At 63.0% G+C, this 55,179-nt stretch carries 54 protein-coding genes, 3 tRNA genes and 1 pseudogene (2 of these 58 cut by a window edge); 26 read left to right on the top strand and 32 right to left on the bottom strand.

What is annotated here, in order from left to right; genetic code table 11:
• From ACQY39_RS17925 to ACQY39_RS17935, 3 genes are all read left to right on the top strand, one after another.
• Nucleotides 1-536: the final stretch of an IS1182 family transposase gene (locus ACQY39_RS17925; RefSeq protein ID WP_428508524.1), read on the top strand. It extends 1,027 nt beyond the left edge of the window; the window shows 536 of its 1,563 coding nt (coding positions 1,028-1,563); its start codon lies beyond the left edge, outside the window; its stop codon occupies nt 534-536.
• 199 nt (nt 537-735) lie between these two features.
• A complete protein-coding gene (locus ACQY39_RS17930) occupies nt 736-1,068 on the top strand; it encodes a hypothetical protein (RefSeq protein WP_428508526.1) in 333 nt (110 codons plus the stop codon).
• A gap of 952 nt (nt 1,069-2,020) precedes the next feature.
• On the top strand, nt 2,021-2,431 hold the full coding sequence (locus ACQY39_RS17935; RefSeq protein ID WP_428508528.1) for an amidase family protein: 411 nt from the start codon (nt 2,021-2,023) through the stop codon (nt 2,429-2,431).
• Between the two features lie 226 nt (nt 2,432-2,657).
• On the opposite strand, the gene ACQY39_RS17940 is transcribed toward ACQY39_RS17935, so the two are convergent.
• Nucleotides 2,658-3,215 (bottom strand): TetR/AcrR family transcriptional regulator, encoded by a 558-nt coding sequence (locus ACQY39_RS17940; RefSeq protein WP_428508530.1) that lies wholly within the window; start codon nt 3,213-3,215, stop codon nt 2,658-2,660.
• A gap of 188 nt (nt 3,216-3,403) precedes the next feature.
• On the opposite strand from ACQY39_RS17940, the gene ACQY39_RS17945 reads away from it, so the two are divergent.
• From ACQY39_RS17945 to ACQY39_RS17960, 4 genes are read left to right on the top strand one after another with little or no spacing between them, the layout of a single operon-like run.
• Complete coding sequence (locus ACQY39_RS17945) at nt 3,404-5,101, top strand: MFS transporter (protein WP_428508532.1); 1,698 nt, start codon at nt 3,404-3,406, stop codon at nt 5,099-5,101.
• On the top strand, nt 5,098-6,213 hold the full coding sequence (locus ACQY39_RS17950) for a dipeptidase (protein ID WP_428508534.1): 1,116 nt from the start codon (nt 5,098-5,100) through the stop codon (nt 6,211-6,213). Before ACQY39_RS17945 ends, ACQY39_RS17950 begins: the two co-directional genes overlap by 4 nt.
• A gap of 14 nt (nt 6,214-6,227) precedes the next feature.
• Nucleotides 6,228-8,234, top strand: coding sequence for an amidohydrolase family protein (locus tag ACQY39_RS17955; protein ID WP_428508536.1), 2,007 nt, complete (start codon nt 6,228-6,230; stop codon nt 8,232-8,234).
• A 20-nt stretch (nt 8,235-8,254) separates the two neighbouring features.
• Nucleotides 8,255-8,665: a RidA family protein gene (locus ACQY39_RS17960; protein ID WP_428508538.1), complete on the top strand. Its 411-nt coding sequence runs from the start codon at nt 8,255-8,257 to the stop codon at nt 8,663-8,665.
• A gap of 105 nt (nt 8,666-8,770) precedes the next feature.
• Here ACQY39_RS17960 and ACQY39_RS17965 read toward each other — a convergent pair.
• From ACQY39_RS17965 to ACQY39_RS17985, 5 genes and pseudogenes are all read right to left on the bottom strand, one after another.
• A pseudogene (locus tag ACQY39_RS17965) lies at nt 8,771-9,471 on the bottom strand (integrase core domain-containing protein); the annotation flags it as partial.
• Between the two features lie 225 nt (nt 9,472-9,696).
• Nucleotides 9,697-10,458, bottom strand: a complete 762-nt coding sequence (locus tag ACQY39_RS17970) for an OST-HTH/LOTUS domain-containing protein (RefSeq protein WP_428508540.1) — start codon at nt 10,456-10,458, stop codon at nt 9,697-9,699.
• A gap of 67 nt (nt 10,459-10,525) precedes the next feature.
• On the bottom strand, nt 10,526-10,807 hold the full coding sequence (locus tag ACQY39_RS17975) for a hypothetical protein (protein WP_428508542.1): 282 nt from the start codon (nt 10,805-10,807) through the stop codon (nt 10,526-10,528).
• Nucleotides 10,808-11,688: 881 nt separating this feature from the next.
• Nucleotides 11,689-13,227, bottom strand: coding sequence for a nucleoside deaminase (locus ACQY39_RS17980; protein WP_428508544.1), 1,539 nt, complete (start codon nt 13,225-13,227; stop codon nt 11,689-11,691).
• Between the two features lie 224 nt (nt 13,228-13,451).
• A complete protein-coding gene (locus ACQY39_RS17985; RefSeq protein WP_428508546.1) occupies nt 13,452-14,270 on the bottom strand; it encodes an IS110 family transposase in 819 nt (272 codons plus the stop codon).
• 470 nt (nt 14,271-14,740) lie between these two features.
• Here ACQY39_RS17985 and ACQY39_RS17990 point away from each other — a divergent pair, with 470 nt between their 5' ends.
• Nucleotides 14,741-15,412 carry a hypothetical protein gene (locus ACQY39_RS17990; RefSeq protein ID WP_428508548.1) on the top strand — a complete coding sequence of 224 codons (672 nt, stop codon included), beginning with the start codon at nt 14,741-14,743 and terminating at the stop codon, nt 15,410-15,412.
• Nucleotides 15,413-15,640: 228 nt separating this feature from the next.
• Here ACQY39_RS17990 and ACQY39_RS17995 read toward each other — a convergent pair whose 3' ends face one another.
• Nucleotides 15,641-15,772, bottom strand: coding sequence for a hypothetical protein (locus ACQY39_RS17995; protein WP_428508550.1), 132 nt, complete (start codon nt 15,770-15,772; stop codon nt 15,641-15,643).
• A gap of 389 nt (nt 15,773-16,161) precedes the next feature.
• Between ACQY39_RS17995 and ACQY39_RS18000 the strand changes: the two genes are divergently transcribed.
• Nucleotides 16,162-16,902, top strand: coding sequence for a hypothetical protein (locus tag ACQY39_RS18000; RefSeq protein ID WP_428508552.1), 741 nt, complete (start codon nt 16,162-16,164; stop codon nt 16,900-16,902).
• Between the two features lie 34 nt (nt 16,903-16,936).
• On the opposite strand, the gene ACQY39_RS18005 is transcribed toward ACQY39_RS18000, so the two are convergent.
• The 6 genes from ACQY39_RS18005 to ACQY39_RS18030 form a co-directional block, all read right to left on the bottom strand.
• Nucleotides 16,937-18,283 (bottom strand): type II toxin-antitoxin system HipA family toxin, encoded by a 1,347-nt coding sequence (locus ACQY39_RS18005; RefSeq protein WP_428508554.1) that lies wholly within the window; start codon nt 18,281-18,283, stop codon nt 16,937-16,939.
• Nucleotides 18,280-18,534, bottom strand: a complete 255-nt coding sequence (locus ACQY39_RS18010; RefSeq protein WP_428508556.1) for a helix-turn-helix domain-containing protein — start codon at nt 18,532-18,534, stop codon at nt 18,280-18,282. The genes ACQY39_RS18005 and ACQY39_RS18010 overlap by 4 nt, the downstream gene beginning before the upstream one ends.
• Nucleotides 18,535-18,828: 294 nt before the next feature.
• A tRNA-Ser gene (locus ACQY39_RS18015) sits at nt 18,829-18,916 on the bottom strand.
• An 82-nt stretch (nt 18,917-18,998) separates the two neighbouring features.
• Entirely contained in the window at nt 18,999-20,294 is a 1,296-nt protein-coding gene (gene serS, locus ACQY39_RS18020; RefSeq protein ID WP_428508558.1) for a serine--tRNA ligase, read from the bottom strand.
• Between the two features lie 87 nt (nt 20,295-20,381).
• The gene (gene ispH, locus ACQY39_RS18025; RefSeq protein WP_428508560.1) at nt 20,382-21,356 is read right to left on the bottom strand and encodes a 4-hydroxy-3-methylbut-2-enyl diphosphate reductase; all 975 of its coding nucleotides are present in this window, start codon (nt 21,354-21,356) and stop codon (nt 20,382-20,384) included.
• 1 nt (nt 21,357) lies between these two features.
• Nucleotides 21,358-21,801: an FKBP-type peptidyl-prolyl cis-trans isomerase gene (locus ACQY39_RS18030; RefSeq protein ID WP_428508562.1), complete on the bottom strand. Its 444-nt coding sequence runs from the start codon at nt 21,799-21,801 to the stop codon at nt 21,358-21,360.
• Nucleotides 21,802-21,948: 147 nt separating this feature from the next.
• On the opposite strand from ACQY39_RS18030, the gene radC reads away from it, so the two are divergent.
• Nucleotides 21,949-22,623, top strand: a complete 675-nt coding sequence (radC, locus tag ACQY39_RS18035) for a RadC family protein (RefSeq protein WP_428508564.1) — start codon at nt 21,949-21,951, stop codon at nt 22,621-22,623.
• 11 nt (nt 22,624-22,634) lie between these two features.
• Nucleotides 22,635-23,303 (top strand): Smr/MutS family protein, encoded by a 669-nt coding sequence (locus ACQY39_RS18040; protein ID WP_263519815.1) that lies wholly within the window; start codon nt 22,635-22,637, stop codon nt 23,301-23,303.
• A 155-nt stretch (nt 23,304-23,458) separates the two neighbouring features.
• On the opposite strand, the gene ACQY39_RS18045 is transcribed toward ACQY39_RS18040, so the two are convergent.
• The 3 genes from ACQY39_RS18045 to ACQY39_RS18055 are packed head-to-tail and all read right to left on the bottom strand — an operon-like array spanning nt 23,459 to nt 25,430.
• Nucleotides 23,459-23,902, bottom strand: coding sequence for a group II truncated hemoglobin (locus ACQY39_RS18045; protein WP_428508567.1), 444 nt, complete (start codon nt 23,900-23,902; stop codon nt 23,459-23,461).
• Complete coding sequence (locus tag ACQY39_RS18050; RefSeq protein ID WP_428508569.1) at nt 23,899-24,738, bottom strand: MinD/ParA family protein; 840 nt, start codon at nt 24,736-24,738, stop codon at nt 23,899-23,901. The genes ACQY39_RS18045 and ACQY39_RS18050 overlap by 4 nt, the downstream gene beginning before the upstream one ends.
• A complete protein-coding gene (locus tag ACQY39_RS18055) occupies nt 24,735-25,430 on the bottom strand; it encodes a GGDEF domain-containing protein (RefSeq protein ID WP_428508571.1) in 696 nt (231 codons plus the stop codon). Before ACQY39_RS18055 ends, ACQY39_RS18050 begins: the two co-directional genes overlap by 4 nt.
• Before the next feature lie 214 nt (nt 25,431-25,644).
• Here ACQY39_RS18055 and ACQY39_RS18060 point away from each other — a divergent pair, with 214 nt between their 5' ends.
• The 4 genes from ACQY39_RS18060 (at nt 25,645) to ACQY39_RS18075 (ending at nt 30,316) form a co-directional block, all read left to right on the top strand.
• Complete coding sequence (locus ACQY39_RS18060; protein WP_263519811.1) at nt 25,645-26,496, top strand: CheR family methyltransferase; 852 nt, start codon at nt 25,645-25,647, stop codon at nt 26,494-26,496.
• A 95-nt stretch (nt 26,497-26,591) separates the two neighbouring features.
• A complete protein-coding gene (cheD, locus tag ACQY39_RS18065; RefSeq protein WP_263519861.1) occupies nt 26,592-27,224 on the top strand; it encodes a chemoreceptor glutamine deamidase CheD in 633 nt (210 codons plus the stop codon).
• 27 nt (nt 27,225-27,251) lie between these two features.
• The gene (locus tag ACQY39_RS18070) at nt 27,252-28,370 is read left to right on the top strand and encodes a protein-glutamate methylesterase/protein-glutamine glutaminase (RefSeq protein ID WP_428508573.1); all 1,119 of its coding nucleotides are present in this window, start codon (nt 27,252-27,254) and stop codon (nt 28,368-28,370) included.
• A gap of 128 nt (nt 28,371-28,498) precedes the next feature.
• Complete coding sequence (locus tag ACQY39_RS18075; RefSeq protein WP_428508575.1) at nt 28,499-30,316, top strand: EAL domain-containing protein; 1,818 nt, start codon at nt 28,499-28,501, stop codon at nt 30,314-30,316.
• Between the two features lie 13 nt (nt 30,317-30,329).
• Here the strand turns inward: ACQY39_RS18075 and hemW are convergent, their stop codons facing one another.
• Genes hemW through ACQY39_RS18100 form a run of 5 tightly spaced genes read right to left on the bottom strand, consistent with a single transcriptional unit; the run spans nt 30,330 to nt 34,805 of the window.
• On the bottom strand, nt 30,330-31,520 hold the full coding sequence (gene hemW / locus ACQY39_RS18080; RefSeq protein WP_428510873.1) for a radical SAM family heme chaperone HemW: 1,191 nt from the start codon (nt 31,518-31,520) through the stop codon (nt 30,330-30,332).
• Between the two features lie 13 nt (nt 31,521-31,533).
• Nucleotides 31,534-32,148, bottom strand: coding sequence for an RdgB/HAM1 family non-canonical purine NTP pyrophosphatase (gene rdgB / locus ACQY39_RS18085; protein ID WP_428508577.1), 615 nt, complete (start codon nt 32,146-32,148; stop codon nt 31,534-31,536).
• On the bottom strand, nt 32,145-32,882 hold the full coding sequence (gene rph, locus ACQY39_RS18090; protein ID WP_428508579.1) for a ribonuclease PH: 738 nt from the start codon (nt 32,880-32,882) through the stop codon (nt 32,145-32,147). The genes rdgB and rph overlap by 4 nt, the downstream gene beginning before the upstream one ends.
• Before the next feature lie 13 nt (nt 32,883-32,895).
• Nucleotides 32,896-33,840, bottom strand: a complete 945-nt coding sequence (locus tag ACQY39_RS18095) for a PP2C family protein-serine/threonine phosphatase (protein ID WP_428508581.1) — start codon at nt 33,838-33,840, stop codon at nt 32,896-32,898.
• Complete coding sequence (locus ACQY39_RS18100; RefSeq protein ID WP_102769957.1) at nt 33,837-34,805, bottom strand: serine/threonine protein kinase; 969 nt, start codon at nt 34,803-34,805, stop codon at nt 33,837-33,839. The genes ACQY39_RS18095 and ACQY39_RS18100 overlap by 4 nt, the downstream gene beginning before the upstream one ends.
• Nucleotides 34,806-34,835: 30 nt before the next feature.
• Between ACQY39_RS18100 and ACQY39_RS18105 the strand changes: the two genes are divergently transcribed.
• The 4 genes from ACQY39_RS18105 to ACQY39_RS18120 all read left to right on the top strand — a co-directional run bounded on the left by ACQY39_RS18105 (nt 34,836) and on the right by ACQY39_RS18120 (nt 39,160).
• Nucleotides 34,836-35,783 (top strand): YicC/YloC family endoribonuclease, encoded by a 948-nt coding sequence (locus ACQY39_RS18105; protein WP_428508583.1) that lies wholly within the window; start codon nt 34,836-34,838, stop codon nt 35,781-35,783.
• 54 nt (nt 35,784-35,837) lie between these two features.
• Nucleotides 35,838-36,458, top strand: coding sequence for a guanylate kinase (gene gmk, locus ACQY39_RS18110; RefSeq protein ID WP_263519805.1), 621 nt, complete (start codon nt 35,838-35,840; stop codon nt 36,456-36,458).
• 66 nt (nt 36,459-36,524) lie between these two features.
• Complete coding sequence (gene rpoZ / locus ACQY39_RS18115) at nt 36,525-36,728, top strand: DNA-directed RNA polymerase subunit omega (protein WP_263519804.1); 204 nt, start codon at nt 36,525-36,527, stop codon at nt 36,726-36,728.
• Nucleotides 36,729-36,874: 146 nt separating this feature from the next.
• Nucleotides 36,875-39,160, top strand: a complete 2,286-nt coding sequence (locus ACQY39_RS18120) for a RelA/SpoT family protein (RefSeq protein WP_428508586.1) — start codon at nt 36,875-36,877, stop codon at nt 39,158-39,160.
• On the opposite strand, the gene greB is transcribed toward ACQY39_RS18120, so the two are convergent.
• Nucleotides 39,157-39,723, bottom strand: coding sequence for a transcription elongation factor GreB (greB, locus tag ACQY39_RS18125; protein ID WP_428508588.1), 567 nt, complete (start codon nt 39,721-39,723; stop codon nt 39,157-39,159). The genes ACQY39_RS18120 and greB overlap by 4 nt on opposite strands.
• Before the next feature lie 46 nt (nt 39,724-39,769).
• Between greB and ACQY39_RS18130 the strand changes: the two genes are divergently transcribed.
• Nucleotides 39,770-40,912, top strand: coding sequence for a CaiB/BaiF CoA transferase family protein (locus ACQY39_RS18130; RefSeq protein WP_428508590.1), 1,143 nt, complete (start codon nt 39,770-39,772; stop codon nt 40,910-40,912).
• Nucleotides 40,913-40,982: 70 nt separating this feature from the next.
• On the opposite strand, the gene ACQY39_RS18135 is transcribed toward ACQY39_RS18130, so the two are convergent.
• From ACQY39_RS18135 to hemC, 6 genes are all read right to left on the bottom strand, one after another.
• Nucleotides 40,983-41,059: transfer RNA gene (locus ACQY39_RS18135), tRNA-Arg, on the bottom strand.
• Nucleotides 41,060-41,291: 232 nt separating this feature from the next.
• A tRNA-Arg gene (locus ACQY39_RS18140) sits at nt 41,292-41,368 on the bottom strand.
• A 59-nt stretch (nt 41,369-41,427) separates the two neighbouring features.
• Nucleotides 41,428-42,675: a heme biosynthesis HemY N-terminal domain-containing protein gene (locus ACQY39_RS18145; RefSeq protein ID WP_428508592.1), complete on the bottom strand. Its 1,248-nt coding sequence runs from the start codon at nt 42,673-42,675 to the stop codon at nt 41,428-41,430.
• A gap of 60 nt (nt 42,676-42,735) precedes the next feature.
• Nucleotides 42,736-43,929, bottom strand: coding sequence for a uroporphyrinogen-III C-methyltransferase (locus tag ACQY39_RS18150; RefSeq protein ID WP_428508594.1), 1,194 nt, complete (start codon nt 43,927-43,929; stop codon nt 42,736-42,738).
• Nucleotides 43,922-44,734, bottom strand: coding sequence for a uroporphyrinogen-III synthase (locus ACQY39_RS18155; RefSeq protein ID WP_428508596.1), 813 nt, complete (start codon nt 44,732-44,734; stop codon nt 43,922-43,924). The genes ACQY39_RS18150 and ACQY39_RS18155 overlap by 8 nt, the downstream gene beginning before the upstream one ends.
• A 13-nt stretch (nt 44,735-44,747) precedes the next feature.
• Nucleotides 44,748-45,677 (bottom strand): hydroxymethylbilane synthase, encoded by a 930-nt coding sequence (gene hemC, locus ACQY39_RS18160; RefSeq protein ID WP_428508598.1) that lies wholly within the window; start codon nt 45,675-45,677, stop codon nt 44,748-44,750.
• Between the two features lie 117 nt (nt 45,678-45,794).
• On the opposite strand from hemC, the gene ppc reads away from it, so the two are divergent.
• The 4 genes from ppc to ACQY39_RS18180 all read left to right on the top strand — a co-directional run bounded on the left by ppc (nt 45,795) and on the right by ACQY39_RS18180 (nt 51,372).
• Nucleotides 45,795-48,638 (top strand): phosphoenolpyruvate carboxylase, encoded by a 2,844-nt coding sequence (gene ppc, locus ACQY39_RS18165; RefSeq protein WP_428508600.1) that lies wholly within the window; start codon nt 45,795-45,797, stop codon nt 48,636-48,638.
• Between the two features lie 70 nt (nt 48,639-48,708).
• Entirely contained in the window at nt 48,709-48,912 is a 204-nt protein-coding gene (locus tag ACQY39_RS18170) for a putative motility protein (protein ID WP_428508602.1), read from the top strand.
• Between the two features lie 148 nt (nt 48,913-49,060).
• On the top strand, nt 49,061-50,752 hold the full coding sequence (locus ACQY39_RS18175; RefSeq protein ID WP_428508604.1) for a response regulator: 1,692 nt from the start codon (nt 49,061-49,063) through the stop codon (nt 50,750-50,752).
• Nucleotides 50,749-51,372: an ATP-binding protein gene (locus tag ACQY39_RS18180; protein WP_428508606.1), complete on the top strand. Its 624-nt coding sequence runs from the start codon at nt 50,749-50,751 to the stop codon at nt 51,370-51,372. The genes ACQY39_RS18175 and ACQY39_RS18180 overlap by 4 nt, the downstream gene beginning before the upstream one ends.
• A 10-nt stretch (nt 51,373-51,382) precedes the next feature.
• Here the strand turns inward: ACQY39_RS18180 and ACQY39_RS18185 are convergent, their stop codons facing one another.
• A complete protein-coding gene (locus ACQY39_RS18185) occupies nt 51,383-51,835 on the bottom strand; it encodes a hypothetical protein (protein WP_428508608.1) in 453 nt (150 codons plus the stop codon).
• 212 nt (nt 51,836-52,047) lie between these two features.
• The gene (locus tag ACQY39_RS18190) at nt 52,048-52,647 is read right to left on the bottom strand and encodes a DUF1134 domain-containing protein (protein ID WP_428508610.1); all 600 of its coding nucleotides are present in this window, start codon (nt 52,645-52,647) and stop codon (nt 52,048-52,050) included.
• A gap of 152 nt (nt 52,648-52,799) precedes the next feature.
• On the opposite strand from ACQY39_RS18190, the gene ACQY39_RS18195 reads away from it, so the two are divergent.
• Both ACQY39_RS18195 and ACQY39_RS18200 read left to right on the top strand, forming a co-directional pair.
• Nucleotides 52,800-53,246, top strand: coding sequence for a hypothetical protein (locus ACQY39_RS18195; RefSeq protein ID WP_428508612.1), 447 nt, complete (start codon nt 52,800-52,802; stop codon nt 53,244-53,246).
• A gap of 71 nt (nt 53,247-53,317) precedes the next feature.
• Nucleotides 53,318-53,716 (top strand): PilZ domain-containing protein, encoded by a 399-nt coding sequence (locus tag ACQY39_RS18200; protein ID WP_428508614.1) that lies wholly within the window; start codon nt 53,318-53,320, stop codon nt 53,714-53,716.
• 24 nt (nt 53,717-53,740) lie between these two features.
• On the opposite strand, the gene ACQY39_RS18205 is transcribed toward ACQY39_RS18200, so the two are convergent.
• Both ACQY39_RS18205 and ACQY39_RS18210 read right to left on the bottom strand, forming a co-directional pair.
• On the bottom strand, nt 53,741-54,511 hold the full coding sequence (locus tag ACQY39_RS18205) for an alpha/beta fold hydrolase (RefSeq protein WP_428508616.1): 771 nt from the start codon (nt 54,509-54,511) through the stop codon (nt 53,741-53,743).
• 121 nt (nt 54,512-54,632) lie between these two features.
• Nucleotides 54,633-55,179, bottom strand: partial view of a serine hydrolase domain-containing protein gene (locus ACQY39_RS18210; RefSeq protein ID WP_428508618.1) — the 3' end only. 689 nt of this gene lie beyond the right edge of the window; only the last 547 of its 1,236 coding nucleotides appear in the window; its start codon lies beyond the right edge, outside the window; the stop codon is at nt 54,633-54,635.

Consider the following 55,179-nt stretch of genomic DNA (forward strand, 5'->3'; position numbering starts at 1 on the left):
ATGACAAAAAGGCAGGCGCCGACGGGCCGCCAGAGGGCCAGCACTTCCGGCCCAAGGACTTTCGCTTCAACGACGAAGACCACACGGCCACGTGCCCGGCAGGCCAGGTCTTGATCAGCAGCGGCCGCATCCACCTCACCGCCCGCGGCCAGCCTTACGAGACCTACATCGCTCAGGCGACGGACTGCAGCAGCTGCGCGCTGCGCTCCAAATGCATCAAGACTCGAGGGCGTGATGACCAGACGCCGCTGACACGTGGCCGCCAAGTCAGCCGCTTCCTGCCCAAGGCCGCAGACCCCAGCCACCCGAGTGAGCGCATGCGCCAGGCCATCGATTCACCGCGGGGCCGGCAGTTGTACAGCCAACGCATCGGCACGGTGGAGCCGGTGTTCGCCAATCTGCGGCACAACAAGCGGCTGACTCGCTTGAACCACCGAGGGCAGGCCAAGGTCCGCACGCAGTGGAGCCTGTATTGCATGGTGCACAACATCGAGAAACTGTCGAAAGCGGGCCTCGGGCAAATCGGGGTTCAGTAACGCAGTCCACAGGCGGCACAATTGCATTCAGGTGCCGCTAGAGCGGCTTGCAGACCCCAATTCACCGATGAGCCAAGAAACTCGCCTTCGCCGACATTCACACGCCCAGAGTAGTGCGGGTGGTTGGGGATATCGGGTTATCGGAAAACCTCGTTAGGCATACTAATTAACTTATTCACCAACTTTGTGAGGTGACAACATGCAAGTTCGAACCAATATCTCGGCTACAGCTATTGCACTGGCGTTCTTATCTCCGACTGCACTTGCACAAGAGTCAGATCTGAAGGCCCTGCCTGCTGGGATCAACGGAAATATTAGCCAGGCGTTACATGGGCAAAAGACAGCCCTCTCTGAGCAGGGTGCAAAGTCGGCCGAACTTAGAGCATTGCTGGCGGTTCAGCGGAGCCTTCTGGCTGAGCAGAGGATCATCCTCGCAGAACAGAAGTCCGTGCTTGCGGAGCAGAAAAAAATTCTCTCCGATCAGCGAAATGAACTCACCAAGTCGCGAGACATGAAGACGGATACGCCGTAGTCGCGCATTTTGTTCGGCCATTACGTTGACCTTGCACGTGGTCGCTCAGGCCTAACTCTTCACTCAACTGGATCCACAACGGCATGCCTCCTACGGGCCTCATTTCATTCTGGCCCTTCTGCATCCTGCCGTCACCGGACGGTTAGCTCTGACGTTAACCCGCAGTTCGAAGGTCTAGGTTCCTCAAGCCTCCACCTCATCCTTCCACATGAATTCCTGCTGCAATCCGTTCTTCAAACTTGGGGTCTTGTCATGCGCACTTCTGGCGGGGCACTGTACGTATGCCCGACCACTCACTGAAACTGAGTTCCGGTGCGGCGGCGCGTCCAGTACTGATTGCTACTTTGTTCTGTATGCAGAGGACTGCAAAGAGGCCGATGTGGTCAATGGCAAGCCCACCTTGGTTTGTACGAAGTCACTTTTGCAGGAATTTACTCTCAAGGTTGGGCAGACCAAAAAGTTCACCAACCTGCCGGCAGGGTATCGACAGTGCACTGCAAAGCCCGGTGAGAAGCCATCATTCCCGGCCTGCATTAAGTAACTGGCGTGAGCCGCCATCATTGTCGCTACATCTGGCGGGCGGTATTCAAGCGGGCAAGCCGGGCGTTCGAGCCGACTCGCTACGGCTGGTCACTCCAGACCCCCATTTCATTCTGGGCCTTCCTTGCCCACCCGCTGCTCGCAGTTCAACCTCAACAATGGCTTCTTTCTGTCAAGAGGCGCCATTGCTAACTTCTGACTATTGATGTGAAGTTCGTCTTGGGCGGCTGCCGAGAACGTGGTGCCGGAGGCTTTCCGCGACCTTGGCGCCCCATCTTTCTACAACGGTTTCTACCGTGATTGGATAAGGCAGAGAGGGCAACCATGAACATCGTTGACCGCCTCAAGCCTTCCTTGGCGAATCGGAATGCCGATGTGTTTTTGTGCCCCGATTTCATGCCTTTCGGCAGCCATGTACCTCCACGGCCAGAAGCGTATCGCCAGCGACTACCTCGCTGCGCTGGATCAGGCCAACCAGCTAAGGCGCCAGATTGGGCCCTTGTTCGAGCGCTATGACATGCTGCTCGCACCCAGCACATCACAGACTGCCAAGGCGCATGCCACCATTGACCCGAACCAAGATTTGGGCGCGAAAGCATTCACGCGCCTGCGATACCACTCCGAGGTGTTCCGGCCCTTCGCCAACACTACCAGACAGCCTGATATCTCGCTGCCGCTATTTCAGGCACGTGACGGCAATTGCATCAGCGTGCACCTGATGGGCCGCTTTGGCGAAGACGCGACTTTGTTGCAAGTGTCAGCAGAGCTGGAGCGAGCCTTGCCTTGGCTGCAGCGCCGTCCGCCCGTGCATCTGAGCATCTGAGCATCTGAGCATCTGAGCATCTGAGCAGCGTGCTATGACACTGCGCGCTCAAGAGCTTGCCGTGCTGACCCAGGACTTGGTGGACTGGTAACAAGCCGCCTTCAGACCAGCCTCATGGTGGTTGCCGCGCGCGGTGAAATCAGCGCGCACAGGGTGCAGCATTTCCAGCGCTTCGTCGGCATGCAACACAGTTGATGAGCGCTAACTTTGAAACTGCCCCGGCCTCTCAGTCCTGCACCCGCAGGGCATGCCAGGCGGCGTCGCCGAATTCAGATTCGAACATCGCAGGCGAGGGCTTGCGATAGCCGCTGAGCCATCCGCGGCAATAGGATTCCGCCGGCCCCAGTACCAGAGCAGGCACGATTTCATCAGGCAGGGTGCGGATCTCGCCTTCGCTCATGGCCTCGCTCAGCCTCGCATCGATCGGACCATAGCGACGTTCCAGGCGCTGCGCCAGCTCCTGGGCACAGGGCCCTTGTGTGATCACATCGCGGGCCATCAGGATGAACCGCGCCAGTTCAGGTTGTGCACAGGTCCAGCGCAGATAGGCGCTAACCAAAGATCGCAACAGGCTGCGCGTCGGTAGTTCGACCGCCAGCCCCTCGGCCATGGCTCTGCTCTGGTCGTCAAAAGCCAGGAAAAACAGCGCTGCCACCACTCCTTCCTTGTTCTTGAAGTGATGGTAAATCGTGCCCACGCTCTGGGCGCTGTCACGCTTGAGGTCTTCAATGCCGGTGGCCTCGATGCCCTTGCTGTTGAAGCTTGCCAGCGCGGCACCCAGCACGGCTCGCTTTGCCAAGCCGCGCGGGCCGGCGTGCAGCTGCTCGATCAAGGCGAGGGCGGGTGCCATTGCCCCTGGGTTTGTACCGGGAAGCATGAATTAGAACAATTTTCTAGAATAAGTTTAGCGAACTTCAATCGAACGCACCCAAAGGTGCTCATCCCTAGTATCTCAAGCCATCAAGGAACAATTTGCGCCTGCCAAATTTCCTACGTAGCCGTGGAGGGCGTCTGTGGACCTTTTTCATTCTTTATGTGGCCGAAGGCATGCCACAGGGCTTCAGCAATCTGGTGCTGGCCACCCAGCTCAAGCGCAGCGGCATGCCGGCCGCAGAGTTGGGCGCCATGCTGGGCCTGGTGATGCTGCCCTGGGCCTTCAAATGGGCTTACGGCCCCTTGATCGACGTGCTGGTATCGCACAGGTTTGGCCCCAAGCGGGGCTGGATTCTGGCCACCCAATCGCTGATGGCGCTAAGCCTCTTGCTGCTGACCCTGGTGTCGCCGGAGCAACAGTTCTGGTTCATCGGCCTGCTGCTTTTGCACAATCTGTTTGCCGCCATGCAAGATGTGGCGGTGGACGGTTTGGCCTGTGTAACGCTCCAAAAGGACGAGCGCGCCCTAGGCAGCGGGATGATGTTTGCCGGCCAGTCCTTTGGGCTGTTGGTGGGTGGTAGCGGGGCCTTGATGTTGAGCGATGCCGTCGGGTTTCAACTGCTGCCGGCCCTGCTTGCCCTGGGCCTGGCACTGATCACTGGTTTGGTGGTGTGGCCCATGCGCGAGGCGCCGCAGATCGGCGGCGCGCTGCGGCCCGTGCTGCACTGGCGCCAGGTGGGGGGCGAGATAAAGCGCTTTTCGAGCCAGGCTTTTGCCGCCTTCATGGGCTCGCGGTGCGCCTTCTACGGGCTGCTCTTCGTGATGCTGCCGATCTCCGCGATGGCGATGCAGCTGTCTTTACAAAGCAATCTGGCGGTGGATTTGGGTCTCAGCAATGCCGAGCTGGGGCAGTTGAGCATGTTCGGCAGCCTGATCACGGCCGCGAGCTGTGTGGCGGGCGGTTGGTTTTCGGACCGCATCGAGCGTCGCTTGGCCGTGTTGGTGGCGGTGCTGTTGCTCAGTCTGCCTGGTCTGTATCTGGCCTGGGCACTACAGCAGTCTGCCTGGTGGCCCGGCCAGGCGGCACCCGCAGACTTGTTGCAGAGCTTCTGGATCGCATGTCTGGCTTACAGCCTGTGCAGTGGCCTCATTTTTGGATCGCGCGCTGCGCTGCTGATGGACCTGACCCGTCCCGCCGTGGCGGCCACCCAGTTCGCCTTTTACATGGCCCTGCTCAACCTCAGCATTGCCTACAGCCACAGCTGGCAGGGTGAGGCGATGACGCAATGGGGCTACGCCACCACTCTCTGGGTGGACGCCTTGTTCGGGCTCAGCAGCCTGCTGCTGTTGCCGCTGCTGCGTGCACGTGCCGATGATCTGGCCGACGCACCCGCCCGGGCTCGCACCCGTGGCTTTGCGGCCATATTGGGCCTGCTCTGCCTGCTCTGGCTGCCCCTGCAAGCGATCGAGCTGGGCGCGGCCGCACGCCCCCTGCTGGGCTTGGCCTACACCCTGGTGTTTGCTGTTGCGGGCCTGTTTCTACTCGGCTGCGCTGGCATGCTCGCCCCCGGCGCGCTGAGGCGCGTGCTGCTGCTCGCGGCACTGGGCTTGCTGCTGATGCTGTTGCGCAAGCATTGGCAGCCGGCGTTGGCCACGCTGTGGCTGCCTGCGGCCACAGGCCTGGCCCTGCTGTTGCCAGCCATTGGCGGGCTGGCTCTGTGGGGCCTTGGCTGGCACGCCGGGCGCCTGCCCATCTTCAATCACTCCGAAACCCTTGCACCGGGCCTCGCCACATGAAACTGCACCACGACAACGCCGCCTGCGCATGGCCCCCCTTCGAGCGCAGCCTCGTGATCAACGCTTTGGGCGTGGTCCACAATCCCAATCGCCCGCCGGCCGCAGCTCGCGATAGCGAGCGCATGGCCTATGGCGACAGCGCCGCCTGGGCCGATGCCAGGGCGATTGCCGACGCGCGAGCCGCCGGCCTGAACGCGGTCAATGTCACCCTCGGCCATGTGGCGGGCAGCGATGAACCTTTCGAGGCCACGGTACGCGACATCGCCGCCTGGGACGCGCACCTTAGGCTTCATGCGCCGGCCCTGCGGAAAGTCTTGGACGGGGCCGATTTGCTCGCTGCCAAGGCCCAGGGCCAGCTTGGCGTGATCTATGGTTTTCAGAACAGCGAGATGCTAGGCAACGATTTGTCGCGGGTACGACTGTTCGCCCAGTTAGGTGTGCGGGTGCTGCAGCTGACCTATAACGGCCGCAACCGGGTGGGCGATGGCGCCACGGTGCCGCAGGACCAGGGGCTGAGCGAGTTTGGCCGTGCCGCCGTCCATGAGCTGCAGGCCCAGGGACTGCTGGTGGACTTGAGCCACAGCAGCACCCAGACATGCCTGGATGCGCTGGCGCAGGCGCAGCAGCCACTGGCCATAACCCACACCGGCTGCCGCGCCCTGATGGATCACCCGCGCAACAAGAGTGATGCCGAACTGCGCCTGCTGGCCGAACGCGGCGGTGTCGTGGGCATCTATGCCATGCCTTATCTGCGCGCCAAGGGCCAGCCCATGGCGGCTGACTTGATCGACCATATAGACCATGCCCTGCACATCTGCGGAGAAGACCATGTAGGCCTGGGCACCGACGGGGGCACCACCTTGCACGATGACCCGGAAGCGCAGCGCCGTGCCCATGCCGCCGATGTGGCAATGCGACGCCAGCTGGGCATTGCGGCGCCGGGTGAGAGCGCCGATGTGGTGCTGGGCCTGCCCGATCTGGAGGGGCCGCAGCAATATCGCCAGCTCGCCGTGCTGCTGGCCGCACGCGGCTATGGCGATGCGCGCATTGCCAAGATTTTGGGGGGCAATTTCCAGCGTTTGATGAGCCAGGCCTGGGCCTGCGCGGCTTGACAAGGAGACGATTGATGAAGGACACAACGTGGCGCGCTCTGGCGCTGGGGCCCTTGATGACGATGGCGCTGCTGGGTTCGGCGCTGGCCAGCACCGTCCAACGCGAGGACCCTGTACAGATCCTCGATGTGGTGGCGGGCAAGCAAACGGCGCAGACCGAGGCCCGGGCCGGGCAAACCGAGTTGCGTGTGGACTACCACTACAGCGACCGGGGCCGTGGTCCCAAGCTCAGCGTGCGCTGGTCCCTGGATGCCCAAGGCCTGCCGCTGCACTACAGCGGCGAAGGACGCAACGAAAGCGGAGGCGAAGTGGCGGAGCGCTTCGACTTAAGTGAAGGCCGGGCGCAGTGGCAAAACGGCAAGGAAAAAGTGCAACAGGCACTGAATTCGGCGGCCTTTTACTGGCCGGCCTCGGACGTCCCCGAGGCCCTGCCGGTGCTGGCACGAGCCCTGCTGAAGGCCAAGGGGCAGCGTTTACGCCTGCTGCCCGAGGGCGAGGCCTGGATCAGTAGCAGCGCGGTGCATGAGCTCAGCGATGCGCAGGGGCGGCGCCAGCGACTGGTGCTGTACCAGATTGCCGGTCTGAACTTCATGCCTCAAGCGCTCTGGCTGGACGAGCAGGGACAGACGGTGGCGGTGCTGTCGGGCTGGGTGAATGTGGTGACAGCGAACCATGCTAGCCGCCAAGTCGAGTTGCAGCGTCTGCAGGATGAGGCGGTACAGGGCTGGCATGCCGAGTTGGCGAAGCGCCTCACCCACACGCCGCGCGGAGGAGCCCTGCTGCTGCGCGGCGCGCGTCTGTTCGACCCGGCGACCGGTCAGGTGCGTCCTGGCATGAGTGTGCTTGTGCGCGGCGAGCGCATCGTGGCCGTGAAACCCGACGCGGATCTTCCGGCACCGCCGGAAGCCGAACTGCTGGACACTGCCGGGCGCTTCCTAATGCCCGGCCTGTGGGATGTGCACAAGCACTACGACGAGATCGACGGGGTGCTGGACCTAGCCGCCGGCATCACCAGCGCGCGCGATATGGCCAACCGCAATGAGCTGATGCTGGAGCGCGTGAAGCGCTTTGCGAGTGGCGCGGAGCTGGGGCCGCGTGTGCATCTGGCCGGCATCATGGAAGGTGTGGGCGAACGCGCGGGCCCGACCCCCATCCGCGTCGACACGGTGGAAAAAGCGCATGCGGCGGTCGATTGGTACGGCCGCCACGGCTACCGCATGGTCAAGGTGTACTCGCTGGTGGGGCCCGAACTGGCCGCGCCCATCGCCGAGCGCGCCGCCGCCTGGGGCATGAAGATGATAGGTCACGGCCCCCATTTGGACCTGCCGCGCGCCTTTGTGGAGGCAGGTGCCAGTGAGGTGTCGCACCTCAACATCCTAGCCATGGAGCTGATGCCCAGGGATGCCTCGCCCTTGGCGCGTTTCAGCCCCAAGGGCGCTGTGCTGCGCCGCCATGTGAGCGAGAACAGCACCGAGCTGAAGGCCCTGACGACCTGGTTGCGCGCCCATGACACCGTGCTGGACCCCACGCTCGCGGTGATCCAGAGCACCTCCAACGATAACAAGGCCACTGGCCCGCGTGCCCTGTTGCCCGTGCTGGCTCGCCTGCCTCTGCAGGTGCGCCGGTCGGCGCTGGCGCATTTGGCGGATGCCTCGCGCGACCCCGATTTCGATGGCTTTCTGATGCTGCTCAAGGCACTGCATGAGCAAGGAGTGCCGATGATGCCAGGCTCCGATGGCATGGCCGGCTTCACCCTTCAACATGAGTTGGAACTCTGGGTGCAAGCCGGAATCCCCGCCACCGAGGTGTTGCGCAGTGCGACCCTGCTGCCGGCACGCGTGATGGGCGTGGACAGGGATCAAGGGCGCATCCTGCCGGGGCTATTGGCTGATATGGTGCTGGTGGACGGCGATCCCTTGCAACAAATTAGCGATGTGCGCCGTGTCTGGCGCACCATCAAAGGCGGACGGGTGTTTGACGCTCAGGCGCTGGAAACTGCCCTTGGCATGGCGGCGCGCTGACTTCCCAAGGAGACTTTCTCATGACCCCAAGCAGCCCTGTGCAGCGATTCAATTCCGGCCTGGTGGTACCCGCGCAAGCGCCTTTTCCAGAAGGGGCGCGTGTAGGTGATCTGCTCTTTTTGTCGGGCCAGTTGGGCAATGTGCCAGGGCGCATGGAACTGGTGCCGGGCGGCCTGGCGGCCGAAACGCGCCAGACCCTGCAGAACATCCGCACCGTCCTGCAGGGCCAGGGCCTGGACCTGCACCATCTGCTGCGTTGTACGGTGATGTTGGCCGATATGCAGGACTGGCCGGAATTCAACCTGATCTACCGGGAATTCTTCGGAGCGCATCCGCTGCCCGCGCGCAGCGCCTTCGGCTGCCTTGGACTAGCCTTGGGGGCGCGCGTTGAGATCGAGTGTGTGGCGGCTGCTGGACTTGTGCCAGGCTGAACACTTGGGCGTTTTTGGCGTTTGGGAGACACCGGCCATCTGAGCGTTTGCGACGCACGCCGATCCACGCGGCCCAACCCATCGGTTTTCAAATGCGTCCCAACTGCGCAATAGGTTGTTCCCGCCAAGTCGAGAGGCTGGAGGCTTAAAGCCCTGGGCCGAATAGGGCCGACGGGCGTTGTAGTCGTTGAGGAAGTTGGGCAGCCCGACTCGCTCAGCGCTGCTGTCATCGCTGCGAACGTGGGCCATTCGCGCAGACAAGTCTGAATGAAGCGTTCCGCCTTGCCGTTGGTCTGTGGTCGATACGGCTGCAGATAGATGTGCTTGATGCCCAGCCCGTCACAGGACTTGTTGAACAGCCAGGAGCGATAGACCGAGCCGCGGTCGGTCAACAGCCTCTCGATCTTGACGCCCAGCGCGGCGTAGTGCGCCACCGCGGCCTTGAGGAACTCCACTGCGGAGTCCTTGCGCTCGTTGACAAGCAACTGCACGAAGCCCGTTCTTGAATGATCGTCGATGGTGACGTGAGCAATCTCCCAGCCCGCTCCAACCACGGAGTCGCGCGGATTCCCTGTGACTCGATGACCTGGCTTGACGATGCGCCCGAGCTTCTTGGTGTCCATGTGCAGCATCTCGCCGGGCCGTTCGCGCTCGTAGCGCAAGACCTCGGCCCTTGGCTCAAGCGCCTTCAAGCTCGAAAGGCCCAGCGTACGCAGTGCGCGGCTGATGGTGGCCACACTGCGCCCGACAACGCAGACGATTCGCAGCATCGGCATGCGCTGCCGGCGCAGGCCTTCAATGCGTTCGAGCGCGGGGGCACCCGCTGAGATGTTCAGCAAATCCGTTGCACTGACAGGCTAAATCCGCCGCTGAAACCGGTCCGCCGCTGCAACGCTCGCGGCATAGCGGTTCGAGCGACTACTGCTGAACGGCCCGACTTGCTAATGTCGACGTTGAACAACAGCCGTCATATGTGAAGCGTCATCACAAATTGATCGCAAGCTGGATTGCCGCGTCAAGAGCCCCCGAATTCACATCCCGGACCGCACGCGAAACCAGGCCACCTTACGACCATCGTCGCTCCCCCGGTACTCCAAGTCGAACATTCGAGATTCCGAAAGCACCTGCGGCCAGGTCCGACAGCCGTACTTGGCGGGAGTCTGCTCGGCGTGGTCAGCCTCTATCCAAGCCTGGGCCCGTTCCAGCCTCGCCCAGCCATCCTCAGAAAGCTCCGTGGCAGCCTGCCTTAGCACCGAGACGATGCCGGAGAAAGGCCAACTGAAGCTTCCGTCTGGCGCGATGCCGTTGACCACCATGTCATGGAAGGCTTCAGTTGCTGCGAAGGCCGCCATCATTGCGCGCGCCTTCTCCATACCCTGAGCCCAGGCGAGCAACTCGCAGTGGTGGAGTTCAATACGCTCGTAGCAGTGTTCGAGGTGCTCCAGGGCGGCAGTGCAACCCGCGTCGCTGCAAAGGTCGAATTTCTGAATGAAATGGTGCACCAGCTGGTTTCGCATGACCACCAATTCCTCGATAGCTGCACGCGTTTTGGCCAGCCGTTGAGGCTCCATCGTGATGCAATGACTCACCGCCAGGGCGGTATGGTCGGTGGGCACTTCGCCTACTGGTAGCAGTTCGCGCTCATAGCCGTCAGGGACGACATAAGTCTCGAACAAAGACTTGACCAACGTGCCAAGGGTTTTGTCAGCAAACTTCTCGACGCGGGTGGCAAGCTGCCTCTCAAGGGTCCGCGCAGGGCCCGCCAACTCGTGGTGGGCCAGCAGGGCCTTCATCAAGTGCTCGTACTGTTGCAGGCGTAGCATGCATCGACCCAAGAGGCGCTGGACCTCTATTTGCGGTTCAGTACGTCGGATCATATTGGGTCACGAAAAAAACTGTATCTAAGGCCTTATGCAGACCGCCGGAGCGCCTCGGCGCATGCGCAAGGTTAGCCTTGGCAAAGCTGGTTTCTTTGAGAAACAGACAAGCCTGGGCCGGCATCGTGCAACTCACACGGCTTGGTGAAGTATCCACGGCCTGGAACACCGGGCAATCACCTAAGACTGCTCCGACCAAAGCTGCCGCATTCGTACCGTGGGAGCGCTCAATTGTGAACATCGCCGGGGCGATGCCGACAAGCATCGATGGTGATCCACTCGCGACGACTTGTTGAAGCGCCGCATGCGACGCTTTTGCTGACGAACGAGACCGGCACCTCTGATGACACTAACTCGCGCCAGGTTCGGCGCCCGGCTCCGCGCAGATCATAGAAAAAAGTCACCGCCAGCAAATATTGACGTTGGACTGAGGCCAAAAACGTCCAGCGAAGCACCCCAACAGCCAACCGCCGGTTTACCCATTGAGCGCAATCGCTGCGGGAAAAGAAAAACGGGCTAGCTGATTTCGCTGCTAACCCGTTGATTTACTTAAATAAAATGGCCGGAACGGTGGGATTCGAACTCACGATCCCTTGCACCCCATTTTCGTCAACATAGTTGCGAACTGACCGGTCAGAGTCGATTAACTTTTAAACCCAATGAAGAACACCCGAATTTCTAGATTTGCAAAACTATGGCCTTTCTGGATTCAAGTCTGAGCACGCTTCCATAGAATGTTGAAACCATCACGTCCTCACTAGAAAACAATTTAGCCCTCTCGCGAATAAAACTCTCTTGCTCTTTGGCTCGCAACAAGCACAGAAGATACATTTGTCCTGCAGGCGTTGCGGACTCCATGTGCTTCAAAAGGTCGCCTGCCGGTACTGTCGTCGAGAGCCTTCGAGCGGCTAGTTCAGCCGGAGCATAGTTAGGGGGAGCCCCAACGATACCCCAGCTATATCGCTCGGCCGATCTGACCACCTCTATGTCAGTTGCAGCGGCAGCCTGTGTAGAAACACCGACCAAGGCGGTCATCCAACAACCGAAAAGAAAGGCAACTACTCTTCTCACAGTGCCTCAATTTCTATCTGCATTGTCGTTTTTGGGAAGATCGCGGTCGTTAAACCAGGCTGCCTTCAGCAACTGTCACGGAGCGGGGCAGCGATCCAACATTGCGTCCCCGAAAGTCTCTGCCTTTACGGAACCAAGGAAGTCGCGCGCACGATCAAGGATCTTGCCATTCTCCGGGAACATCACGGCGTAGTTCAGCAAGGCCGAACGAGCCGACTCAAAAATCCCTTTAGCTTCGTCAGTCAAGAGATAGTTAGTCAAACTGCCCTTTCCTGCCGATCTGTACTTGTCGTACCCAACCTCAATTGATTGCTTTTGAATTAGTGCGGCCGTAGTGTCTTGCGAGTAGACACGCGGGTAGCTGATGCTCTTCAGCGCCTCCCGTACTCCACCATAGCTGGGGTCCTTCTGGACATAGATGACGCGTGACACCTCTGCCATGGTCATCATGCCGGAGCACATCGCGCACGGCTCAAGGGTTGTATACACCGTGAGGTCCTCGGCCGTCTTTTTGACCCCTTTGCAATTGAGATAGTTCTGCACGAGCCTGACTTCGCCATGTTGCGTTGTGTTATCCAGAGCACGAATTGAGTTCCTGGCGTAATAGACAGGCCGATGGTCGGGCGTGACCAAGACGCTACCAATGTTGTGTCCTCGACCATTCGTACTGGACTGCCAGTCCTGAAGTACGACGGCCATCGAAAGCAATCCGAAAATCTCGTCACGCTCAACCGCTGCGCCAGCATTCGGATGCACCGGTTTTGAATCAGCTGGAACAAGTGCACAGGCTGGGCTTCTCAGGTCTATAACCTTGTTTTTTCCGTCATTGGTTGGCTTCCAATCAGGCTTTCCTTGGACAGTAGGAAGAAACGCATTGAAGTACGGAACCATCTGTCGAGTGATGGGAACAAAAAGAGCACCGCCACCTTTGTAGGTTTCGCTCGACTTCAGCTTTAGCGCATCAGGCCCACCCTGGCTGATAACGCGCGAGATCGTGCCCCAGTTATGGACTAGCCCCCAATAGTCCATGAACTTCACTGAATCGCCCGATGCCACCGCGCATGTCAGGTCATCCAACACGTAGTCAAACCGCGTTGCTTCCGCAAGTTGCATGGCGAATAGCCGCACCGCGTTATGAATCGCGATCTGCCGAGTCGGATCGTTTGTTTCGAGGTCGGACTGACTGCTTATCCCAGACAGCGCCCGCAGTGCGTTGATGGTCTCGGATCGGCCAATGAACAGCGGCGATCCACCTTTGTAATCAACATAGTTGTACTTGCCAGGCACACACCGCTTCGCGGCCGGATCCTCCACACATAGAGGGAGTTCATTCACGTCCTTCAAGTACACCGTGTTGGGTTGAATCTTGAAGATTGCACTCAAAGACTGCTCGCCGCTTTGCGGATCGCAGACGTACTGAATCTGAAGTCCATAGCGATCAGAATCGGCACCCTGCGCGACTCTGGGTCGCATCTCCTTGCGGACGAATTCAGGGAGCTTTTCGTACGGATATGAATCCGGATCACCAACGACCCGAAACACCAGCTCACACGCCTGCACGTTCACGCAAGCAAGGAGTACGAAAACCGATATCAAAGCACTCTTCAGACGCATGGCGCCCCTCCAAGATAACGATTCGCTCGCGCGCACAAGCCGAACTTTTGCCTGACTCGGCCAAAACACAAACTGCTCGAGCTTTTAAGAGAGTCATCTAACATCAAAAATCGCCATGCTGACTACTAGGGATTTCCTAACCACCACCTCACCCGCAGAGCAATTTAACAAGGACAGCTGCTCGACATCCCAATTGAAGGCGGCTTTCTCGGCTTGACTGAATGTCAGCCGTCATTGGCGAACAACGCCCTAGCACTTGGCTTTGAAGGGCCGCCTCTCGAGATGTTTTGGTAGGCATGCTTGTTCCAGGTCAGCCGAATCAGGGGTATCGCGGCGATCAACTGCACGCCCCGCATCGCCTGCAGGGCTTGCACGATAAGCATCAAACCCCAATCAGGCAGGGCATCTCGCAAGGCCTGCTCCAACCGGGCAATGCGAGCACCGGCCTCAGTGATCGAATGCAGGTATTCCTGGAAGGCGATCTGCTGGGCCGCATATGCCTGCTTGACCTTGGTAAGCCAGCGCAGGTGAGCGGCAGTCCACGAGGTCTTGCCGGTGTACGGAATGCCATTGCGCAGCAGCAAGGCCAACATGCGGCGGCGGCCGGTGCGCTGCTCGCGCACGGCGTCCTCCCGGACGCGCATCAAGTCGCGCACAGTCTCATCCACGCCGCCTGGCACTCGCACGACCGAAAGGCCACCCGAGCGGGCCAGCCTGGCCAGCAGCATCGCGTCGCGGCGGTCGGTCTTGATGCGGTCGCCACTGGGCCGCGCAATCGAGGACGGGGCGACCACCTCACAGTGCAAGCCCTGGGCTGTGAGGTGGCGCCAGATGACAAAGCCGCAAGGGCCGGCCTCGTAGACGATGTACAGACGCTGGCCACGGCTGACGAGTTTGCGCAGCGCCTTGTCCAGCGCGGCCAGGTCGCCGCAAATGCTGCCAATGTGGTGGATCTCGCCGTCGGGTGGGGCATCCGCCACGGCGATGACGACACTGTCCTTTTGGACGTCAAATCCGACGAACAAGGTGCTAGATTTGCTCATGGCCCGACTCCTCACTAACTCGCAACGCCCCTGCATCCCGTCCGCCGGGTTCATTGGTGCAGCCGTACAGGCCTTGTGCCTGAAACCTACCGCAGAGCAAGAGTCGGGCCACCCTAGTTCGCGAAGCCATCTTCTCTAGCAGGTACGCGCACACTGTAATTTTCAAACCACAAAGGAGAGCATTCATGGCACTTAAACCAGGACCAAAGCCGATAGCGAAATCAACAGGGAAGCCGGATCAGCGTCGCCGTGACAACAAAAACACACCGGGGAATACACCGTCCCTAAAGCCTAGCAAATCCAGCAAACCAAAGAATTAGTGCCCGGGGGTTCGTTAATTTCCCTTAATAACCCGGCAGTTGAGCGACCCTGCGCGAAATGCTGCGCAGGTTGCTCACTTCTACGTTAGGCCGCACGTCACGAACGACTCATTAATTGGCTGCAACACCAAGAAAGAGCCCCATAGTTATATGAACTGGACACCTAAAACCACCAACCTTGCAGTAATTGAGGCGCTGTCTAACTACCGTGACTTTGTAATGCGTATTGCAACTCTTTACGCAGGGACTAGACTGATCGAGTCAATCGATCTATCCGAGCTTGGTGGCGCAACAAAAATAGCGATATCCAACGATTTCCCAGAAGGAATGACAACCATCAGAACGGTTGATCAATTATCCCAGTCCATCAAAGATGGAGAATATGGCCAACTTGCATTAGGGCTTGGCGTAATCCAACTATGCACCGCGTTTGAAATATTCTTTGACGCTATCGCACTTGTATACGGAATAAGCGTCTCACCATCAGATTCATTTGACGCCACACATCATTCAGCCGGAGGAACGGTCAAACTAGGAAACAAGGCGCTGATGCAGATCAGGAAGCTTCATACGAACCTAGCAATTAGTACGCCGCTAGATACCGATGAAGTGTTAATTAAGCTTGCATCGATCATTGAGGCACGAAATTGCTTCACCCATGCAGGTGGCGTCGTGACGACTCAGAAAGCCAAAGATAGACTTTGGGCCTATCGCATCGCTAGTACGGTCGGGATGCCTTTGACTCTCAAGGACAACCACCTAGATGATTTCTTGCATTACATGGCAATCAACATAATGAGTTTCGTCAACAAGGCTCCCTGAGGCGCTGACGCACACGCTAGTAGCGGGACAAGTGCGCTGCGGATTGACGCACCAAGTCCAACATCAAAGATATAGGCAGTGGGCAGCTGCCAAATTGCAGCTCAGCTCGAACGTTTACACGCCACGATCTCTATGGCCAACGAACATTGTGCGATCTGCCAATGCAAGCTGCACCGCAGTGCCGGCACCTACGCGCGCCATAACGCTCAGGGCAGGAGCCACGCTACTTCACATCATTTTGTCGCTGAACGTTTCTTCGGCCGCTCCTCCAATCGCAAGGGAACAACGACCGACGGCATCTTTGCCGAGTACCCATGGAAAGTCGAAGGTAAAGCGGCTGTCTTCTGCTACGAGTGCCATGAAGAACTTCTGCACAATCCTGTGCTGCTACCCACGGACATAGAAGCATTCGCGCGGCTAGTTCGGGCGCGCGGCTTGACAGAGGATGCGAAGTCAGAAGATAGATCTCCGCTAGCTGAAAGAGTCAAGCTACTGCATGAGGTTATCGAGGCTGGGTTAGCTAGCCTATTGGCGAAAGGCGGTGACGCCTACCCTTTCTAGAGGGACTACCCCTTTCAAATAGCAGTTGATTGATGACTTTGAGAGCCACCAATCTTGGCACATTGACGCCGTTTCCCCAAAGGTGGGAAGCCCCATCGTATTCGCACGAGCCGACTCTCATCGGCTAGCCGCTGCTCGCGGCTCAGCTTCAACGTCTGGCCTCTCTAAAACCTATCTGCATTGCCGGTATGTACAAGCACAACAACTCCGCCTCCCGCATTCACGCACTACTGACCAAGGCGATGAGCCAACCCGACAAGGCGCTCTACCAAGTGCTTGCGGACGTATTTGACGTGCACGGAGCCGACGATGCCGCGACAGGCCAGCTAGTTCTACCGCGCTTGAATTGGTTTTACGTTGAACTTGACCTCTTGGAGGCGCAAGTTCGATCGACTCAGATCAGCACCCACCTCTACAACGGCGCATTTACGAGGGTGCGAATGGTGATTTCCCCGATCTATCTTTCGGCCGGATGGCAAGGCATGCGAGGGAACCTGACGCCAGACGTGCTGCTGGCTCTTGCCTTCTTGAGCGAGCTGCTTCCGGACGAGGAGGCAGCCATTCCCCCCGGTGAATTGGAGGAAATTGCGGCTGAGGTGGAAGCCCTGACCAAACTGGTGAGAGACGCAGTTATTCCCGAAGCTCTCCGACACTTGATCGAACACCAACTCCTCCTGATTCGGCTGGCACTCGATCAGTATCCGATCCATGGCGCGAAGGCCTTCCGAGAGGCTGGGCGCACAGCGCTGGGCGAGATCATTGAAACGAGGGAAACCAGTGGTGTGCCAGTCAAAGACTCCGAGGAGCTGTCGCGCCTTGGCAAGCTGTGGAAACGTGTAAATTCGTCCACCGATGTGGCGCTTAAGATGGAGAAGGTTGGGCAGCTTGGCTATCGAGCCTGGGAGGCACTAAACGCATGGCTGCAATAGCTATCGGAGTTCACATGCAACCTGAGTTTGTAGGTCAATGCCTCCCCAGCAATGGAGATCGGCCAATTTTGGTGACGTCCACCTTTTGCTTTGGCGGCGGCGAAAACCCATCGAACGCATCGCCCGGACTCCAATCTCCCACCGCATAGACCCGCTGATTACGCAGGCCCTGCACCCCTTCAGCCCAAGCCATCAACATGCGCTTGCCGACATCACTGAAGCCCGCATGCTGCACCATGGCTTCGCGGACTTGCCTGCCGACATCAGCGACGGCGTCACTGATTGCCGCCACCATCTGCGCCTGCTCTTTGGGCTGAATCCCAAAGTTGGCTGCAATGAACTTCTGCAAGTTCTTGCCTGGCGTCCAAGTCTTCTTTCCCATGAACTCAATGCCAGGCGGGTTGCGCTGGAACCCCGCATACACATTCGTGGTCAGCATGTCGTAGGCCGGCGAGAGATGTACGTCGGCCCGGCAGGTGTAAAGCAAGGCCAGGTTTTTGGCGTGGCAATCGGAATTGCGCAGCGCATAGGTCAACAGCAAGGTATTGGCCAGTTGCCGGAAGGTCTCCAGCCGGCGCTCTCCAGGGACGTGGTCACGCACCGCTTTGGCGATGCGCTCCCATGTGGTGTCGTACTTGGCCGCAGGCCTCAGGCCCAGCAAGGAGCAAAAATCCTCCATGCCCCAGTGCGGTTGGCCTTGCGCATCCACATCAAAGCGATGAACCACCAAAGCCTGGCCGTCGTCTGACACTTCCGTTTTGGCCGTGGGCATAACCCGCGAAGCCACCTGCATGCACAAGTGCTCGTTCAAGGCCACAAAGGGCAGCTGCTTGCTGGAACCTTTGATGATGTGCCGACGCGTGATCAAGCTGGCCTTCTTGTGCTCAGCCAGGGCCGAGGCAGCGCCTCGCAGCTGCAGCTCTTCAGCCTCATCGAGGAACTTGGGAACCACCCCCGAAACCCCGCTGGTGGCGTGTTGGCGCACCAGCTCAGCGAAAGCCTCTTCCGAGTTGTCGCCCTTCAGCAGCGCAACCACCTCAATGGGCTTGGCAGGCTGATTCAGCTCCGCACCTGTTGCGGCCACCTGGAGCCGACCGACCATATTGCGACCGATGACCGACAGCAAGGCAATCGGGCTGGCACCAATGTGCGGCCCAAACTGCTCCTGCAGCACCTGCAGCAAGTAGCCCTCGGGAAGGTTCATCTGCAGCACGGGAGGCAGCTGGTCGTCCCACACATAGGACTCGGTGCGGACCGGCATCGTGAGGGAGACGAAATCATCCGTCGCTGTATTGGCGCGGTAAGTCAGCACGCTCTTGAAGTCACCCGCTTGCTCCAGCACCGCGACGTCTCGACCTCTGACATAGACCGAGAGCTTCATGACTGATTCCGCTCACGACGCAGCTCGTCGAGCGTGCCGGCCTGGCCTGTGGGGATGATGCTGAGCTCCATGCCCAGCACAGACAGCACCGCCAACAGCTTGCGAGCACCGAACTCGGCACCACGCCCCCGCTCAAAGCGGGACAGCGATTCCGGAGTGATACCAGCTTGCTCAGCGACCACCTGCTGACGCAGGTTCAGTGCTTTGCGCCGCTCAGCGACAGCTTCACCAAGCTCTTGTAGGGTTTGCATTTGATATTTATATCAAGAAACCCCACAAGCCGGGAGTAACTTGACGTAAATATCAAAAATTAGCCGCTGCGAGTACTGCGACAGGAACGAGATCCGTCCCCTGCCCCGCGTCAGCTCTGGGGCCAACAATCAGCACGACTCGGTGACGTTTGTCCGACTCAATCGAAAGCCCAACACGCGGATCGATCACCAATCTTTGGGATTCGAACGCGTCCCAATGGGTGGGCGGATTGGTGGAAAGGATGGTGGAAAAAAATAAAAACGGGCCGCAAGGGCCCGTGTTTACTCACTTCTTGGAGGAGAGGGGGGGATTCGAACCCCCGAGACGTTACCGTCCGCCTGATTTCGAGTCAGGTACATTCAACCACTCTGCCACCTCTCCGGTATTCTGGTGCTCGCGTTGGTTGCTGCGAGTAAGCCCGCTAGTATAGCGAGCTTTTTTGGATTTACCAGTACTTCCTCGTTCAGGCGCGCAGAATTTCGGCTCCGCCCATGTAAGGCCGCAGCGCTTCAGGCACGGTGATGCTGCCATCGGCGTTCTGATAATTCTCCAGAACGGCCACCAAGGTGCGGCCGACGGCCAAGCCGGAGCCGTTCAGGGTGTGGACCCATTCGTTCTTGCCCTGCTCGTTCTTGAAGCGGGCCTGCATGCGGCGCGCCTGGAAGGCTTCCATATTCGAGCAGGAACTGATCTCACGGTAGGTGCTCTGAGCCGGGACCCAGACCTCGAGGTCATAGGTCTTGGTGGCGCCAAAGCCCATATCGCCAGTGCACAGCAACACCGTGCGATAAGGCAAGCCCAGCTTCTGCAAGATAGCCTCGGCATGCAAGGTCATCTCTTCCAGCGCGGCCATGCTGTGCTCGGGGTGCTCGATGCGGACCATCTCGACCTTGTCGAACTGGTGTTGACGAATCAGACCCCGGGTGTCGCGACCGGCACTGCCGGCTTCTGAGCGGAAGCAGGGGCTGTGCGCGGTCAGCTTGATCGGCAAGTCAGCAGCGTCCAGCACCTGCTCGCGCACGGTGTTGGTCAGTGGAATCTCCGAGGTAGAGATCAGGTACTGCTCCTGCGCCTGGTCATCGCCGCCCCGCAGCACCCAGAACATGTCTTCCTTGAACTTGGGCAGCTGGCCCGTGCCTTCCAGCACCTCGCGGTTGACGATGTAGGGCGTGTAGCACTCGGTGTAGCCATGCACCTCGGTCTGGGTGTCCAGCATGAACTGGGCCAGGGCGCGGTGCAGGCGGGCGACTTTGCCCTTGAGGAAGGAGAAACGCGAGCCGCTGAGCTTGGCGCCGGTTTCGAAATCCAGGCCCAGGGCAGCGCCCAGGTCCACATGGTCACGCACCTCGAAATCGAAGCTGCGCGGGGTGCCCCAACGGCGCACTTCCACATTGCCGCTCTCGTCGCTGCCCACCGGCACGCTCTCGTGCGGCAGATTGGGCACGCTCATCAGCATGGTGCTGAGTTCGGCCTGAATCGCTTCCAAGCGCTCGGCTGCAGCCTTGAGCTCATCACCAATGCCGCCGACCTCGGCCATCACGGCCGAAGCATCCTGGCCCTTGCCCTTCAACATGCCAATCTGCTTGGACAGGCTGTTGCGGCGGCTTTGCAGTTCCTCAGTGCGCATCTGCACGCCTTTGCGCTCGCTCTCAAGCGCGGCGTAACGGGCTTCATCCAGGAAGGTTTGCGGGTTCTTGCGGGTGTTGAGACGGGCCACCACGGCAGCCAGGTCCTTGCGCAACAGATTGATGTCTAGCATTTGAGAAGGTGTCCTTGGAATTCGGTCGATTCTATGAAAGCAAAACGGCGCCGAGTGGGGCGCCGCCGGCATGAAGCTGCACCGGCATCAAGATCGAGAGCTGCTCAGCTCGGCCATGGACTTGTCGCCCAAGCCCATGGGCAATGGGAAGCGCACATGCTCTTCCACACCGGGCAAGCTGCGCACCGTGGTCGCACCCAGTTCACGCAGGCGCTGAATCACGGCCTGCACCAGCACGTCCGGCGCCGAGGCACCGGCGGTCAGGCCGACACGGGCACGACCGTCCAGCCACTCGGGCTGCAAATCTTCAGCGGCGTCGACCATATAGCCAGGCGTACCAAGGCGCTGAGCCAGCTCACGCAAGCGGTTGCTGTTCGAGCTGGTCGGGCTGCCAACGACGATGACCACATCGACCTGCGGCGCCAACACCTTGACCGCATCCTGGCGGTTCTGGGTGGCGTAGCAAATGTCTTGCTTCTTCGGTTCGCGCACCTGCGGGAAATGCGTTTTCACCGCAGCCAGGATCTCGGCCGCATCGTCGACGCTGAGCGTGGTTTGCGTCACCACCGCCAGCTTGGCCGGATTGTTGACGCGCACATGAGGCACATCGCCAACCTCCTCGACCAGATAGATGCCTTCGCTGAGCTGGCCCATGGTGCCCTCGACCTCGGGGTGACCCTTATGGCCGATCATGATGAACTCATAGCCCTCGCGGTGCAGCTTGGCCACTTCCACATGAACCTTGGTCACCAAGGGGCAGGTCGCGTCAAACACCTGGAAGCCGCGCTGGGCCGCTTCCTGACGCACCGCTTGGCTGACGCCATGAGCGCTGAACACCAAGGTGGCGCCCGGCGGCACTTCGGCCAGGTCCTCGATGAAGATGGCGCCTCGCGCCTTCAAATCATTGACCACATAGGTGTTGTGCACGATCTCGTGGCGCACATAGATTGGCGCGCCGAACTTCACGAGCGCACGCTCGACGATTTCGATGGCACGGTCCACACCGGCGCAAAAACCACGCGGTTCGGCCAGCAGCACTTCCTGAGGCTTGATGTCCGGCATGTCAGAGCACCCCGATCACTTGCACTTCAAAACTCACTGGCTGGCCGGCCAGCGGATGGTTGAAGTCGAACAAAAGCGCGTCGCCGTCCACTTCGCGGATCACGCCGGCATAGCTGGCCTGGCCGTCGGGCGTGGGGAACTGGACCACATCACCAACGTGGTACTCCTCGTGTGGATCACCCAGTTGGCGCAACAAACTCAGCTTGACGCGTTGCAACATGTCGGCATTGCGCTCACCAAACGCTTCGCCGGCGGCCAACTCGAACTGAGTGCGGGTGCCTTCGGCCAGGCCGATCAGTCGCGCCTCGATGGCCGGCGACAACTCGCCCGTGCCCAGGGACAAAGTGGCAGGCTTGTCATCGAAGGTGTTGATGACGTCGGCACCGTCCGGCCCCGAAAGGCGGTAGTGCAGAGTCAGGAAAGAACCGGCTTGGATAAGATTCATGAGGGCACAGGGTCGGAATTGCCACGATTTTAGGGCCTGCGCGCATCGCGCTCTGGCGAGGCGCTGCCAAAGCCTTGCGGACTCCCTCACCCTCTTGCCTATCCCTGCTGCCGATACCTCTTCTTCTGCCAGTCCGGAGTCACCGCCATGCCGCTCCATGACCTGCCGCCCGACGCCCGGCCGCGCGAGAAGCTGCTGGCCCGCGGCCCCGAGGCTCTGGCCGATGCGGAGCTGCTGGCCTTGCTGCTGCGAACCGGGCTGAAGGGTTTGCCCGTGCTGCAGATGGCGCAGCAACTGCTCGACCGCTTTGGCGGCTGGCACGGACTCTTGCATGCCAGCGTGGCGGACCTGAAGCAGATCAAAGGCCTAGGCCCGGCCAAGCGGGCCGAAATCGCCGCCGTGCTCGAGATTGCCCGCCGGTCCCTGCACGGTGAGTTGGCACAACGCGCGGTGTTCGATGCCCCCGAAGCGGTCCGCCGCTACCTCAGCCTTCAGCTCGGCGGCCGAGATCACGAGGTCTTTGCCGTGCTCTTCCTGGACGCCCAGCACCGCCTGATCGCGCTGGAGGAGATGTTTCGGGGCACCTTGACACAAACCAGCGTCTACCCTCGCGAGGTCGTCAAACGCGGACTGGCTCTGGGCGCGGCCGCTGTGATCCTGGCCCACAACCACCCATCCGGCGTGGCCGAACCTTCGCGTGCCGACGAGATCCTGACCCAGGCCTTGCAGTCGGCACTGAGCCTGGTGGACATTAGGGTACTTGACCATTTCGTGGTGGGCATGGGCGAGGTCATCTCACTGGCGGAGCGTGGGCAAATATGATGGCGCTCGCCATGAAGCCCTCGCCCTCCAAACGCTCGACGCCCGCCCTGAACAGCCTTCAAGACTTGAAGCTGCTGCAGCGCGAACTGGCGCTGCAGCGGCGCGCCGAGGAAGAACGCCAGGAGCGCCTGGCCGCGGCCGCCCGCCTGGCCGAGCAGGAACGGCGCATCTTCGAGCTCAGCATCGGCCCGGTCACGCGCCTGGCGGCCAGCCAGCAGCGAGTGATGCATCGCCTGCCCCCGCCGGCGCCCGAGCCCTTGCAGCGTGAAGCCGATGAGCGCCAGGTCCTCTTGCAGGCCTTGTCCGACGACTTTGATGTCGACACCTTGCTGGAAACCGACGACACCCTGTCCTTTCGCCGGCCCGAGATCACGCAGGAAGTGGTGCGCAAGCTGCGGCGCGGCCACTGGAGCTTGCAAGCCCAGCTGGACCTGCACGGCCTGCGCCGGGACCAGGCCCGCGAGGCCTTGGGCCAGTTCGTCCAGGACAGCGCTCGCCGCGGCCTGCGCTGCGTGCGCGTGGTCCATGGCAAGGGCAATGGCTCTCCCGGCCGTGAGCCGGTGCTGAAAGCACGCGTGCGCCGCTGGCTGGTGCAGAAAGACCAGGTCCTGGCTTTTGTCCAAGCACGCGCCAGCGACGGTGGCAGCGGCGCCTTGATGGTCTTGCTGGCGGGCACGTAGCGCTAAAGCGCCGCCGGTTCCACTCAAGCCGGCCGCCGGGCCGCCCCAAGGCCGGCTTGAGGACTCAGCCGCCGGCCACGCCGGCCGCTGAGTCCGGTCCCCTCGGGGGACCGCCCGCGTACCCGCGGGCGAGGGGTCCCCAGTTCATCGAGGGGTCAACAATTCCTCATCCAGTCCGCCGTCCCCATAAAGCTCTCGAGCAGACGCTGCTGCAGCGCAGGGTCCAGCGCCACATCCTGCATGGCCATGCCCATGCAGGCGACCCACTGGTCACGCTCAGCGATGCCAATTTTGAATGGCAGATGCCGGGCGCGCAGGCGCGGGTGACCGAAGCGTTCAATGTAGTGATCGGGGCCGCCCAGCCAACCGCAGAGGAACCAGAACAGCTTGTCGCGAGCGCTGTCGAGGCTGGGGCCATGGGCGGCGCGCAGTTCGGTGAAGGCGGGCTCCAGCTCCATCAGATCGTAGAAGCGATCGACCAGGGTGCGCACCCGCTCCTCGCCGCCCACCCATTCGAAGGCGGTGGCAGGCGTGGGCTCTGAGGCGCCAGAGGGCGCGGGGGAAGCGGAAGAATCGGAGGAAGTGTCTGAACTGCTCATCCCAGCAGTTTATTGGCCAATGCCTTGATAGCTTGGGCCGCGTCACTGCCAGGGTAGTGTTCGAGCACCAACTGGCGCTTGAGCACCGCCTGGCGCACCGCCTGGTCGCTCTTGACCTCGCCGAGCAACTCCAGCTTGAAGGACTGCCCCGGCTTGGAACCGACAAAGCGCTGCAGCACCTGCTGCAACTGCCCGCAAATCAGCTTGCCTTCACCGACCCGGTTCGCCTGATTGACCAACAGGCCGACTTCGCGGCGATCCTGCTGGGTGGCCAGCACCTTGATGGTGGCGTAAGCATCGGTCAGCGAGGTGGGCTCCGGCGTGGCCACGACCAGCACATCGGCAGCCATGGAGATGGAAAACAGCACCACATCGGAGATGCCCGCACCGGTATCAAACAAGATCCAGTCGAAGCGCGGCCGCACCATCTCCACGATGTGCAGGAGCTTGTCGCGCACCTCAGGCGTCAGGCGCGAATACTCGACCATGCCCGAGCCGGCGAGCAGCACCGAAAAGCCGCCCGGCGCCGGCAGGATGGCCTGGTCCAGGGTCGCTTTTTCCGTGAACACATCGTGCAGGGTCAGCTTGGGGTGCAGGTTCAGCACCACATCGAGATTGGCCAGTCCCAGGTCGGCATCCAGCACCAGCACTTTCTGGCCGCGCAGGGCCAGGGCGGCGGCCAGGTTGGCCGTGACAAAGGTCTTGCCCACGCCGCCCTTGCCGCTGGTCACGGCCAAGGTACGGGCACCCGCACGGCTGCCCGTCTTGGGCGCCGGTCGAGCCGCTCCTTGCGGTGCCATCGGCATCGATGCAGCAGGATCAGGTGTCGTACTCATTCACTTTCCTGTTGCGTTATGGCGAACAACATGCCTTTTTCTTCGGCGCTGACCAGGGACTCCACCTGATTCTCCAGACAAGCTCGGTTGCGGCCTTCGGCCTTGGCCCGGTAGAGCTGGCGGTCGGCCCGCTCCATCCAAAGCAAGGAGGAGGACCTCACCCACTGCGGCGCAAATGCACCGCCCAGGCTGACCGTCACCGACAAAACCTGGCCCGAGGCGATCTGGATGCGCAGCTCGGCCACCCGCTCACGCAAACGCTCCGCCACCGTGGCCGCAAATCCGGCGGCACATTTGGGCAGGACGATGGCGAATTCCTCGCCACCGACGCGCGCCACCGTATCCATGGGTCGCACCACCTGGTTCAGAGCTCCGGCCACGGCTTGGATCACCACATCTCCGGCCGCATGGCCGTAGCTGTCGTTGACGGCCTTGAAATGATCGATGTCCAGCATCAGGAGCAAGGCCGACTCGCCGGACCGGGCGACCCGGTCCACTTCGCGCGACAGCGCCATCTCGAAACTGCGCCGATTGACCAGGCCGGTCAAGGCATCCTTGCTGGACAGGTCGCACAAGGCATCCAGAATGCCCTGGACCCAGTCCTCGCTGTACGGTTCGGCTTCAGGCAACAAAGCACCGGCCTGCTGCAACAACTGCAGGGCCAGGTCGAGCCGAAGGCGTCGGGCGTCCATCAAAGCGGGTGGTGGGCTTGTTTCCAAGATGTTCCAAGGGCGAGTGCCGGCTCAGTCTAGCAGCGGGGGTTTGTGGCCAAAGTTGCAATCTGGCCCTCATTGGCGGCTTTGTTTGCCCTATGCTGAAGGCGCTTGAACCGCCAGACTGCCAGTCGATGCAAAATCAAAACCCGGGCTGCGCACAGCCGCCATGGGCGATAACCGAGCTCAACCTATGCCAGCTGTTCCAAGTGCCTCAGGCGCCGAAGTCATCGACCACGAGTTCAGCTTCAGTCGCGCCGACTTCGACCGCGTACGGGAACTGATTTACAAGCATGCCGGCATCAGCTTGCACGATGGCAAGCACGCCATGGTCTACAGCCGCCTCTCCCGGCGCCTGCGCGAGACCGGCCACAAGTCCTTCGCGGCTTATCTGCAGTGGCTGGAGAACGCCAGCGGCGCTGAAGGCACGCAGGAGTGGCAGGAGTTCGTCAACTGCCTGACCACCAACCTGACCTCCTTCTTCCGCGAAGAGCACCATTTCCACGCCCTGACCGACGACCTCAAGCCATTGGCCGGCAAGCCGGTGCGCATCTGGTGTTGCGCGGCTTCAACGGGCGAAGAGCCCTACTCGATCGCCATCACCTGCAGCGAAGCCCTGGGCAGCAATGCGCAGATGCAGATCGTTGCCAGCGACATCGACACCAATGTGCTGAACACGGCGCGCCGCGGCGTCTACAACGCCGACGCCCGCGGTCTGGACTCGACCCGGTTGAAGACCTTCTTCATGCGTGGCACCGGCGGCAACTCGGGCCGCATCCGCGTCAAGCCTGAGTTGCAGCGCTGGATCGACTTCAAGTCTCTGAATCTGATGGATGCGCAGTGGTCGCTCGGTGAGCCCTTCCACATCGTGTTCTGCCGCAATGTGATGATTTATTTCGATCCGCCCACGCAGCGCAAGGTGCTGGAGCGCATCCACCGCGTGATGCGCCCGAACGGCTTGCTGTTCGTCGGCCACTCCGAGAATTTCACCGATTCGCGCGACCTCTTCCGCCTGCGCGGCAAGACCATTTACGAACGCGTCTGAGCCCAGCGCCGGCGCAGCCCTCAAGTTCAAACTCCAGCGACCGATAAAAAAACATGAGCACCCCCCCGCCCCCTTCCGGTGCAGGCACCGGCTCGATGTTCACCAGTGGCGCGGGAGCGGCCCGCGTTGCCCAGCTCAAGGCCGTGCCGCGCAAGCCAGGTGAAGCATCGTTCTTCTTCTACGACGCCCATTTCAAGAATGCGGCGGTGAAGATCCTGCCCGGTGAATACTTCGTGGACAACGAAGACCTGCTGGTCATGACCACCCTCGGATCCTGCATTGCAGCCTGCTTGTGGGACCGCCATGCGCAGATCGGCGGCATGAATCACTTCATGCTCCCGGAAGGCAGCGGCGATTCGGGCCGCTACGGCTCCTTCGCCATGGAACTGCTGATCAACGAGATGATGAAGCGCGGTGCCTCCAAGGGCCGCATGGAAGCCAAGATCTTTGGCGGTGGCGCCGTGATCGCCGGCATGAACACCATCAATGTCGGCGAGCGCAACACCAATTTCGTGATCGATTTCCTCAAGCTCGAGCGCATCCCCATCGTCTCCAAAGACGTGATGGACATCTACCCGCGCAAGGTTTGCTTCCTGCCCTTCAGCGGCAAGGCCATGGTCAAACGACTGGCCCCCGCCAACACCGACGCCCTGGTGCAACAGGATCGCAATGCCGCGCAGAAAGCCCAGCCCGTGGTGGCAACGGGTGGCTCGGTCGACCTGTTCTGATTTCAGGCCCAAGAGGAGAAGTACGACATGGCCAAAACAACTGTGGTGGTGGTCGACGATTCGGCCCTGGTGCGCAGCATCCTGACCGAGATCATCAACCGCCAGCCCGATATGGAATGCATCGGTGCAGCCGCCGACCCGCTGTTGGCGCGCGAGATGATCCGCGCCCTCAACCCCGATGTGATCACCTTGGACATCGAGATGCCGCGCATGGACGGCCTGGATTTCCTGTCACGCCTGATGCGCCTGCGGCCCATGCCGGTGGTGATGGTGTCCACGCTGACCGAACGCGGAGCCGAAGTGACCCTGAAGGCGCTTGAACTCGGCGCGGTGGACTTCGTGGCCAAGCCCAAGATTGGCGTGGCCGATGGCATCCGGCTGCTCGCCGATGACATCACCGACAAGATTCGCATTGCCGCCAAGGCCCACATCCGGCGCAGCCATGCCGCCCTGCCCGCCTCGGGCGCCACTGGCGCCTCGGCCCACGCCGGGCACGCACCAGCCGCGCCGGCCAAGCCCGTCACCATGGCCAGCCTAGGCCGGCTCTCGACCGAAAAGATCATCTTCATCGGCGCCTCCACCGGCGGCACCGAAGCAACCAAGGACGTGCTGATTAACTTGCCCGCCGACTGCCCGGCCGTGGTCATCACCCAGCACATGCCGCCCGGCTTCACCAAGAGCTATGCAGCGCGCTTGGACAGTCTGTGCCGCATCCGCATCAAGGAAGCCACGGACGGCGAGCGCATCCTGCCCGGCCATGGCTATATCGCGCCGGGCGGATTCCATCTGAGTGTCGAACGCTCCGGCGCCAACTACATCGCCCGGGTCCAGGACGGAGAACCGGTGAACCGGCACAAGCCCTCGGTCGAAGTGCTGTTCCATTCCGCCGCGCGTGTGGTCGGGCCCAATGCCTTGGGCATCATGTTGACCGGCATGGGCGCCGACGGCGCCAAGGCCATGAAGGTCATGAAGGACGCCGGCTCCTACAACCTGGTTCAGGACGAGGCGACCTGCGTGGTCTTCGGCATGCCACGCGAGGCCATCAACGCCGGCGCTGCCGACGAAGTGCTGCCGCTGAACCAGATCGCACCGCGTCTGATCGAGCGCCTGCGCAGCACCTCGGGCATGTCGCTCAATCGCGTGTAGACCGGTCGCCAAACCGGGCCTAACTCCAAGGCCGCAGGGCTGAGCAATTGCTCACGCCGCTGCGGCTTTCGTCTCTGCTGGGACCACCTTTCGTCGCCCTGTCACGCATGCGCGGCACCATGCCAGGCATGACGAACACCGCCACTCTGAACCGCCCGCCCCAAACGCCACCACCTTCGCCACCAGCCCTGCGCGCCCCCTTGAGCGTGCAGACACTGATTGATCAGGCCCTGCTCACGACTGTATTTCAGCCGATTGCGCAACTCGACTGCGGCCTGATCTACGGCCACGAGGCCCTGGTGCGCGGCCCCCTCGGCAGCGCCCTCGAGTACCCGGATGCCCTGTTCAGCGCCGGGCGCAAGGAAGGGCTGAGCAACGAGCTGGAGGTGCACTGCGCCATGCAGGCCATAGCGGACTGGAGCCGACTCAAGCTGCCCGGCCGCCTGCTGATCAATATGAGCGCCACGGCCCTGTCCAGCGCCGTCTCCGAGGGCGTGGCGCAAGACCGGCTGTTCGTCTGCGAAGACCATGGCATCTGTGCCAGCCGCCTGATGATCGAACTGACCGAGCATGAGCGTGTCGCCGACATCGAGAGCCTGCGCCGCGCCATCGCCGTGCTGCGCCGCAAGGGTGTGGGCATCGCCTTGGACGACTTCGGTGACGGCCGCTCCTCGCTGCGCCTGTGGTCGGAGATCCAGCCCGACATCGTCAAGATCGACAAGTACTTCACCCACGACCTGCCCGACCACGCCGAGAAGCTGCAGACCTTCCGCGCCCTGCTGCAACTGGCCGAGACCTTTGGTGCGCAGCTGGTGGCCGAGGGCATCGAGAACGCCGAGGAACTGCGCGTGCTGCGCGATCTCGGCGTGGCCTTCGGACAAGGCTGGCTGATCGGCCGCCCCAGCCGCGACGGTGCCCGCGAAGCGCTCCCTGGCGCCCGCGAAGTGCTGTCCAGCAGCGAGATTGCGGTGCTGCCCGAGCTGCGCCGCGCATCCAGCAATGGCGTGACGGCCGAGCGCCTGATGATGGAAGCCGTCACGGTGACGGCGGACACCACCCATGAGCAGCTGTTCCGCGTCTTCAACGCACACGAGGATCTGCACGCCATCGCCGTGCTCAACGCCGTTCAAGAGCCGGTAGCCCTGATCGACCGGGCGCAGTTCATCAACCGCTGGGCCAAGCCCTTCTTCATGGACCTGTACGGTCGCCACTCCTGCACCTTGTTTGCCAACCCGACGCCCTTGATCGTCAACGCTGACACCGGCATCGAGGCCCTGACCACGGTGCTGACCTCGGCCGACCAGCGCTATCTGCGCGAAGGCTTCATCATCGTGCGCGAGGGCCGCTATCTGGGCCTGGGCACAGGCGAGCAACTGGTGCGCTCGGTCACCGAGGCGCGCATCGAAGCAGCGCGCCACGCCAATCCCCTGACCTTTCTGCCCGGCAACATCCCGATCAGCCAGCACATCGGACGGCTGCTGACCAGTGGCCGCGAGTTCGTGGCCGCCTATGCCGACCTCAACCACTTCAAGCCGTTTAACGACGAATACGGCTATTGGCGCGGCGACGAGATGATCCGCCTGGTGGCGCGCGTGGCCAGCAACCACTGCGACAGCCAACGCGACTTTCTCGGCCATGTCGGCGGCGATGATTTCGTCATGCTGTTCCAGAGCGCCGACTGGGAGCAGCGCTGCGAGCAGATCGTCAACGGCTTCAATGAACTGGCCCGCAACCTCTTCGATGCCGCAGCCCTGCAAGCCGGCGGCATCATGGCCGAGGACCGCCACGGCGATATGCGCTTCCACCCCTGCACCACGCTCAGCATTGGCGCGGTGCGGGTCAGCCCCGGCAGCCTGCAGCGCGCCGAAGATGTGGCCAGCGCTGCGGCCACCGCCAAGCGCCATGCCAAGCACGAGGCCCTGAGCGTCTACGTGATGGCTGCCTGAGGCGCCGAAGCGATCAATCCGCCAAGAACAAGGACTGCAGGTCGCTGAGGAAATCGAAGCCCCGGGCGGTGGCCGCGATGCGCGCCGGGTCGAGCTCGAGCAGGCCGCGCTGGCGACCTTGCTCCATGGCGCGGGCAATGCTCGACGGCGGCAGGCCGGTGCGTTCCAGATAGGACTGCAGGCCCACACCATCGCGCAGGCGCAGGGCATTGAGCATGAATTCGAAAGGCAGCTCGGCGCGGGCCACTTCGTTTTCGTTGGACACCGCCGTTCCGTCGATCGCCTGCGTCATATAGGCCGCTGGCTCACGCCAGCGCACCTGGCGCAGCACGCGGTGCGGGAAGGAGATCTTGCTGTGCGCACCGGCGCCGATGCCGAGGTAGTCACCGAACTGCCAGTAGTTCAGATTGTGGGCGCAGCGGTGTCCAGCCCGGGCATAGGCCGAAACTTCATAACGGTCCATACCGACGGTACCTGTGCGCGCCGTGATCAGGTCCAGCATCTCGCTGGCCAGGTCGGCATCGGGCAGGTCCTGCGGCGGCGCTGTGGCGAAACGGGTGTTGGGCTCGATGGTCAGGTGATAGACGGACAGATGCGGCGGCGCAAAAGCCAGGGCCGTGCTCAGCTCCAGATCCAGCTCGGCCAGGCTCTGGCCCGGCAATGCGTACATCAGGTCGATGTTGAAGGTCTCGAACGCCTGCGCCGCCTCGGCGATGGCAGCTCGCGCCTGCTCGCCGCTGTGCACCCGGCCCAAGGCCTTGAGCTTGGCATCGTCGAAACTCTGCACGCCGATGGACAGGCGGGTCACGCCAGCCGCGCGGAAGCCTTTAAAGCGGTCGCGCTCGAAAGTCCCCGGGTTGGCTTCCAACGTGATTTCGCAGCCCGGCTCCAGCGGCAAGCGGGCGCGCAGGTCCGAGATCAGCTCGGCAATCTGCTCCGGCGGAAACAGGCTGGGCGTGCCGCCGCCGATGAAGATGCTGACCACCGGCCGGCCCCAAATCAAGGGCAGTGCCGCCTCCAAGTCTGCCCGCAAGGCGGCCAGGTAGGCTCGCGCGGTGTCCACCGGAAGTTCGCGCGCCGCGCCGTCGACCCGCCATTCATGGCTGTTGAAATCGCAATACGGGCATTTGCGCAGGCACCAAGGCAGGTGCACATACAGCGACAGCGGCGGCAAGGCGGCCAGGCTCAGCGTGCCCGGCCGCATCAGGCGAATCACATCAGCCAAGATGCCAGACCTCGCGCATCTGCGCGGCCAAATCGGCGGCCGCCAATGCGCGGTGGCTCTGCCCATTCTTTTCGCTCGCGCTCAGCTCGGCCACGCTGCGGCCCAAGGCTGGAATCAACATCAGCGGGTCGTAGCCAAAACCAGCCTCGCCCTGCGCGTCACACAAGATCAGCCCCTGCCAGCGGCCCATGGCGATCAGGGGCTCGGGGTCGCTCGCGCTGCGCACTGCCACCAGAGCACATACAAAGCGTGCCGCCCGCTGCTCGGGCGCGGGAAACTGCGCCAATTGCTCCAAGAGCACGCGGTTGTTGTCGGCATCCGACTTGGGCTGGCCGAACAGCGTTGCATAACGTGCTGAAAGCACGCCGGGCGCACCGGCCAGCGCTTCGACCGCCAGGCCGGAATCATCGGCCAGGGCCGGCAGACCGCTGGCCTCGGCCGCATGCCGGGCCTTGGCCAGAGCGTTCTCGGCGAAGGTACCAAAAGGCTCTTCGGCCTCCGAGATGCCGAGCGAACCCTGGGTCAGCAACTCCACGCCCAGGGGCGCGAACAAGGCCTGCAGCTCGATCAGCTTTTTGGCGTTGTTGGAGGCGAGAACAATCTTCATGCCGACAGGGCTGTCTTTTGGGCAGCCAGCAACTCACGAATACCCTTCTCTGCCAGGTCCAGCAAGGCATTCATCTCGGCGCGGCTGAAAGCCACGCCCTCGGCCGTGCCTTGCAGCTCGACAAAGCCGCCGTCGGCCGTCATCACCACATTCATGTCGGTGTCGCAGGCCGAGTCTTCGGTGTACTCCAGGTCCAGCAAGGGCGTGCCCTCAACGATGCCCACCGAAATGGCGGCCACCGCCTGGCGGATCGGGCTGGCCGTGATCTTGCCCTGAGCCATGAGCCAGCTGACCGCATCGGCGGCTGCCACGTAAGCGCCGGTGATGGCCGCGGTGCGGGTGCCGCCATCGGCCTGCAGCACATCACAGTCCAGCGCGATGGTGCGCTCGCCCAGCAGCTTCAAGTCGAAGACGCAGCGCAGCGAGCGGCCGATCAGGCGCTGAATTTCCTGGGTGCGACCGCTCTGCTTGCCACGGGCGGCCTCGCGGTCGCTGCGGGTGTGGGTGGCGCGCGGCAGCATGCCGTATTCCGCGGTGACCCAGCCTTCGCCCGATCCGCGCTTGTGCGGCGGCACTTTTTCTTCCACCGAAGCCGTGCACAGCACCTTGGTGCCGCCGAATTCAATCAGCACCGATCCCTCGGCATGGCAGGTGTATTGGCGGGTGATGCGCACCGGGCGAAGTGCATCCGCCGCGCGGCCACTGGCGCGCAGCGCGCTGTTTGTTTCAGTCATGATGAAAAGTCCTTCAGGATTTCTTGAGAACGCCGTTCTGGCGCTCGTTGGCGCGGCGTATGGCTTCATTGATCTCGCGCACCGAGCGCTCGATTTCGGCCTCATCCAGCTCATCACCGCCGGAGCGGGCATCCTGGCCGGCGGCCTGGATGGTGGTGGCGAAGCCGTCGTCGGACAGGCTGCGGGTGGAAATGCCGGCTTCGGTATGGCCGTCGTCCGTATCGGCCTCGCCTTCCCACTCCACCGCCAGGGCGGTCACATTGTCACAGCGCGGCCCGCCATTGCGCAGGGCCTGCTCCACCAGCTCCGGAACGGCATCAGCGACCGCGCTGGCAGCCAGATGCTCGGTGATCAAATCATCGGGCACGGTGCCCCACAGACCGTCGGAGCAAAGCAGCAGTCGGTCGCCCTGTTCGAGCAGCATGGGGCCATGGGTGTCGACCATGGGCTTGCCCGGGCTGCCCAGGCAGGTCAGCAAGACATTGCGGTTGAAGGTCTCACCTTCTTGCGGCACCCGGCCCAAGGCGTTTTGCAGCTCGAGGTAGGAATGGTCGCGGGTGCGCGCGATCAGCTTGCCGGCGCGCACCATGTACAAGCGCGAATCGCCGCAATGCGCCCAGAACGCCCGACGCCCTTGCAACACACAGGCCACGATGGTGGTGCGCGGCGTGTCGCTCATGCCTTTCTCGGCGGCATAACGAATCAGTTGCTGGTGGGCAATCAGCACGGCATCCTGCAAGAAAGCCGCCGGGTCCTGCAAGGCCGGCGTGGCGTCGCGCTGGAACAGCGCCGCCAGGGTCTGCAGGGCCATCTGCGCGGCCACCTCGCCCTCGGGATGCCCACCTAGACCATCAGCCAAGGCAAACAGCCCGGCCTCACGGGTGTAGCAATAGCCCATGCGGTCTTCATTTTTCTCACGCCGGCCGCGGCGGCTCACCTGGAAGGTGCTGAACCTCACGCTTTGGCTCCGGTCTTCAGATTCTCCAGTTGCAATTTGAGGCGCTCGCTGAAACTGAGTTTGGTGTAGCGGCGCTCGGTCTCACGCGCCAGCTCCTTCTGCAAGGAGAACACGCTTTGCGGACGCGACAAAGGGTCCAGCGACATGCACCATTCGGTCACTTCAATGAGATTGTCCGAATAGACATTTCGCAAACGCGACAGGCTCAAAGCCAATCGATCTTTCTCCAGACGCTGCGGCGCGTCATTGGGCGGATAGCCCTGCATGCATGCGTAGATGCAGGCGCCGATGGCATAGATGTCAGTCCAGGGGCCTAAGGCGCCATCTCGCCGGTACATCTCAGGCGCAGCGAAGCCTGGCGTGTACATGGGACGGATGAAATTGCCTTCCTTGCTCAGCACCTCACGCGCAGCGCCGAAGTCCAGCAAGACCGCCTTGTTTTCATTGGTGATGAAGATATTGGCTGGCTTGATGTCCAGGTGCAGCATCTTGTGCTGGTGCACGATGCGCAAGCCACGCAGGATCTCGTCGAAGAGACTGCGGATGGTCGACTCGCGGAACACCTTGTCGCGCTTCATATCGCGCGCGGTGACGATGAAGTCCTGCAAGGTGTCACCCTGCAAGTAGTTCATCACCATGTAGACGGTTTCGTTCTCGCGCAGGAAGTTCAGCACCGAAACCACGCTCGGGTGTGAAATCTGCGCCAGGGAACGGCCTTCTTCGAAGAAGCTCTTGAGACCCAGGCGGTACAGTGGCTGCTTCTCGGGTTTGACGCGCGGCGTCAACTCGCCTGGCGAACGTTCAGCCAGGCTGGAGGGCAGATATTCCTTGAGGGCGACGAGGTGGCGTTCTGGGTCTTCGGCCAAATACACCACGCCGAATCCGCCTGCTGCCAACCGTTTGATGATCTGGTAGCCCCCAACCACCGTTCCCGCAGGCAAGGGCGCCGGTTTCGGCTTTGACATAATCGAGTTTTATTCCACACCGAACGCTAGATGCCAGTCTACAGCATGACGGGATATGCCAGCGTCAGCTCGCAACCCTCCGCCCCCAGTGAAAACACCGGGGCCTCCAATGCCAACACTGCGGCAGGCCAGAGCGCCAGCGCGGCCACCGTGACCGTCGAGTTGCGTTCGGTCAACGGCCGTTTCCTGGACTTGGGCTTTCGCATGCCCGAGGATTTGCGCGGTCTGGAACCGGCCCTGCGTGAACTGCTGACAGCCAAACTCAAGCGCGGCAAGATCGAGCTGCGCATCAACACCCAGCGCGAGAGCGACAGCAACTGGCCCCAGCCACAGTCGGACCAGCTGAACAAGTTGGCCCGCCTCGAGGGCTCGGTACAGAACTGGCTGCCCAAGGCCCAACCCCTGTCGGTCCACGAGGCCCTGATCTGGTGCAAGGGTGGCGGCTCGGCGACCGAGAAGCTCGACGAACCGGCCCTGGAGGCCGCACGCCAGTGCGTGGCAGGCCTGCTGGAAGCGCGCGAGCGCGAAGGCGAAAAGCTGGTCGCCATCTTGCTGGAACGCATCAACCATCTGCGCCAGCTGGCCGATGCCGCCGAGCCCATGCTGCCGGCCATCGTGCTACGCCAGCAGCAGCGTTTTCTCGAGCGTTGGCAAGAAGCCCTGGCCAGCACCGGCGCGGCCCAGGCCATCCCCGAAGAGAACCTGCGCGAGCGCGCCCTCAATGAAGCCGCTGCCTACGCCATCCGCATCGACGTGGCCGAGGAGCTCGCCCGTTTGCGCGCCCACTTGGAAGAAATCGCCCGCCTGCTCAAAAAGGGAGGCGAAATCGGCAAGCGCCTGGACTTCCTGATTCAGGAACTGCACCGCGAGGCCAACACCCTGGGCTCCAAGGCCGCGGCCCTGGAGCTGACCAATATCTCGGTGGAGATGAAGGTCGCCGTGGAGCAGTTGCGCGAGCAGGTGCAGAACATCGAATAAGCCGGCTGCCCCACAGCCTTTCGCAGCCCTCTCCTCAAGACAACGCTCCGATTCATGGAATATCCCGGCAATCTATTCGTCGTCGCTGCACCCAGCGGCGCCGGCAAATCCAGCTTGGTCAAGGCCTTGCTGGAACTCGACGCCAAGCTCGACGTCTCGATCTCCCACACCTCGCGCGCCCCGCGCGGCCAGGAACAGCACGGACGGGAGTACTGGTTCACGCCAGAAGCTGAATTCCGCGCCATGGCGGCCCGTGGCGAGTTTTTCGAGTGGGCCGAAGTGCATGGCAATCTCTACGGCACCTCGCGCGCCGCCATCGAAGCACGCATGGCCCATGGTGATGATGTGGTGCTGGAGATCGACTTCCAAGGGGCACTGCAGATCAAGCAGCTCTTCCCCTATGCGGTGCTGATCTTCATCCTGCCGCCGAGCTGGGACGAGTTGCAGCAACGATTGAACCGACGCGGCGACACCGCCCCCGAGGTGATTGCCCAGCGCATGGCCAATGCGCGGATCGAGGTGGCGCAAGCGCAAAACTTCGATTTCGTGGTCGTGAATGCCGTGTTTGACACCGCAGTTTTCGATCTCAAGGCCATCGTCCACGCACAGCGGTTAAAATACGCCGCTCAGCGCCGGAATCGCTCAGCCGTCTTCCGCGCTCTAGATCTGCCCTGAAGCCTGTTTGCCTGGCAAATATCTTCAGAATCTGATCCCCACGAACACCTGAACTGGAATCCACACATGGCCCGCATCACCGTTGAAGACTGCCTGACCAAGATCCCCAACCGCTTCCAGCTGGTGCTCGCCGCAACCTACCGCGCCCGCATGCTGAGTCAAGGCCACACGCCCAAGGTCGAAAGCAAGAACAAGCCCGGCATCACCGCCTTGCGCGAAATCGCAGCCGGCGAAGTCGGCATTGAAATGCTGCGCAAAGTGCCGGTCTGATTCAGACGCCACTGCTCTGAACAACGGGCGCCTTCGGGCGCCCGTTGTCGTTTCCGCTCACCGAGATGACAGGCCGGCGATGACGAATGGCACGGACTTCTGCGCCAGCGCAGATGGCAGCTGATTTCATCGGTTAAATTCGAGCCATGGGTTTTCGATCATTTGCTGTCTCCCGCCTGCCCGCCGCGCTCAGCGGCTTGTCGGGCCTGCGCCCCGCCCCCGAGCCAACGGCCGCCGAGGCGGCATCGTTTGACGCCCTGGTCCAGCATCTGGGCTACCTGCCGAAAGCGGACATCAAGCGCATCCGCGAGGCCTACAAATTCGCCGATGAAGCCCACCTCGGTCAGTTCCGGGCCAGTGGCGAGCCCTACATCACCCACCCGATTGCCGTGGCCGGCATCTGCGCCGAGTGGCGGCTGGACGCCCAGGCCATCATGGCCGCCCTCATGCACGACGCCATGGAAGACTGCGGCGTCACCAAGACCGAACTGATTGAACGCTTCGAAGCACCAACAGCCGAGCTGGTCGATGGCCTGACCAAGCTCGACAAGCTGCAGTTCTCGACCAAGGAAGAGTCCCAGGCCGAATCCTTCCGCAAGATGTTGCTGGCCATGGCGCGCGATGTGCGCGTCATCCTGATCAAGCTGGCCGACCGTCTGCACAATATGCGCACCATGGAGGCCATGGCCGCACCCAAGCGCCGCCGCATCGCTAGGGAAACGCTCGACATCTATGCACCCATCGCGCACCGCCTGGGCCTGAACGAGATCTACCGCGAGCTGCAGGACCTGTCCTTCCAGCACATCCACCCCTGGCGCCATGCCGCCTTGACCAAGGCAATTGGCAAAGCACGCGGCAATCGCCGCGATTTGGTCTCGCGCATCGAGCGCGATGTCGTCAAAGCTTTCGCCGCAGGTGCCCAAACGGTGCAGATCCATGGCCGCGAGAAGGCCATCTACTCCATCTACAAAAAGATGCGCGAGAAGCACCTGAGCTTTGCCCAGGTCAGCGACATCTTCGGCTTCCGCGTCGTGGTCGACGAGCTGCCGCAATGCTATTTGTCGCTGGGCGTGCTGCATCAGCTCTACAAGCCGCAGCCGGGCCGATTCAAGGACTACATCGCCATCCCCAAGCCCAATGGCTACCAGAGCCTGCACACCACCCTGGTCAGCCCCCTAGGCACGCCGGTGGAGTTCCAGATCCGCACCGAAGCCATGCACATGGTGGCGGAAAAAGGTGTGGCCGCGCATTGGCTCTACAAAAAGGGCGGCAACCCCAGCGGCACCAGCGCCGAGAGCGCTCAGCAGCTGGGCTCGCGCTGGCTGCAGTCCCTGATCGACATCCAGGACGAAACACGCGACGCCAACGAGTTCCTCGAACACGTCAAGATCGACCTGTTCCCGGACGCTGTCTACGTCTTCACCCCCAAAAGCCGCATCATGGCTCTGCCCAAGGGCGCCACGCCGGTGGACTTTGCCTACGCCATCCATTCGGACGTGGGCGACCATTGCGTGGCCGCCAAGATCAACGGCGAGCCGGTCCCGCTGCGCGCCGAACTGCGCAGCGGTGATGTCATCGAAATCGTCACGGCTGCAGGCGCCCGCCCCAATCCGGCCTGGCTGAGCTTTGTCCGCACCGGCCGGGCCCGCTCCAAGATCCGCCACTTCCTCAAGAACCTGGAGCAAGAAGAAAGCCGCGATCTGGGCGAGAAGATGCTGGCCCAGGCGCTGCGGGCCGAGGGGCTGAGCTTGCCCAGCCTCAGTGATGAAGACGACGAAGCAGCCTTGCTCTGGCAACAGCTGGCCCGCTGGGCCGGCAACCGCCATGCTGACGAACTGCTGGTCGAGATCGGCCTGGGCCGCAAGATCGCCACCATCGTGGCCAAGAAGCTGGCCCGCATGCTGGCCGAGCAAGGTCAGCGACCTGATGCCGTCATGCTGAGCATCGGGCGCTTCACCGCCGATGACGGCCCTTCACAGGGTCAGGTCACGCTGGACGGCAGCGAGGGCGCCTCGGTGCGTCTGGCCGCCTGTTGCCGCCCCATCCCCGGCGACGAGGTCAAGGGCTATCTGGGTCGTGGCGAAGGTCTGCTGGTGCACACGGCCGAATGCCAGGTCGGCCGCAAGCTCTTCCAGCGCGACGCCGAACACTGGATCGCGGTGAACTGGGCCGAAGAGTTGACCCGCCCTTTCGAGGCCGCCGTGTCCTTGCTGCTCAAGAATGGCAAGGGCGTGCTGGCGCAAGTGGCGTCGGCGGTGAGCGCAGCCGAAGCCGACATCACGCACATCCTGATGAGCGACGAGATGCAGCAACGCGAAACCGCCGAGATGAACCTCATCCTGTCGGTGCGCGACCGCCTGCACCTGGCCGATGTGCTGCGCACACTCAAGCGCTCACCCGCCGTGCTGCGGGTCTGGCGCGTCAAGCCTTAGGGCTTCGAGGCCTCCGGCTTCGGATAGCTGACCTCGAGCACCTCGATCTGCTCGACGCCGCCCGGCGTCATCAGCTGCAGCTCGTCGCCCACCCGCGCCTTCAAGAGCACACGGGCGATCGGTGACACCCAAGACACCTCGCCGGCCAGGCTGTCAGACTCATCGATGCCTTTGATGGTGATGGTGCGCTCCTCGCCTTTGGCGGTGGCGTAGCTGACGGTGGCGCCGAAGAAGATCTGCTCATTGCCGTGGTGCAGGCTCGGGTCAGCCACCTCAGCCAGGTCCAGACGCTTGTTGAGAAAGCGCAGGCGACGATCGATCTCACGCAGACGCTTCTTGCCGTAGAGATAGTCGCCGTTCTCGCTGCGGTCGCCGTTCTTGGCGGCCCAGGAGACGATCTCGACGATCTTGGGGCGCTCTTCGTCGAGCAGCGTCATGAATTCGGCCCGCATGCGGGCATAGCCTTGCGGCGTCATGTAGTTGCGCGCACCGTGAGGCAAGGCCGGTAGGGCTAGGTCCTCGTCATCATCGGCGTCGCTTTCCTTGGTGAATGCCTTGCTCATGGGTGTATTGTCCCAGCAAGCATCACCACTACCGACAAGCACTCCAATGAATGCTCCCTTGAACGCATCCGGCCCGCTGCAAGGCCTGCGCGTGATCGAACTGGCCGGCATCGGTCCGGCACCACTGTGCGGCATGCTGCTAGCCGACCTGGGCGCCGACGTGATCGTGATCGAGCGGCCTTCTAGCGCCGCCGAACCTGAACGCATCGGCACCGGCGCCGCACTGAATCGCGGCAAGCGCTCGGTCTGCCTCGACCTCAAGACCACGGCCGGCCGCGAGGCGGCTCGCGCCATGATCCTCAGCGCCGACGCGCTCATCGAAGGTTTCCGGCCTGGCGTGATGGAACGCTTGGGCCTGGGTCCTTTGAGCTTCACGGAGCCGCACCCGCGCCTGGTCTACGGCCGCATCACGGGCTGGGGCCAGACCGGCCCCTGGGCCCACCGGGCGGGGCACGACATCAACTACCTGGCCTTGAGCGGTGCCTTGTCGATCGCCTCGCGCAAGGGGCAGGCGCCCAGTGCGCCGGCCAGCATGCTGGGCGATATGGGCGGCGGCGCCATGTTCCTGGCACTGGGGCTGCTCAGCGCCTTGTTGGAAGCACAGCGCTCGGGTCAGGGTCAGGTCATCGACGCTGCCATCGTGGACGGCCTGGGCACCTTGAGCAGCCTGGTGCTGGCCATGGGCAGCGAGGGCCATTGGCAGGATCGTGCACAAGACAACTTCTTCCTGCACAACTCACCGTTCTACGACTGCTTCGAATGCGCAGACGGGCAATTCCTCAGCCTCGGCACCATCGAAAGACCGTTCTATGCGCAGTTGCTGAAGGGACTGGGCTTTGATGACGTCGACCCTGGGCTGCAAATGCAGAGCAGCGAGTGGCCGGCGCTGCGCGAGCGGGTCAGCGAGCGCATCAAGACACGCAGCCGAGATCAATGGATGAATGATCTGGCGGGCCTGGAATGCTGCGTGGCTCCGGTGCTGAGCATGGACGAAGCGGCGCGACATCCGCAGCAGCAGGCGCGCAGCAGCCACGTCATGGTGGAGGGGCACTGGCAAGCGAGCCCGGCACCGCGGTTTTCCCGAAGCACCCTGCGTGCGCCGCAAGCAGGCCCCAAGCCTGGCGAGCACACGGAGCAAGTTCTGGCTGAACTGGGGATCGCCGTTCCGCCAGCTGGCGGAACGCCGTAAGTACACAGCGAGCAGAAACAACAAAGCCCCGATGATTTCTCATCGAGGCTTTGTGCATTTCTTATTGTTTTGGTGCGGCTGGCAGGATTCGAACCCACGACCCCTTGGTTCGTAGCCAAGTACTCTATCCAACTGAGCTACAGCCGCTCCAAGCCCTCTACTATAGCACGGTATTTTTGTACCGCACAAGTCTTTTTGTAAATTCTTGCGAACCCTTCAAAATCCCTGTTTGAGCTGGTTTGCATCAATTTCTTGATCCAAAAACCCGACCTCATCGCCAGACACAGCATCAAGGTCACTCCCGGCCAAGCTTTCACTCGACACAACAGGAATTGAAAAAGGTCAGCAATTTCTCACTGACCTTTTCGTTTTCTTCTTTTGGTGCGGCTGGCAGGATTCGAACCCACGACCCCTTGGTTCGTAGCCAAGTACTCTATCCAACTGAGCTACAGCCGCCAAGCCTCAGACTATAGCATGGTTTATACCGCTGAGGCAAAGATTCCAGGTTTTTTGCTTCACTGGACCAGAGCGGCAGATTCATGACAACGGGCGCGGCGCTCCAAGTCGCCGTCCTGCTCAGCGAGGCGGGCCAGCATGAGCCAGCTGCGCCGCCGCGCGGCCACAGCCAGGCTGGATTCATCAGCCACCTGCTCCAAGATCAAGCGGGCCTTGCCCCAGAGCTGGCGCTCGGCCAAGGCATGGCCCAGGGCATAGCTGAAAGCGCGGTCGCGCGGAAAGCGCTGCACTGCTGTCTCCAGGCGCTGCAGCCACTCGGGGCCCAGACCCGGCAAGACCAGCACCAAGGCCTCGGCCAGCGTCGCCCGCTCGTCGGGGCCCAACTCGGCCACATCGTCCCAGAAGGGGCGCAACCAACCACGACCGTCATCAGGCACGCCGAGCGCTCCGGCACGTTGAGCCGCCCGCGCGGCCACGAACACATCGCGTCGGTCGGCGCTGTCCAGTTGCTGCCAGACGGCACGCAACTGATCGGCATCGCGCGCTGCATCGAGCGCCTCGAAGGCCAGAGAGCGCAGCAGGCCTTGCGCCGCGACCTTGGAAAAGCCTTGGTGCTTGGCCAGCAGACGTGCGGTGCGCAGCGCCTCCAGCGGTTGCTTGGCCAGACGGCTGGCCTGCAGCTTCAGGCGCAAGGCCTGGGTCCGGCGCGCCACGCCCGGCGAGAGCTCAGCCAACAGGCTCAGCGCGCGCGGTGCATCGCGGTCGTCCAGGGCCCATTCGGCAGCCAGCAAGCGGGCGCCCTCCTCCTGCGCACGGCCTTGCGGCGAACGCTTGGCAGCGTCCAGCGCCAGCTGCAGCTGCTCATCACGGCGGCGCTTGTCCTGCAGGCGATGGGCGCTGCTGGCCGACAGCAGATGACCCAGGGCCAGAAAGCCCTCGTCCTGCTGCAGCTCGGGCGTTTGCGCATGGATGCTGAGCGCACGCTGGGCAGCCTTCTGGGCACGGCCGTAGCGGGCGCCGAAGAACTCGGCCAGCGCATCGCGCAGAGCCAGCTGGGCGCCACGTTCGCGCTGGGCCAGGCGCCACTCATGTGCGCGACGCGGCAGGCTGGTCAACGCGCCGATGGTCTGGATGGCGGTCACCAAAGCGAAACAGGTGCCGACCAAGGCCAGCAGGAACAGGTTCAGCGACACATCCAGGCGCCAGCCGTTCCAGTAGAAGCTGGCCAGCCCATCGTTCTGACCCAAAGCCAGCGCAGCCACCACCGCCACGGTGAACAAGAGGACCAACCACACCACGGTACGCATGAACCGAACCTTTGCTTTCGTTCTTATTGACTTGGGGAGCCGCAGCCCTGACCGGCGTGATCAGCGGCCGGCCGCAGCAGCCGCCAGCGCGGCCAGGGTGTCATCGGGGCGCGGCACATTGACCTGGCGTGCCTGGCCAGCCACCTGGCGGACCAATTCGATGGCCGAGCTGACCTTGCGCGAACGGGCATCGAAATAGTGGTTCAGCACGTCCTGGCTGTCGCGCAGATCGGCCTGTGCCGTGTCGAATTGGCGGCTCAGCAAGGCCAGGCGGGCGTTGAGCAGACGCAGCTTGAGGTTCTCGCGCAGGAAGAAAGCCTGCTCGGGCGCCAGCAACACCGCCTCGGGGTGATCGATGCGCGTGACGCGCACCAGGGTCCGCGTTTCGCCCCAGACCAGGCCGGCCATTTCGGCCAAGCGGGTCTTGGCCCCCCACCACCAGACCGCCAGCAGTCCATCTTCTTCTCTCGGCGCAACTTCAGCCTTGCCTCCGGCCGACTTGGCCCCTGCCGAACTCGGCTTGGGCTTGACGCCCGAGGCCGGTGGCTCACCGCCGCGCTCGGCCACGGCCAGCAGAGGCAGCTCGTCCAGCAAGCGCACCACTTCGTCGAGCTTGATCGTCAGGGTCGACACGTCGACCACGCTGATGGCTTTGACGCGATCCAGATCGCGCGTCACGGCACGACGCACGCCTTCCATGCGCGGTTGCTTGTAACGCAGCAGGCGCTCATCGGCTTGCTTGAGCGTGGCCACCAAGGGCTCAACGCTGCCGGTCACGGCGGCTTGCTGCAAGGCCACGCGGATCGAGGCTTCGATGTCGCCGATCACGTTTTCATCGCGCGAGCGTGACATGGACTGGATCAATTCTTCCAGTTGCCCGCGCTGCAAAGCCACCTCGGCCAAGCGAGCATCCAGCAAGGCCACCTTGGCGGCGGTGTCGCGGGTCAGGTCTTGCGACTGGCGCGAAGCGGCACGGGCTTCGCTGGCCTCAGCCTGCACCAACTCCTGGCGGCGCACCAGCTCTTGTTCCAGCGCTTGCTGGCGGCTCAGGCCTTGCCAGGCGAGGCCCACACCGGCCAACGAGGCGACGCCGAGCAGCAGCAGGGTGACCGGCAGCCAGCTCGGCAAAGCGTTGGCTGGCAGCGCTGCAGAGGGAGAGGAAATCGCGGAACTTAGGCTCGCGCCGGTCGCATCGCTGGCGGGCGCAGCAGCGCCCGTCGTGGCGTCGAGAGGGGGGGTTTGGGGATCACTCACAGTGAAAATGATTGTAGGCGTCGGCCTGGACCGCACCGAAGGCTTGGGCCACGGCGGCCGCGTCGGGTCGCGTCAAAACCACATGCCCCCAGCCCTCGGCACGAGCGCGCTCGGCGATGCGAGCATGGGTAGCCAGACAACGCTGGCGCGACCAATCCACGCCAGCCGGCGCGAGGCGGTGCAAATGTCCGACCGCCTCGCCGCTGCTGAACAGCCACAGCATGCGCTGCGGCTGGGCGAGCAGATCGGCCAGCTCCTGCTGTTGCGCCGCATCCAGCTGCGGGCAGCCGCGCCGGTAAACGCTGAAGAATTCAATCGGTGCCGCACCGCGCTCGCGCAAGCGCTCGGCCAGCCAGTCGCGGCCGCCCTCACCGCGCAGCATCAACACGCCCTGACCCTGCCAATCCATGCCGCTGAGCTGAGGCCACAAGTGCTCGGAATCGAGACTGAGGGCGTCAACCGGCGGCTGGACGATGTGCGTCGCTGGCACGCCGGCCGCCTGCAAGGCACGCGCGCTGCCGGGCCCGACACAGGCGGCCAGACAGGCCTCGGGCCATTCATAACCCGCCGGTGCTTGCGCGAAAAAACCCTCGACCGCATTGGGGCTGACGAAGAACGCCAAACGCCCGCGCGGCAAGACAGCCCAAGCCGCTTGCGCCTGCTCGGGCGCACCGGCGCTGATGGCCAGCAGCGGGAAGCTGCGCGCCGGCACGCCCTGCGCTTGCAAGCGCTGCAGCCATTCGCCGGCCTGCTGCTGCGGCCGGGTCAGGATCAGCTGCAAGGTGGCAGTCTCGGGCGACGCCATGGCGGCGGCCGGATCAGACGGCGGGCAGATAGTCCGCCGCGCCCAGATCACGCAGGGCTTGCGCCGCTTGCTGGCCCAGTGCCACCGCTTCCGCATCGCTTCGCACCACGGCCTGCAACTGCGCCTTCAACAAGGGCCGCTCGGGCGACTCGGCATGACCCAGGGCCACCGATACATGCAATTGCTCACCCTGCCAACGCGCATGGGCCGCCAGCGGCATGCTGCAGCTGCCACCCAGGCTGCGCGAGACGGCACGCTCAGTCTGCGTGGCCAGCCAGGTCGGGCGGTCGATCAAGGTGGCCAGCTGAGCATTGAGTTCTGCCGCATCGGCGCGCAGTTCGATACCCAGGGCACCTTGGCCAGCGCAAGGAATCATCTCCTCAACGCTGAAATGGCTGCGGATGCGATCCGCCAGGCCCAGGCGCTTGAGGCCGGCCGCGGCCAGGACGATGGCGTCGTAGCCGCCTTCGTCGAGCTTGCGCAAGCGGGTGTCGAGATTGCCGCGCAGCGGCTCGATGCGCAGATCGGGGCGCAAAGCCTTGAGCTGGGCGACGCGGCGCAGGCTGGAGGTGCCGACCAAGGCACCCTGCGGCAGCTCGGCCAGCGAGGCATAACGGTTGGACACCAGGGCATCGCGCGGGTCTTCACGGTCCAGGATGGCGGCCAGGGCGAAGCCCTCGGGCAGCTCCATGGGCACGTCCTTGAGCGAATGCACGGCCAGATGGGCTCGGCCCTCTTCCAGCGCGGTTTCAAGTTCTTTCACGAACAAGCCCTTGCCGCCGACCTTGGACAGGGTGCGGTCCAGGATCTGGTCGCCGCGGGTGGTCATGCCCAGCAGGGCGACGTTCAGATGCAGGCTTTGCTCCAGCAGCGCCTTGACATGCTCGGCCTGCCAGAGGGCCAGGCGGCTTTCGCGCGTGGCGATGATGATGGTTTCTTTCATGGCCGGCATGCTAGCAGGCGACTGTTGTAACTCAGCCGAAATTGGCCACGCGAAGAAACTGCTAGAGTTGGAATAACGTAACCTTGTTACATCACCCCTGTCCAGCCGAGCCCCGCCATGCCCGCCTCCTCGAAAGCCGCCCCGCGTCGCGCCAAATCCGCCCCTCCGGCCCCCACGAGCAGCCGCCAGGCCGCCGACAAAAACCAGCCGCTGATGGACGACATCCGCCTGCTGGGCCGAATTCTGGGTGAGGTGATCCGCGAACAGGAAGGCCGCGAGGCCTACGAGCTGGTCGAGCGAATCCGCCAGCTTTCGGTGGCTTTCCGCCACAAGCACGATGCGGCCGCGGGCAAGAGCTTTGACAAGCTGCTCAAGAGTCTGTCCGGCGAGCAGACGGTCAGCGTGATCCGTGCCTTCAGCTATTTCTCGCACCTGGCCAATATCGCTGAGGACCGCCACCATGTGCGCCGCCGCGAGGTGCACGAGCGCGCCGGCAGCCTGGCCGAGGGCTCGCTGGCCTTTGCCCTGGAGCGCCTGCACGAGGCCGGCGTGCGGCCGGCCGAGATCGCCAAGACCTTGCAGCACGGCTTCATCTCGCCGGTGCTGACCGCCCACCCGACCGAGGTGCAGCGCAAGAGCATCCTCGATGCGGAGCGCGCCGTGGCCCAGCTGGTGGAGCAGCGCGACAGCCTGCACAGCGAGCGCGAGCGCCGTGACAACGAGGCCCTGATCCGCGCCCGCGTGACCCAGCTCTGGCAGACCCGCATGCTGCGCTACAGCAAGTTGACCGTGGCCGACGAGATCGAAAACGCGCTGTCCTACTACCAGGCCACTTTCCTGCGCCAGATTCCCAAGCTCTATGCCGAGCTGGAGGAAGCCCTGCCCGGCCACGAGTTCAACAGCTTTTTGCGCATGGGCCACTGGATCGGCGGCGACCGCGACGGCAACCCCAATGTCACCGCCACCACCCTGCGCCATGCGCTCTCGCGTCAGAGCGAGGTGGCGCTGCGCCACTATCTGACGGAGCTGCATGAGCTGGGCGCCGAGCTGTCCATCTCGGCCCGGCTGGCCCAGGTGACGCAGGAAATGCAGGCCCTGGCCGAACGCAGCCCGGACCGCAACGAGCACCGCATGGACGAGCCCTACCGCCGCGCCCTGACCGGCATGTATGCGCGCGCCGCCGCCAGCTTGCAGCAGCTGACCGGCACCGAGGCCCTGCGCCACGCCGTCGCCCCGCAAGCGCCCTACGCCAGCCCGGACGAGCTGCTGGCCGATCTGCAGGTGATCGAGCACTCGCTGCGCAGCCACCATGCCGGTGCCCTGATTGCGCCGCGCCTGAAACCCCTGATGCGCGCGCTGCGCGTATTCGGCTTCCACCTGGCCACGCTGGACCTGCGCCAGAGCTCGGACCAGCACGAGGCCGTGATCGCCGAGCTGCTGAGCACCGCCCGCGTCGAGGTCGACTACAGCGCCCTCGACGAAGCCGGCCGCCGCGCCCTGCTGCTGCGCTTGCTGCAAGACGCCCGGCCGCTGCGCGTGCACGGCGCCCAGTACAGCGAGAAGACCGTGGGGGAGCTGGACATCTTCGAGGCGGCGCTGGAAAGCCTGCAGCGCTTCGGCCGCGAGGCCTTGCGCCACTACATCATCAGCCACACCGAGTCGGTCAGCGACCTGCTGGAAGTGCTGCTGCTGCTCAAGGAAGTCGGCCTGCTGCGCGGCACCCTCGACGGCGAGGCGGTGAGCGACCTGATCGTCTCGCCGCTGTTCGAGACCATCGGCGACCTGCGCGAGGCGCCGGTCATCATGGCCGAGTTCTATGCCCTGCCCGGCATCTCGGCCCTGCTCAAACGCAGCGGCGGTGAGCAGGACATCATGCTGGGCTACTCCGACTCCAACAAGGACGGCGGCGTGTTCACCAGCAGCTGGGAGCTCTACCGCGCCGAGATCGCCCTGGTCGACATGTTTGCCACCCTGCCCGAAGCCCGTGGCATCACCCTGCGCCTGTTCCACGGCCGCGGCGGCACCGTGGGCCGCGGCGGCGGCCCGAGCTACCAGGCCATCCTGGCCCAGCCTCCGGGCACGGTGAACGGCCAGATCCGCCTCACCGAGCAAGGCGAGGTGATCGCCTCCAAATACGCCAACCCCGAGATCGGCCGGCGCAATCTGGAAACCCTGGTGGCCGCCACGCTGGAAGCGACCCTGCTGCACCCGACCAAGAGCGCGCCCAAGAGCTTCCTGGAGGCCGCGCAAGCGCTGTCGGACCTGAGCTTCGGCGCCTACCGCGGCCTGGTTTACGACACGCCCGGCTTTGCCGAATATTTCTTTGCCGCCACGCCGATCCGCGAGATCGCCGAGCTGAACATCGGCTCGCGCCCGGCCTCGCGCAAGCCGACCCGCGCCATCGAGGACCTGCGCGCCATCCCCTGGGGCTTCAGCTGGGGGCAGAGCCGCGTCGCCCTGCCCGGCTGGTGCGGCTTCGGCTCGGCCGTGCTCGACTTCCTCGGCCCCGAGGGCAGCGAGCAGCATGGCAAGAACCTAGCCTTGCTCAAGCGCATGTTCAAACAGTGGCCCTTCTTCCGCACCCTGCTGTCCAATCTGGACATGGTGCTGGCCAAGACCGATCTGGCGATTGCCGAGCGCTATGTCGACCTGGTTGAAGACAAACGCCTGGGCAAGAAGATCTGCGCGGCGGTCAAGGCCGAGTTCGAGCGCACCAGCCAAGCGCTGAGCCTGATCACGGGCGAGCGCGAGCGTCTGGCCGGCAACCCGGCCCTGGCGCGATCGATCGGCCACCGCTTCCCCTACATCGACCCGCTCAACCACCTTCAGGTCGAGCTGCTGCGCCGCTACCGTGCCGTACCGCTGGAGAGTCGCGCCAGCGACCCGAGCATGGAGCGCGTCCAGCGCGGCATCCATCTGTCGATCAACGGCATCGCCGCCGGCTTGCGCAACACAGGCTGAGGAAGGCCGCTCAAGTTCCAGGCCGGGGCGGCCGAAAAGCAAGAGGCCTAGCCGCCCAAAGGAGCCCCGCATGGAACTCGCCAACACCGCCCTGGTCCACAACGCCGGCTCTGCCGCGCCCGGCAGCGTGCAGTCGAGTGCGCAGATGTTGGTGCTCAAGAAGGCGATCGACATGCAAGGCCAAGGCGCCTTGGAGTTGTTGGCCTCCGTGCCAGCCCAGCCGCCACTCGCCACCAGCGGGCATCTGGGCACGCGGCTCAATGCCTACGCCTGAACGCCATCGCTAGCCAGGTAACAGGCACCCAGGCACCCAGCATTTCGACGCGCGGCCGGTGCTCCTGTAAGCTCGGACCATCCAACTGATCGCTACGCCGGCCCGTCAGGCCGCAGCCAGGCGACACCCTAGCCGCACAAGGGAGCTTATGCGCGTCGACACCCCGTATTCCCGAATCGAAGCCCTGGTCGTGGACGATATGGCCACGCAGCAGACCACCTTGCGCGGCCAGCTGGGCATGCTGGGCATTGGCAAGATCGACGCCGCCGGGTCCGCCGAAGACGCCCTGCGCATGGTGCGCAGCAAGCACTACGGGCTGATCCTGTGCGACTACAACCTCAACCACAAGACCGACGGCCAGCAGCTGTTCGAGTTCCTGCGGGAGGCCCAGCTGCTGCCGCCCGACACGCTCTTCTTCATGATCACGGCCGAGAGCAACTACAACTCGGTCGCCGCGGCCAGCGAGCACATGCCCGATGCCTATCTGCTCAAGCCCATCACCGCAGGGGATATCGAAGACCGCTTGAAAAGCCAGTTGGACAAGCGCCACGCCTTGCTCGACATCACCAAGGCTTTGAGCAAGGGCGACCTCGCTGGCGCGCTGCTCGCCTGCGATGCCGTGCTGGCCAAGAAGGACCGCTGGTTCATGTACGCCTTGCAACTCAAGGCGCAGACCCTGCTGGACCTGGGCAATGCCGAGGAAGCCCGCCTGATGTTCCAGAGCGCGCTCGACCTGCGCGCCGGCCTGATGTGGGCACAGATTGGCTTGGCCCGTGCGCACAAAGCCGCCGGCAAGTTTGACGAGGCCAAGCGCCTGGCCCTGGGCATCATCGCGACACCTGAGGGCGAAAAGAACTTGGCCGCCTTTGATGTGGCCGGCCAAGCCATGGAGGCACTCGGCGACCCGACGAGTGCCATGCAGATGATGAAGAAAAGCGCCCAGGTGGTGCCCTCGGCACGGCGCCTGCGACAGCTGGCCGAAAGCGCCTACCGCAACGGCGACCTGGCCACGGCCAAGGCCAGCTTGCTCAAGGCGATCAAATCCAGCCAAGGCTCGATCACGGCCCAAGCGCAGGACCTGCACGCCCTGGCCCAAACCCATATCGACCTTGGTGAAGCCAAAGAGGCACTGGAACTGATCAGCGACACCGCCACCCGCGCCACGCGGGGTGCTCACGAGCCCGATTTCGAATGCGTCACCATGGCCATACGCGCGCAGGCCCATGCCTTGCTGGGCGAGAACGAGAAGGCCTTGCGCGAGGCCACCCAGGCGCTGACCCACCACAGCACGGGCAAGGCCGATTTCGCCTCTGTGGCGCTGGCCAGGGCGGCCCTGGTGACGGGACAAATCGAGGCCGGCCTGAAACTGATCGCGCAGGCCGTCAGCGCCGATCATGAGAACAGCCGCATTCAGCAGCTGGTCTGCAAGGCCCTGACCGACACCGGTCACAGTGAGCAGATTGAACTGGTGGTCCACGCCGCATCCAAGGGCTTGAAAACCCGCCTCCATGAGGCCAAGCTGCTGCTGCGCAGTGGCAAGCTCGACGAAGCCTTGCTGGCCATCGAGGCTGAGCTGGCGGAGTACCCAGAGAACACCACCGTGTTGCTCGAATGTGCGCAGATGAACTGCATGGCTTTGCGCCTGAAGAAGCGGATGGACGACAGCCGACTCAATCAGGTGCGCGACTATCTGGCTCGCCTGGAGAAGCTGCTGCCCGCGAACGACCGGGTCGCGCAGATGCGACGCTATTTGCGCGAGACCTTGGCCGCTTTGCAGGGCAATGGCGCTTTCAGCATGAGCGCACCGGCACCCCTGACAGGAGCCAGCGCCGCGCCATGAACCGCGAATTGCTGGCCATGCTGGTGCATGATCTGAAGAACCAGCTGGGTGTCCTGGAGGCGGAATTGAGCCTGCTGGCCCATGACCCAGCACCCGAGCCCGCGCACCGCGCCCATCAGCGTTGCGCACAGCTGCGCCAGCGCCTAGTCGCCTATCTGACCCTTTACGCAGCGCCTGAGCGGCATATGAATGCCCATGTCTCGGACGAGTCGCCACGGGATTTCTTGCAACAGCTGCTGCGCATGGACTCACGCCCCGATGGAGCGCCACTGCGTTTGAGCGGCGAGGCATCGGCGCCGGCATTCTGGTACTTCGATCCGCGCCTGGTGCTGCTGGCTCTGGAGGCGGCCCTGCACAACGCCTGGCGCTTTGCCCGCAGCGATGTGCTGCTGGACGTGCGGGTCCGCGACGGCTTCCTGGTGTTTGCCGTCGAGGATGACGGTTTGGGACTAGATGCCATAGACCCTTCAGCACGCTCCTCGACCGGCCTGGGTATGGAGCTGTGCGCCGCCGTGGCGCGCGCCCACAACTTGGGCGAACGTCACGGTCATGTGCTGCTCCAGCCGCGCGACCCGCTGCAGCGCCAGAGCGGGACACGTTTCGAAATCTGGCTGCCCTGAGGCCGCCCCGTCAACGCAGGGCGAGCGCCACGCGCCCCTGGTGGGCCATGCCAGCGGCTGCCGTGGTCGCAGGGCTGGCGGCATTGAAGCTCAGCACCAGCTTGTATTCGCCGCCCTGTGCCACGCCGGTTTGGCAGCTGACATGGTGCATGGCGCGGCGGACTGCCTTGCGGTACTCGAGCGGTCCGTCCTGAATGCGCAGATCGCTGGGTTGATCGCTGCCGAGCTTGAAGCTCACTCGCACGGTGGCCGCGCTGCCCACATGCGTCGCCACCGCGCTGAGCTGCTCTTGCAAGGTCTGTGCATAAGCCGGGCAGACCATGCTCAGGGGTGGCAGTTGCAAATCACTGACGCCTTGCCCGGTCACATCGACGCGCTGCAAATGCGTCTGCGCCTGAACCGAGGCCGCGGCCAAAGTCATGGAGATGGCAAACAGGGGGGTGAGAAAAGAAATGGGCTTCATGGTGACTCCGTTCGGTGGGCCTGATGTGCCACAGAATTTCCAACTCGTGACGTCGAAAATATGTGGTCTGGGAGTCAGCTTAGAAGTCGTGTCAGCTCACACCAAGTCTCTTGTGACGAGCGCCGATATTCGGGCCACCAAATGGCGGAAGGCGGGCTTGGAATGCTCGCGCTCCGGCAGCCCGGAATCACCCGCAAGCCTGGCAGCTCGCATCAGAAGGGGTTGTATGACTTCTTGCTGCGGTAGTGCACATAACCCACGCTGGCACCGGCCCGCAAACCCACGCCGAGGCGAATCGGCGCCAGGGTGATGCCCTTCAGGCGCTGGTAGTTGATGCCAGCGCCGCCGACGTAGTAGAGGCTGCCATCCACGCCCGGGAAGCGCTGGTAGATGGCGGCAGCCTTGGGCAAGTGGTAGACCAAGGTGAATACTTTGGACGCGTTGACGCCGGCGTCAAAGCCGATCGATGGCCCGGCCCAGAACACCGGCGCACTGCCGCCCGACTTCATCTGCAGACGACCTTCGCCGTAGCGCAGACCGACGCTCAGTGCCGCCCCCACCTCCTCGCCCTTGATGAAGGCATTGGGTCTGCCCTGCTCCTTGAAGGCTTTTTCGATCACCCGCGCGAGGCCCTCGGTGCTGTCGCCGAAGAAGTCGGTTGCGGCCTTGAGGATGGAGTCTTCGTCATAGCCACCCTCCTCGCCTTCAGACGGCGCCGCCAGCACATGGCCGGAGCCTGCCAACGCCACGAACAGGCCGCCCAACTGCAACAGGCTGCCGCGTCGGTCCATGGTTTCCTTGAAATCTTGCATGTCTGTCTCCGGTGGCGCTGAACTGAGTACGAGCCGGCACAAAGGCGCGCCGTTTCCGTGACGGTGTGCGCGCTTCATCTCTGCGTCGGCATCCAACCATCAGCCTACACTGTCGCACGCTGAAAACGGCCTCGCGCCTCCCGCCCACGTCCATGAGTTCGCACACTGATCTGCCCAAGCTGGCTCTGGCGCTGGAGTACGTCGACCTGGCCGCGGCCCTCTATCTGGCCGGCGGCAGCGACCATGCCGCTCGATTGCTGGCGGCCGCTGCGGAACAGGTGCTCGGCGATTTGGCCAAGCTGCTGGGGCCCCATGCGCACACGGACGAAGTCCAAGGCCTGCTGGCACGCATTGCGCTGCGCTACCGCGCGCCTTTGATTGAGCCGCGCAGCCACCAGCAAAGCCGAATGTCCGAGAGCCGAGCCCTGGACAACGCCGAGTTGCGGGACATCCCCCTGGGCGAAGCCCGGCACGCCACCGCGGCCTATCTGCGCGCCTCCTGGTACACCTTGGAAGCCATGGGCCTGGACGCCGTGGTGCCGGCACGCCTGCGCAAGGCTGTGGAGCAAAGCACCATTTGCGAACCCTGGTCCGGCTGAGCTCGGCATGCTCAACTGAGTTGCAAAGCTGGGCTGATTTGCCCCGCCCTTGAACGAGCCCCTCTGCTAGCATGGCTTGGCACATTCCTCGCCTTTGGGAGACTGCCATCAATACCGAACGCCGCCAGTTCGCCCGCGTCGCCTTCGACGTGCATGCCGAACTCATCACCACGCAAGCCCATCTGCAAGCTCAGGTGCTCGATCTCTCGCTCAAGGGCGCCTTGCTGCGACTGCCGGCCGGCTCAGGCGCCAGTCTGGGTGCGCCCTGCCTGCTCAAAATCCTTCTGGCCGATGGCGAAACCTGCATCGCCATGGCCGGCGAGTTGACGCATGTGGAAGGCGAGCGCGCCGGCGTCCTGTGCCGCAGCATCGATATTGAAAGCATCACCCATCTGCGCCGCCTGATCGAAATGAATCTCGGCGACGCCTCGCTGGTCGAACGCGAGCTGGCCGCGCTGATCAGCGCTTAAAGCGCTCCACGGAGGGGCTTGGCATCAAGCCTGGATGAAGTGGCGCAGGACCGCGAATGCCGCCTCCGGGTCGTCGCGCCAGGCGCCATGCCCGACACCGGCAAAACGCACCAGCTGCGACCATTGGCTGGGCAGAGCCGCGGCGATCTCCTCGGCATCCTCGGGCGGGCAGACAGGGTCCTCCTCGCCGCACATCACCAGCACCGGGCATTGCGCCAACGCTAGGCCGGGCAGCAACTGCATGCCCTGCTTCTCACCGGCGACGAAATGCAACAGGATTTCGGGCTTGATCAGGGTTCGCGCACCGGCCTCGGGATCCAGCGGAGGGCGGGTGTTGTACAGCCCGCGCACGCCGTGCCAATAAGCCTGCCAACTGCTGTCAGAGGGCTCGGTCCAAAAGGCTTCAGCCAAGGCCCGTGCCGCGTCCCCACCGAGGCGCTGAAACGCCGCCAGCTTGCGCGACAAGCCCATATGGTGCGAGGTGCTGGACAGAATCACCTTGCCGGCATGCGCGGGGTGGCGGGCGATGTAGCGCTGCGCCACAAAGCCACCGAAGCTCTGGCCCAGCACCATGGGCTTGACCAAGCCCAAGGCATCGCTGAGGCGCACCACATCGTCGGCCCAGGTATCCAGATTCCACTCGCTGGATGGCCGCGGGTCGCTGCGTCCATGACCGCGATGGTCGTAATAGATGACCTGAGCGATATCGGCCAGCGCGCCGAAACCCGGCTTGAACGCGGCATGGTCAAAGCCGGGTCCGCCGTGCATGCAGATCAGAGTCGGGAGCTCACGCATGAGGGGCCCGTCAGGCAACAAGCCAGGCCCTTGAACATCAACAAACAAGCGCACGCCGGCTTCAATTTCAATTCGCATCGCAGAGGATCCTCTTCTTTGGCGCCCGCATCCTAGCCGCCTCTCACCAGCTGCCGCCGTAATAGGCAACCAGGCCGCGCCAAAAGGCGTCGGCTTCGCGAGCCAAGCTGGTATCGCGCGCATGAGGCTTGGCATTGGCACTGGTCTGCACCATCACCAGCTTGAGGGCCGGGTCGACAAAAATCATCTGCCCATAGACGCCCAGCAAGGCGAAACGGCGCGCACGACCAGGAAAGGTCCAGAACTGGTAGCCATAACCAAAGTACGGCGTGGCCTGGCCGGGCGAAAACAAAGCCGGGTGCCGTCTGGCATCGGTCGCTTCGACCAGATAGTCGCGCGGCAGGATTTGCCGCCCGGTGTCCGCTCGCTGGCCGTCGTGAGCCAAGAGCATGCCCAAGCGGCCATAGTCGCGCAGGCCGGCATTGAAATTGCCGCTGGCAATCTCCACGCCCAGCCGATCGGTTCGCCACAAGGCCGACATCTCCGCACCCATCGGCTCCCAGAGCCGGCTCTGCAAATACTCACTCAGGCCCATGCCTGTCGCGCCACGCAGCACCAGGGTCAGCGCGATGGTGTCGGCGCTGGCGTAA

The sequence above is a fragment of the Roseateles sp. genome, from assembly GCF_965262435.1.
Classification (GTDB): Bacteria; Pseudomonadota; Gammaproteobacteria; order Burkholderiales; family Burkholderiaceae_C; genus Paucibacter_A.

Coding starts and splice junctions, on each gene's coding strand:
- ACQY39_RS17930 (WP_428508526.1), top strand. CDS start 736: ATGCAAGTTCGAACCAATATCTCGGCTACAGCTATTGCACTGGCGTTC.
- ACQY39_RS17935 (WP_428508528.1), top strand. CDS start 2,021: ATGTACCTCCACGGCCAGAAGCGTATCGCCAGCGACTACCTCGCTGCG.
- ACQY39_RS17950 (WP_428508534.1), top strand. CDS start 5,098: ATGAAACTGCACCACGACAACGCCGCCTGCGCATGGCCCCCCTTCGAG.
- ACQY39_RS17955 (WP_428508536.1), top strand. CDS start 6,228: ATGAAGGACACAACGTGGCGCGCTCTGGCGCTGGGGCCCTTGATGACG.
- ACQY39_RS17960 (WP_428508538.1), top strand. CDS start 8,255: ATGACCCCAAGCAGCCCTGTGCAGCGATTCAATTCCGGCCTGGTGGTA.
- ACQY39_RS17970 (WP_428508540.1), bottom strand. CDS start 10,458: ATGAAGGCCCTGCTGGCCCACCACGAGTTGGCGGGCCCTGCGCGGACC.
- ACQY39_RS17975 (WP_428508542.1), bottom strand. CDS start 10,807: ATGCTTGTCGGCATCGCCCCGGCGATGTTCACAATTGAGCGCTCCCAC.
- ACQY39_RS17980 (WP_428508544.1), bottom strand. CDS start 13,227: ATGCGTCTGAAGAGTGCTTTGATATCGGTTTTCGTACTCCTTGCTTGC.
- ACQY39_RS17985 (WP_428508546.1), bottom strand. CDS start 14,270: ATGAGCAAATCTAGCACCTTGTTCGTCGGATTTGACGTCCAAAAGGAC.
- ACQY39_RS17990 (WP_428508548.1), top strand. CDS start 14,741: ATGAACTGGACACCTAAAACCACCAACCTTGCAGTAATTGAGGCGCTG.
- ACQY39_RS17995 (WP_428508550.1), bottom strand. CDS start 15,772: ATGGCACTCGTAGCAGAAGACAGCCGCTTTACCTTCGACTTTCCATGG.
- ACQY39_RS18000 (WP_428508552.1), top strand. CDS start 16,162: ATGTACAAGCACAACAACTCCGCCTCCCGCATTCACGCACTACTGACC.
- ACQY39_RS18005 (WP_428508554.1), bottom strand. CDS start 18,283: ATGAAGCTCTCGGTCTATGTCAGAGGTCGAGACGTCGCGGTGCTGGAG.
- ACQY39_RS18010 (WP_428508556.1), bottom strand. CDS start 18,534: ATGCAAACCCTACAAGAGCTTGGTGAAGCTGTCGCTGAGCGGCGCAAA.
- serS (WP_428508558.1), bottom strand. CDS start 20,294: ATGCTAGACATCAATCTGTTGCGCAAGGACCTGGCTGCCGTGGTGGCC.
- ispH (WP_428508560.1), bottom strand. CDS start 21,356: ATGCCGGACATCAAGCCTCAGGAAGTGCTGCTGGCCGAACCGCGTGGT.
- ACQY39_RS18030 (WP_428508562.1), bottom strand. CDS start 21,801: ATGAATCTTATCCAAGCCGGTTCTTTCCTGACTCTGCACTACCGCCTT.
- radC (WP_428508564.1), top strand. CDS start 21,949: ATGCCGCTCCATGACCTGCCGCCCGACGCCCGGCCGCGCGAGAAGCTG.
- ACQY39_RS18040 (WP_263519815.1), top strand. CDS start 22,635: ATGAAGCCCTCGCCCTCCAAACGCTCGACGCCCGCCCTGAACAGCCTT.
- ACQY39_RS18045 (WP_428508567.1), bottom strand. CDS start 23,902: ATGAGCAGTTCAGACACTTCCTCCGATTCTTCCGCTTCCCCCGCGCCC.
- ACQY39_RS18050 (WP_428508569.1), bottom strand. CDS start 24,738: ATGAGTACGACACCTGATCCTGCTGCATCGATGCCGATGGCACCGCAA.
- ACQY39_RS18055 (WP_428508571.1), bottom strand. CDS start 25,430: ATGGACGCCCGACGCCTTCGGCTCGACCTGGCCCTGCAGTTGTTGCAG.
- ACQY39_RS18060 (WP_263519811.1), top strand. CDS start 25,645: ATGCCAGCTGTTCCAAGTGCCTCAGGCGCCGAAGTCATCGACCACGAG.
- cheD (WP_263519861.1), top strand. CDS start 26,592: ATGTTCACCAGTGGCGCGGGAGCGGCCCGCGTTGCCCAGCTCAAGGCC.
- ACQY39_RS18070 (WP_428508573.1), top strand. CDS start 27,252: ATGGCCAAAACAACTGTGGTGGTGGTCGACGATTCGGCCCTGGTGCGC.
- ACQY39_RS18075 (WP_428508575.1), top strand. CDS start 28,499: ATGACGAACACCGCCACTCTGAACCGCCCGCCCCAAACGCCACCACCT.
- hemW (WP_428510873.1), bottom strand. CDS start 31,520: ATGCGGCCGGGCACGCTGAGCCTGGCCGCCTTGCCGCCGCTGTCGCTG.
- rdgB (WP_428508577.1), bottom strand. CDS start 32,148: ATGAAGATTGTTCTCGCCTCCAACAACGCCAAAAAGCTGATCGAGCTG.
- rph (WP_428508579.1), bottom strand. CDS start 32,882: ATGACTGAAACAAACAGCGCGCTGCGCGCCAGTGGCCGCGCGGCGGAT.
- ACQY39_RS18100 (WP_102769957.1), bottom strand. CDS start 34,805: ATGTCAAAGCCGAAACCGGCGCCCTTGCCTGCGGGAACGGTGGTTGGG.
- ACQY39_RS18105 (WP_428508583.1), top strand. CDS start 34,836: ATGCCAGTCTACAGCATGACGGGATATGCCAGCGTCAGCTCGCAACCC.
- gmk (WP_263519805.1), top strand. CDS start 35,838: ATGGAATATCCCGGCAATCTATTCGTCGTCGCTGCACCCAGCGGCGCC.
- rpoZ (WP_263519804.1), top strand. CDS start 36,525: ATGGCCCGCATCACCGTTGAAGACTGCCTGACCAAGATCCCCAACCGC.
- ACQY39_RS18120 (WP_428508586.1), top strand. CDS start 36,875: ATGGGTTTTCGATCATTTGCTGTCTCCCGCCTGCCCGCCGCGCTCAGC.
- greB (WP_428508588.1), bottom strand. CDS start 39,723: ATGAGCAAGGCATTCACCAAGGAAAGCGACGCCGATGATGACGAGGAC.
- ACQY39_RS18130 (WP_428508590.1), top strand. CDS start 39,770: ATGAATGCTCCCTTGAACGCATCCGGCCCGCTGCAAGGCCTGCGCGTG.
- ACQY39_RS18145 (WP_428508592.1), bottom strand. CDS start 42,675: ATGCGTACCGTGGTGTGGTTGGTCCTCTTGTTCACCGTGGCGGTGGTG.
- ACQY39_RS18155 (WP_428508596.1), bottom strand. CDS start 44,734: ATGGCGTCGCCCGAGACTGCCACCTTGCAGCTGATCCTGACCCGGCCG.
- hemC (WP_428508598.1), bottom strand. CDS start 45,677: ATGAAAGAAACCATCATCATCGCCACGCGCGAAAGCCGCCTGGCCCTC.
- ppc (WP_428508600.1), top strand. CDS start 45,795: ATGCCCGCCTCCTCGAAAGCCGCCCCGCGTCGCGCCAAATCCGCCCCT.
- ACQY39_RS18170 (WP_428508602.1), top strand. CDS start 48,709: ATGGAACTCGCCAACACCGCCCTGGTCCACAACGCCGGCTCTGCCGCG.
- ACQY39_RS18175 (WP_428508604.1), top strand. CDS start 49,061: ATGCGCGTCGACACCCCGTATTCCCGAATCGAAGCCCTGGTCGTGGAC.
- ACQY39_RS18180 (WP_428508606.1), top strand. CDS start 50,749: ATGAACCGCGAATTGCTGGCCATGCTGGTGCATGATCTGAAGAACCAG.
- ACQY39_RS18185 (WP_428508608.1), bottom strand. CDS start 51,835: ATGAAGCCCATTTCTTTTCTCACCCCCCTGTTTGCCATCTCCATGACT.
- ACQY39_RS18190 (WP_428508610.1), bottom strand. CDS start 52,647: ATGCAAGATTTCAAGGAAACCATGGACCGACGCGGCAGCCTGTTGCAG.
- ACQY39_RS18195 (WP_428508612.1), top strand. CDS start 52,800: ATGAGTTCGCACACTGATCTGCCCAAGCTGGCTCTGGCGCTGGAGTAC.
- ACQY39_RS18200 (WP_428508614.1), top strand. CDS start 53,318: ATGGCTTGGCACATTCCTCGCCTTTGGGAGACTGCCATCAATACCGAA.
- ACQY39_RS18205 (WP_428508616.1), bottom strand. CDS start 54,511: ATGCGTGAGCTCCCGACTCTGATCTGCATGCACGGCGGACCCGGCTTT.